Here is a 55,930-nt window from a genome sequence, read left to right as displayed (position 1 = left end):
AGGTTGAAGTAGGAACGCGCATCCGGCGGCCGGATGTCAGCCACCGCGTCGCTGAAGATCCGCATGGGATGCGGCGTGTAGGGGTGTTCGGCGATGGCATCGAAATTCAACTCGACGCCCAGGCCCACCCCGTCCGGCACCAGCACGTCGCCCTCCGCCGTCAGCTTTAGGCGCTCATCCGAGATCTCACTGCGCCAGGGCACGTCTGTTGCCATGATTTCGAGATACCGGAAGTTTGGCAGTGCAGCGGCCAGCTGCAGGGTTGCCGCGGTGCTGAGCGGTCCACTGGGGTTGTGCGGCGCGAACGGAACGTAATGGGCCGCGGCGAGTGTGGAAATGAACGACAACTCCAGTAGTCCGCCGGCATGGGTGACGTCAGGTTGGATGTAGTCCACCGCCTTGCGGGCCAGGGCCGGAATGAATGTGTTCCGTCCCATCCAGCGCTCTCCGGCGGCGACGGGCACCGGAGATTTGCTCCGCACCTCGATGAGCGCGTCGATGCTGTCCGGCGGGCATGGTTCCTCGAAAAACACAGGATTGAACGGCTCGAGCCCCCGGGCCACCTGGATGGCCGTGGGAACATCAAAGCGGCCGTGGCCTTCGATGAACAGCTCGACGTCGTCCCCCACGGCCTCGCGGACCGCGGCGACCGGCTCCAGCATCCGCCGCAGGTCCCCGGGTCCCAGCGAGAGGTCCGCGGCCTCGAACGGGTCCCATTTCAGGCCGCGGAAACCCTGGGCAACCGTGCGGACAGCAGCGGCCGCGAAGTCCTCGGGCGACCAGGCGCCGGAAAACCAGCCGTTGGCGTATGCCCGGACCCGGTCCCGGACCTGGCCGCCCAGCATCCGGTGCACCGGCACCCCCAAAGCGCGCGCGGAAACATCCCACATGGCCATCTCCAGGGCGCTGAGTGCGGTCAGCGACACCGGGCCGCCGCGCCAGTAGGCATCGCGGTTGAGTTCGTAGATGGTCCGGCTGATTCGGGTGGGGTCCTTGCCCAGCACAGCATCGGCAAGGACGGCCACGGCCCCCTGCACCGCCTGTTCCTGGCCCTCGAGGGTGGCCTCGGCGACGCCGGTAAGCCCTTCATCTGTACCCAACCGGATGAAGATCAGGTTGGTGCGGTAAAAGTCCACCACCACGGTGTCGAGGCTGGTGATTTTCATCCGTCAGGTTCCTTTTCGTCGCTGGTGCAGGAAGGTGCCGCCAGCGCGTTCAGGCGGCTGGCGGCGCGGTGGACTCCCGGACGATCAGCTGCGTTGCAAGCTCCACCCGGTGGGAATCCAAAACCTCACCGCGTACCTGGCGCAGGAGTGAGCGCAGGGCCGCACGGCCCATTTCCTCGAGCGGCTGCGCCACTGAGCTCAACGACGGAACCGACTGCTCACCCTGGTTGGTGCCGTCGAACCCGATGAGGCTGATGTCCTCCGGGATCCTGATCCCGTGGCGCCGCGCTTCGCTGAGCACGCCCAGGGCAATGGTGTCGCTCGCGGCAAAAATGGCTGTGGGCCGCGGGTCCAGCTCCAACACGGCCCGTAGCCCGGCCACCCCGCTCTCAGTCCGGAAACGGCCGCCGGTGACGATGTACTTCGGGTCCACCGGTACGCCGGCAGCCATCAGGGCGGCCATGTACCCGTGGAGCCGGGCCTGGTTGCATTCGGAGCCTTCGATGCCGCCGATGTAGGCGATCCGGCGGTGGCCCAGCCCCAGGAGGTGCTCCGTGGCCGCCTTGCCGCCCGCCCAGTTGGTTGCCCCGACGCTGACAACGTCAGCCGACGGCGGGTTGAGGGGGTCAATGACGACGACGGGGATCTGGCGGCGGCGGAAGGCGTGCAGCTGATCCTCGCTGAAGGCGGAGGTGACCACGATCATTCCCGCCCTGCCCTCTTCCAGCATTCGTTGGGCCCGGCGTTCAGGGGCATGCCGCCCCGGAGCTGCCTGCCCCGTCACGCTTACCAGGACTTCCACGTCGGCAGCGGCGGCAAACTGCAGGATGCCGTTCAGGACCTGGATGGTGTAGGCGGAGTCCAGCACATCGATGACGACTTCGATGACAGCCCCACTGTCCGCCGCCGCCCGGCGCTGCATGGGTGACTGGTACCCGGCCTGCTCCAGCGCGGCGAGGATCCTCGCCCTGGTTTCGGGAGCCACATCATCCCTGCCGTTCACCACCTTGGAAACGGTGGGCGCCGAGACCCCTGCCTGCCTGGCGATGGTGGCAAGCGTCGGTTTGGCGCGCTCCGGCGATTTGAGACTCATGGGTTCGCAATCTTTCGAAGATGATGACTGCCCTTATTGTGCCGATGCGGCATGCGTGGGGTCAAGGAAGCGGAAGAAAACGCAGTTTCGGCGGAAAAATTCCGCCCATCATCCCTTGACGGCGCGCATTTTTGCAGTTTTAGTTTAGACCGTGACTTAAATCACTTGCTCGAAATGTTTCGAACACATGGCGGCCCTACAGCCCGCACCTGACAGCAAATTTCACAATGGAGAAGCAATGAAGCAACCCCAGACCTCCCGCCGCTCTTTCCTCGCCCTCGCTGCCCTCACTCCCTTTGCCGTTGCCGCAACATCTGCGTGCGGAACGTCAGGTCCGGCCGCCTCCAGCGGCGGCGGGGGTGCCAGCATGTGGTACCTCTCCGGCGAACCGAACCAGACCACCATGCAGAAGGCGGTGGATGCCTTCAACTCGGCCAATTCCGCGGACAAGATCTCTGTCACCTATTTCCAGAACGACGCCTACAAGACCAAGATCAAGACCGCTATCGGCGCCAACCAGGCGCCCACCATCATCTATGGCTGGGGCGGCGGCGGGCTGAAGACCTACGCCGAGGCCAACCAGGTTGAGGACCTGACCGGCTGGTTCGAGCAGAACCCGGACCTGAAGAAGAAGTTCTTCCCGTCCGTCTTTGGCGCCGCCACTGTCAACGGCAAAATCTATGCCCTGCCCAACCAGTACGTGGCCCCGATCGTCCTGTTCTACAACAAGGAGCTTTTCCAGAAAGCCGGCGTCCAGCCGCCCAAGACCTGGGATGACATCATGTCGCTGGTCAAGACCTTCAATGACATGGGCGTGGCGCCCTTCTCCCTGGGCGGCCAGTCGCGCTGGACCTCGATGATGTGGCTCGAGTACCTGCTGGACCGGATCGGCGGCCCGGAGGTGTTCAAGGCAATCTTCGAAGGCAAGCCAAACGCGTGGATGGACCCGGCCGTGATCGAGACCGGAACCAAGATCCAGGAACTCGTCTCGGCCGAGGGGTTCATCAAGGGCTTCTCCTCCATCACCGCCGACTCACAGGCGGACCAGGCTCTGCTGTTCTCCGGCAAGGCAGCCATGATGCTGCACGGATCCTGGACCTACGGCGCCATGAAGAAGGCAGGCCAGAACTTCGTCCAGAGCGGCAAGCTGGGCTTCGTCCCGTTCCCCACCGTTGCCGGCGGGAAGGGCGATCCAAAGAACGGCGTGGGGAACCCGGCGGCCTACATGTCCATCTCCTCCAAGGCCAGCGACAAGGAAAAGGAATCCGCCAAGAAGTTCTTCAAGGACGGAATCCTGACGGACACGGTGATCGACGCCTACATCAATTCCGGCTCCGTGCCCATTGTCAACGGCATCGAGGACAAGCTGGACAAGTCCGAGGACAAGGAATTCCTGAACTTCGTCTACGGCATGGCCAAGAACGCGCCGAACTTCCAGCAGTCCTGGGACCAGGCGCTGAGCCCCACCGCGGCCGAGGCGCTGCTGAACAACATCGACCAGCTGTTCCTGAAGTCGATCACGCCGCAGCAGTTTGCCGAAAACATGAACGGCACCCTCGGGAAATGAGCAACGCCGTCTCCACTGCCCCGCGGGCAGCCGCCAGGGTGAACGATTCCAAGCAGACCGAACAGCGCAAGGCCGCCCTGGCCTGGCTGACCGTGCCCGCACTGTTCTTCTTCCTGGTGTTCGCGGTCATCCCGCTGGCCGGGGTGCTGATCCTCAGCTTCACCAGCTGGGATGGAATCGGTGCCATCGGGGCGGCGGGCCTGGACAACTGGTTCTCCGTGCTGGCCGACCCCGGGCTGTACAACGCCCTGGGGCTGACCTTCCTGATCATGATCGTCTCCTGGCTGGTCCAGACGCCCATCAGCCTGCTGCTGGGCGTCTTCACGGCCGGCAGCCAGCGCTACCGCGCGGCCCTGGCGGTGCTGTACTTCCTGCCGCTGCTGCTGTCATCGGCCGCGGTGGCCATCGCGTTCAAGGCGTTGCTGGACCCGAACTTCGGCCTGGCGACCGGCCTTGGGCTGCCGTTCCTGGCACAGGACTGGCTGGGCGTGCCGCAACTTGCCCTCGGCCTGGTCATCTTCGTCATCGCATGGCAGTTCGTGCCGTTCCACACGCTCATCTACCAGGGCGGCGTGCGGCAGATCCCGAAGTCCCTGTATGAGGCCGCCCAGATTGATGGCGCGGGAACGGTGAAGCAGTTCTTCCACATCACGCTCCCCCAGCTGAAATACACCATCATTACCTCGTCCACCCTGATGGTGGTGGGTTCACTCACCTATTTCGACCTCATCTTTGTCCTCACCGGCGGCGGCCCGGGCAACTCCACCCGGATCCTGGCCCTGGACATGTACCTGCGCGGCTTCCGGGCCAACCTCATGGGCCCGGCAAGCGTCATCGCCGTCATTCTCGTCATTATCGGCCTCGGCCTTGCCCTCTTCCTCCAGCGTCTGGGCGGCAAGGACAAGCAGGGCAGCCAATTGGAAGGTATGTAAGGTGAGCACCGTCCTGAAAAGCAATACCCAGCAGGCCAGGACCACGTCGTCCGACGGCGCTGCGCCCGCCACGCGCGGACTCGGCTCCCGGTTGAGGCGGCTCAACATTCCCGGCGGCCTGGGCGGCTGGATCTGGCTGACCATCATCATCCTGCCGGTCTACTACGTGGTGATCACCAGCTTGAAGACGCAGGCAGGGTACTTCGGCCAGAATCCGCTGGCCCTTCCCACCTCGCCCACGCTGGAGAACTACCAGATGGTGCTCGAGGCCGATTTCGCCACGTACTTCATGAACAGCGCCATCGTCACGCTCGGCTCCGTGGTGCCCACCGTGCTGATCTCGTTCATGGCCTCGTTCGCCATCGTCCGCGGCAGCGGCAGGTTCCTCAAACTGGTCAACGGAATGTTCCTGATGGGGCTGGCCATCCCGCTGCAGGCAACCATCATCCCCATCTACCTGATGATCATCCGGCTCAATCTGTACGACAGCCTGCTGGCACTGATGCTGCCCTCCATCGCCTTTGCCATCCCGCTGACCGTCCTGATCCTGTCCAACTTCATCCGGGACGTTCCGAACGAGTTGTTCGAGTCCATGCGGCTGGACGGCTGCAGCGAGTGGCAGACCATGTGGCGGCTGGCGCTGCCACTGACGCGCCCGGCCATCGTGACGGTGGCCATCTATAACGGCCTGCACGTCTGGAACGGGTTCCTGCTTCCGCTGGTTCTCACCCAGAGCCCCGGCCTGCGCGTCCTGCCCTTGGGCCTGTGGACCTTCCAGGGCGAGTTCAGCGTCAACATTCCCGCCGTCCTCGCCTCCGTGGTGCTCAGTACCCTGCCCATCCTGGTGCTCTACGTGGTCGGCCGCCGCCAACTGCTGGCGGGCCTGACCGCGGGCTTCAGCAAGTAGAAAGGACCCTCGCAATGACCACCGCACAACCCCTGCGGGTCGGCATGGTCGGTTACGCCTTCATGGGTGCGGCCCACTCCCACGCCTGGCGGACGGCACCGCGGTTTTTCGACCTTCCGCTGCAACCACGGCTCGCCGCCGTTGCCGGCAGGAATGCCGACGGCGTCCGGGCCGCAGCGGACAAGCTGGGCTGGGATTCCGTGGAGACGGACTGGCGCCGCCTGATTGAGCGCGACGACATCGACCTCATCGATATCTGCACGCCCGGCAACACGCACGCCGACATCGCCATCGCCGCCCTCGAAGCCGGCAAGCACGTGCTGTGCGAAAAACCGCTCGCCAATTCCGTCGAGGAAGCCGAGCGGATGACGCTGGCGGCCGAAACCGCAGCCAAGCACGGGGTCTTCTCCATGTGCGGCTTCAGCTACCGCCGGACCCCCGCCCTGGCACTGGCCAAGCGGTTCGTGGACCAGGGCAGGTTGGGAGAGATCCGGCATGTGCGGGCCCAGTACCTGCAGGACTGGCTCTCGGATGCCAACGCGCCCATGACCTGGCGGCTGGACAGGAGCAAGTCCGGCTCCGGCTCCCTGGGCGACATCGGCGCGCACAGCATCGATGCCGCCCAGTGGGTCACCGGCCACAACATCACCGGCGTGTCAGCGCTGCTGGAGACGTTCGTCCCCGAACGTCCGTTGGCGGGCGACCTGGTGGGGCTTGGCGGCCACGGCGACCTCAGCAGCGATGCCCCGCGCGGAAAAGTCACCGTCGATGACGCAGCCATTTTCAGCGCAAAGTTCGACGGCGGCGCTGCAGCAGGTGCCATCGGCGTCTTTGAGGCCACACGGTACGCGCTGGGCAGGAAGAACGCCATGCGCCTGGAAGTCAACGGCACCAAGGGCTCGCTCGCCTTCGACTTCGAGGACATGAACGTCCTGTCCTTTTATGACGCGGCGGAGTCCCCCGACGCCGGTTTCCGGCGCATCTTCGTCACCGAACCCGAACACCCCTACGTCGGGCACTGGTGGCCCACCGGCCACGGGCTGGGGTACGAACACGGCTTCACGCACCAGGTGGTGGACCTCGTCACTGCCATCGGTGAAGGCCGGCAGCCCGACCCCTCGTTCGCGGACGCCCTGCAGGTGCAGCGGGTCCTCGCCGCCGTCGAAGCCAGCGCCGCGAACTCCAGCCAGTGGCAAAAAGTCTGACCAGCCACACCCGAACAGTCAACGCAACCAAGGAAAGATACATGACACGACCAATCACGCTGTTCACCGGGCAGTGGGCCGACCTGCCTTTCGAGGAAGTGGCGCTTCTCGCGGGCGAGTGGGGCTTTGACGGGCTGGAAATCGCCTGCTGGGGCGACCACCTTGACCCCCGCCGGGCCGCGGAGGACGACAACTACCTCCAGGGGCGCCTGGACATCCTTGAGAAGAACAATCTCAAGGTCTTCGCCATCGCCAACCACCTGACCGGCCAGGCCGTCTGCGATGACCCCATCGACGAACGCCACCAGGGCATCCTGTCCCCGGAGGTCTGGGGCAACGGGGAGCCCGAAGGAGTACGCCGCCGGGCCGCCGAGACCATGAAGGACACAGCCCGTGCCGCCAGGCGGCTTGGCGTGAAGACCGTTACGGGATTCACCGGCTCATCCATTTGGAAAGCCGTGGCCATGTTCCCGCCTGCATCCCAGGCGATGATCGACGCCGGCTACCAGGACTTCGCGGACCGCTGGAACCCCATCCTGGACGTCTTCGACGAGGAGGAGGTCCGGTTCGCCCTGGAGGTCCATCCATCGGAGATCGCCTACGACTACTGGACCACCAAGCGCACGCTGGAAGCGATCGGGCACCGCAAAAACTTCGGCCTGAACTTCGACCCCTCCCACTTCATCTGGCAGGACCTGGATCCCGTCATGTTCCTGCAGGACTTCGCGGACAGGATCTTCCACGTCCATGTCAAGGAATCGGTCCGCCAACTGGATGGCCGCAACGGCCGGCTCGGCTCGCACCTGGCCTGGGCGGACCCCCGGCGCGGCTGGGACTTTGTCACGGCAGGGCACGGGGACGTGCAGTGGAACCGGATCTTCCGGACGTTGAACGCCATCGGCTACGACGGCCCCACCAGCATCGAATGGGAGGATGCCGGCATGGACCGCCTCATCGGCGCCCCGCAGGCACTGGCCATGGTGCAGGAACTCGCCCGGATCGCCCCTCCCGCGGCCGCCTTCGACGCCGCCTTCGCCAGCCGCTGAAGCAACCCAACGCAAGGAACAGACCCATGACAGAAAACAAGGCAGCCCTCGTCGTCCGCGGCGGCTGGGATGGACACCAGCCCTACGAGGCCACCGAGCTCTTCATCCCCTACTTGAAAGAGAATGGCTACGACGTCCGGGTGGAGGAATCCCCCAAGGTCTACGCCGATGCCGGCTACATGGCAGGGGTGGACCTCATCATGCAATGCATGACCATGTCCACCATCGAAAAGGACGAGTTCGCCGGACTGCGGGCAGCCGTGGAGAACGGCACCGGCCTGGCCGGCTGGCACGGCGGCATCGCCGACTCCTACCGCAACACCTCCGACTACCTGCACCTCATCGGGGGCCAGTTTGCCTGCCACCCCGGCAAGCACCCGGACGAGTGCATCGGCGAACAATCAGACAACTACGTGCCCTACACCGTCAACATGCTGCCCGCAGCCGCCGATCACCCCATCACCAAGGGCATCCAGGACTTCGACCTGGTCACGGAGCAGTACTGGGTCCTGTCCGACGACTACATCGACGTCCTGGCCACCACCACGCAGAAAGTCCGCGGGTGGGACCCCTGGCACCGGGAAGTCACCTCCCCCGCCATCTGGACCCGGCAATGGGGCAAGGGCCGCATTTTCGTGGCCACCCCGGGCCACCGGGTGGAAATCCTCCAGGACCGCAACGTACGCACCATCATCGAAAGGGGCCTGCTGTGGGCAAGCCGTTGAACGTAGGAATCATTGGCTGCGGAGCCATCATCACCCAGTACCTGGCCAGCTTCCGGCGCCTCGACCCCATCAGGCTGGTGGCCGTGGCGGACCTGGATCCGGCACGCGCCCAGGCAGTCGCGGATGATTACGACGGCGTCAGGGCCATTTCCGTGGAGGAACTGCTCGCCGCCGACGACGTGGACCTCGTCCTGAACCTGACCATCCCCGCAGCACACGCGGACGTGGCCCTGAAGGCGATCGCGGCAGGGAAGAGCGTCTACGGCGAAAAGCCGCTCGCTGCCACCACCGAAGAGGCCCGCCAGGTGCTGGACGCCGCCCGCCAGGCCGGCGTCACCGTCGGCTGCGCCCCTGACACCGTGCTGGGCACCGGAATCCAAACCGCCCGCAAAGCCATCGACGACGGCCTCATCGGCGCCCCCATCTCGGCCTCGGCCACCATGGTGACCCCGGGCCACGAACGCTGGCACCCCAACCCGGACTTCTACTACCAGCCCGGCGGCGGCCCCCTCCTGGACATGGGCCCCTACTACGTCACCGCCCTCGTGACGCTGCTCGGCCCGGTGGTGTCGGTGATCGGCGCCGCCAGCCACACCCGCAACGAACGGACCATCGGATCCGGGCCCCGGCAGGGCGAAAAGGTGCCCGTCAGCATCGACTCCCACGTCACGGGGATCCTGGTCCACGCCTCCGGTGCGCTCTCCACCCTGTTCATGAGCTTCGATGCCGTAAAGTCCAAGTCACCGAACATCGAAATCCACGGCGAGCAGGGATCCCTCGTGGTTCCGGACCCCAACCACTTCGACGGCGACGTGCAGCTGTTCTCACTCGGTGCCGAGGACTGGGAGACCCTTCCCGCCTCCGCGGGCTACGTCGATTCCGGGCGCGGATTCGGCATCGCAGACCTGGCATCCACCCCGCACGGCAAGGAACCGCGCGCCGGAGGAACCCTGGCCTACCACGTCCTGGAGGTCATGGAATCCGTCCTCAAGGCCGCCCACAGCGGCATGACCGTGGCCATCCAGAGCACCGTTGACCGGCCGGAAAGCGTGCCGCTGACCGCGCTGGCCGAACAGGCGGACGCCGTCCAATCCCGGTAGGCCGGAGGAACCGCGCCGCGCCGCTGGGCGCAGCAGGGCTACCGCAGCCCGTCGCTGCGGGCGGCGCGGTTCCGGCCCAGCGACTTTGCCCGGTACAACGCCTCATCCGCTGCCTCGATGAGCCCATCCACGGTGGAGGTCCCGCCGTCGTACGTTGAAATGCCGTAACTCGCCGTGGGCATTTCCATGCCGTTCCGCGTCTCTGCGCCGGCCAGGCGCCTGCTGATTTCCTGGGCGATCGCCTCGGCCCGTTCTGCGCTGGCCCCGGGAACCAGGATCACGAATTCTTCCCCGCCGTACCTCCCGGTCAGGTCGGTGGAACGCACGGTAGCCACGCAGGCGTCGGCGAAGGCCTGCAGCGCCATGTCACCGGCCGCATGGCCGTAGGTATCGTTAACGGCTTTGAAGTGGTCCAGGTCCGCCAGGATCAGCGCCCCGGAACCTCCGGTGATGGTCCGGTCGGCCAGCTGCTCGGCCGCAAGATCAAGAAAGGCCTTGCGGTTCAGCAGGCCGGTGAGGTCATCTCGGGTGGCCACCACGCGCAGGGCGCGGGTCTGCTGTTCGGTGCTCAAGGCCGCCATGCTGAAGGAAACCACCACCAGCAGCACCATGGTCACCATGGTGGTCACGGCCGATCCGAACACGGTAGTGAAGACCACCCCCTCCGGTCCCTCCACCAGGAACGCGAGCCAACGGAAAAAGTAAAAGACGGAAAGGCCGCCTGCAGCCACCGCCATGGGGAGCCGGACCCGCGAATAGCCCGGCTCAAGGCGCCAGAGCTCGCGCGAAGCCAGCCCGATGGTCAGGCTCATGGCGGCCAGGAACACCGGGCCGCCGGACCAGGTATTGGTGGCCGGATGGTCCAGCAGGGAAGCCACCAGGGTGACCAGGGGAATCCCGGTGAAGGCCCACCTTGGCGGCCGCACCGTCCGCAGCGAGCGCGCCCCGGCCCACACTGCCACACCGCCGTGGACCAGCAGTGTGTTGCCCACCGGATTGGCCCACACCTGGTGCGGGGTGCCGTCCAGCAGGAAGCAGCCGGATCCGGTCAGGAAGAAGAGGAGGGCACCGCACCACCACGCACTGTATGGCGAGCGCGTCAACCGGTACGCGGAAAAGTAGAAGAGGACCACCAGCACCAGGGCCATCAGGCCAAAAGCGATGCGCAGGGTTGCCGTGTCCAGAACCATGTGACCGCAGTGCCCCCAAAACCCAAATGCCCACGCCAGTATCGAATCGCAGCATACAGGCTGCTGGTGGTCCTTACCCCTGATCGGAATAACATAACGGGCCCGGGGGTGGGTTATCCGGCACCGAAACGCCCTGCCCTCTGGCGGAAGTGGCACCACCCCAGCTCTGGTCCCCGACGCCGGCGGCCACTAGAGTGGGATCCGGCCCCACCCTGCCGTCCCGGCAGGGCAACGGAACGCCGCACGAGGGAATGGAGGTGGTTCTGATGACTGCTGTCGCCGCGCGCCTTGAGCGCCCAGCATCCACACCATCAACCATCCTTCCCCGCTGCACCCGCCTCACCTGACGGCGCCTGTCCGGAACACCGCGGCTGCACGGGGGACTTTCCCAAGGAAACCACCGTACATCCTTCTTCAGGCAACGCCCTCAACAACACCTCGGGCATCAGCCCATCCCTTGCCGACGGTCCGGCCGCCTACGGCTACACGCCCGGCGTGGACCGCCACTTCAACCAGCACCCATGTCCCGGGGCCACCGGACGCGGGCGGGTGGTGCGCGTGGACCGCACCCTGCTGCTCGTCGCCGTTACCGATGGGCTGCTGCACCTGCCCTATCCGCTGTCCGGTGAACAGCCAGTCACCGGCGACTGGGTCTGGCTTGGACCCAACCGCGCGGGCCACCGGCAGATCCTTGCCGTCCTTCCCCGCCGTTCCGAACTCAGCCGCAAGCGCGCGTTCGAGGACTCCTCCGAAGAGCAGGTCCTGGCCGCGAACATGGACACCGTTGGAGTGGTGGTACCCGTGGACCGGCCGCTCACCCACAACCGGCTCGAGCGCACCTTGGTTGCCGCCTGGGACTCCGGCGCCACTCCGCTGGTGATCATCACCAAGGCTGACCTTGCCCAGGTGGCGGACGACGTCGTCGGCAAAGTCATCCTGCAGGCGGCGGGCGTGGAGGTGGTCACCACGTCCGCGGACAACGGCGACGGCATCGACGAGCTGCTGGCCCGCATTCCGGCCGGCGGCACCATCGTCTTCCTCGGCCCCTCGGGCGCCGGCAAGTCCACCCTTGTCAATGCGCTGGTGGGACGCGAAGTCCAGCAAACCGGGGCGGTCAGGTCCGGGGACTTCAAGGGCAGGCACACCACCACCGCCCGCGAGCTGGTGCCGCTGTCCAACGGCACGGTGCTGATGGACACCCCCGGCGTGCGCGGCTTCGGACTGTTCGACGCCGGGGAGGGCCTGGGCGGGATGTTCGGCGACGTGGAGGAACTGGCTGCCGGCTGCCGGTTTGCGGACTGCGGGCATGGAAACGAGCCCGGCTGCGCCGTCCGGGAGGCGATCGGGACAGGTGCCCTTACCCTGCGCCGCTGGAACTCCTACCAGAAGATGCAGCGGGAGCTGGCCGCGCTTGCACGGCGGTCCGACGTCGCCGCCCAGCGCGCGTACCACCGTGAGTGGCACCAGAAAGTGGTCTCCGGGGAAAAGTCGCAGCGCTGGGCTGAGCGCGAAGCCGCCGAGCGCGGCAACCGGACGGGAGGAAAGGACCGGAAGCGGAAGCGGTAGCACCCCTTGCTGCCGTGTCGGGGCCGGGGAGTAGGGTTCGGTCATGGACATCATCCTGGTTCCCGGTTTTTGGTTGGACGCCTCATCGTGGGACGCGGTGACGCCTGCATTGGACGCTGCAGGCCACCGCCCCCGGCCCCTCACGCTTCCCGGGAAAGAGTCGGCGGACGCCAACCGGGCGGGCATAACCCTGCAGGACCATATCGACGCCGTCGTGGAGGCCATCGACAATGCGCCCGGCAAGGTCGTCCTGGTGGGCCATTCGGGCGGCGGTGCCATCATTCACGGTGCCGTGGACGCGCGGCCAGGGAAGGTGGAGCGCGCCATCTACGTCGACAGCGGGCCGCTGGGTGAGGGTGGCGTCATCAATGACGAATTGCCGGCCGAAGGCGACGACGTGCCGCTGCCGCCGTGGGAGAGTTTCGACGACGCCGACCTGGTGGACCTGGACGATCAACTCCGCCAAGCCTTCCGCGCCCGCGCAGTCCCCGAGCCCCGCGGTGTGGCGTACGGACGGCAGCACCTGCATGACGAACGCCGGTATGGGGTACCCGCCACGGTGATCGCATGCGAATTCCCCTCGGCGATGCTGCGTGAATGGATGGCGGCCGGGAACCCCTTCGTGGCGGAACTGGCAAGGGTTGGCGACGTCGAATTCGTCGACCTGCCCACGGGGCACTGGCCTCAGTTCACCAAGCCGGCGGAACTGGGGCGCGCCATCGTGGCGGCCGTGGACCGGGGACGCCGGAACTGATGCGACACACTCTTGCGCACCGCCTGCGGTGTCCCCATAATAAATGAATGGCATTCATTTATTCGACCGAAGCCCGGGGCAACGCCGCCGCTGGGCACTCCTCCCCCGACTCCCAGCTCCGCATGCCTGCAGAGTGGGACAGGCACCAGCGCACCTGGATGGGATTCCCGCCGCCGAACGACACCTTTGGTCAGGTGGGAAGCCCAACCCTGGACCGGGCCCGCGCAGCCTGGACGCGGGTTGCCCAAACCATCGCCCGGTACGAGCCGGTCACCGTGCTGGCAGACCCCCGCGATGCCACGGCCGCAAGGGAATGGCTGGGTGAGGGTATCGACGTCGTGGAGGTTCCACTTGACGATGCCTGGCTGCGGGACAGCGGCCCCACCTTCGCGCACGGCCAGGATGGATCACTGGTGGCCGTTGACTGGATCTTTAACGGCTGGGGCGCCCAGGAGTGGGCGGCCTGGGACAAGGACCAGCACGTGGCCCGGAGCGTGGCCGCCGGTATCGATGCGCCGGTAAGGCCCAGCCCGCTGGTGAACGAAGGCGGCGGGTTCCACGTGGACGGCCAGGGAACGGTGCTGTTGACCGAGACGGTCCAGCTCGATCCGGGCCGCAACCCCGGTGCCACCAAGGCATCGGTCGAGGCGGAGTTCCACGCTGCACTCGGCACCACCAAGGCCATTTGGCTTCCGCGCGGCCTGACCCGCGACTACGACGAATTCGGAACCCGCGGCCATGTGGACATCGTGGCGGCCTTCGCCGGGGCAGGTACCATCCTGCTGCACCGCCAGGATGATGCCGCGCACCCCGATCATGCCGTCTACCTGCAGCTGAAGGCAGTCCTTGCCGGCCAACTGGACGCCCAGGGCAGGCCTTTGCGCATCATCGACGTTCCCGCGCCCACAACGCTCAAGGACGATGAGGGCTGGGTGGACTGGTCCTACATCAACCATTACGTCGCCAACAACGTGGTGGTGCTCTGCAGCTTCGACGATCCCAACGACGCCATCGCGGCCGGCATCCTGGAGCGGGCCTATCCAGGACGGACGGTGGAACTGGTGGACGCCCGTGACATCTTCGCCTTCGGCGGGGGCATCCACTGCATCACGCAGCAGCAGCCTGCGGCCAAGGACGGAGGGTCATGGTGAAGACCGCCCCCACGCAAACGCTTCCGAGTTCCCAGCGGCAGTTCGATGTGGTGGAGGCCGGCATCAGCCGGCTCCGCGCCGCCCTGGACTCCGGCGAGGTGACCAGCGAGGAACTGGTCCGCCTGTACCTGGACCGCATCGAGAAGTATGACTCTACCGGCATACACCTGAACGCCCTCGTCGTCCTGAACCCGGAAGCCATTGCGGAGGCCCAGGCGTCGGACCGGCGCCGGGCGGCCGGCTTCACTCTTGGCCCCCTCGACGGCATCCCCTATACGGCGAAGGACAGCTATCAGGTGGAAGGGCTCACCGTGGCAGCCGGCTCGCCGGCATTCAAGGATCTGGTGGCCCAACAGGACGCCTTCACCATCGAACGGCTGCGAGCCGGTGGAGCAGTGCTGATTGGCCTGACCAACATGCCACCCATGGCCAATGGAGGTATGCAGCGCGGGGTATATGGGCGGGCGGAGAGCCCCTACAACGCCAACTACCTCACCGCGGCCTTCGCATCCGGTTCGTCCAACGGTTCAGGAACCGCCACCGCGGCCAGCTTCGCAGCCTTCGGCCTGGCCGAGGAGACCTGGTCCTCGGGGCGGGCACCGGCGTCAAACAATGCGCTCTGCGCCTACACGCCCTCGCGCGGAGTCATCTCCGTGCGCGGCAACTGGCCCCTGGTGCCCACCATGGACGTGGTGGTGCCCCATACCCGCACGATGGCCGACCTGCTTGAAGTCCTGGACGTGGTGGTCGCTGACGACACCGAGACCCGGGGGGACTTCTGGCGGGTCCAGCCCTGGATTCCGGTGCCCAAGGCATCCGCCGTCCGCCCGCCGTCGTACCTTGACCTGGCCGTACCGGACGCTGACGCGGCCGCTGGCGTGCTCGCGGGCAAGCGGTTCGGCATTCCCCGGATGTACATCAACGCCGATCCCGAAGCCGGAACGGCTGCGGCACCGGGCATCGGCGGACCCACCGGGCAGAGGATCGAGACCCGCGCCTCGATCCTGAAGCTGTGGAATGCCGCGCGGCGCGATCTTGAAGCCGCAGGCGCCGAGGTGGTGGAGGTGGACTTCCCCGTAGTGTCCAACTACGAGGGCGACCGTCCCGGCGCACCCACCATCGCCACCCGCGGCCTGGTGCCCCCGGAATACCTCCGGCGGGAAATCGTGGACTTGTCCGCCTGGGCGTGGAACGACTTCCTTGAAGCCAACGGTGACCCGCGGCTCAGCCGCTTGGCCGACGTGGACGGTTCCGCCATTTTCCCTGCCCCGGCCGGTGCCCTGCCCGACCGCTACGACGGCTTCGATGACGACATCAGCGACTACCCCGCCTGGATCCGCGAACACGGCGTTCCGGATCTTGACCGCATTCCGCACCTGGCCGACGGCCTGGCCGGACTGGAGGAAACCCGCCGCGTGGACCTGGAGGACTGGATGGACCGGATGGGCCTGGACGCAGTGGTGTTCCCGGCGGCCTCGGACGTGGGACCGGCCGATGCCGACACCAACCCCGCCTCGGCGGACATGGCCTGGCGCAACGGGGTGTGGGTGGCCAACGGGAACCTGGTTCCACGGCACCTCGGCATACCCACCGTCACGGTTCCCATGGGGGTGGCGGAGGACATCGGGATGCCGGTGGGGTTGACCTTCGCCGGCAAGGCGTACTCCGACACAGACCTGCTCCGCCTTTCCGCCGCGTTCGAAGCCACCGGCCGCCGGCGCGTTCCGCCGCCCCGCACCACGCCTGCCGCTGGTCAGGAGATCCCTCGCTGAACCAGCCACAGGGGGATATTCTGGAGTCAGTGACTTCCCTTCCTTGCCGTTGACTTCCAGCCATCCGACGTTCCCGTCCTTCCATGCAGGAACGGTGATTCCGTGCGCCCGGGAGGGGGACCCAGCCCTGGGTTCCCCTCCCTTCCGCACCCTTATCGGAACCACCTTCGGGAGCCACCATGAAACCCACTGCACCCTCATCAACGGACAATTCCCCCGGCCGGGGCACCCTCCGGCCTGACTGCGCACACTGCTTCGCGCTGTGCTGCACCGCTTTCGGATTCGCGCGCTCGGCGGACTTCGCCATCGACAAGCCGCCTGCCACGCCGTGCGCCAACCTGGCTGCGGACTTCTCCTGCACCATCCATGACCGGCTCCGGCCCCGGGGCTTCACCGGCTGCACGGTCTTTGACTGCTTCGGCGCCGGACAGGCGGTCAGCCAGCGGCTGTTCCACGGCGTCAGCTGGCGCGACAACCCGGACTCCGCGGCCGGTATGTTCGCCGCCTTCAGGGTCCTGCGCCAACTGCACGAGATGCTGTGGCTGCTGGGCCAGGCCGCGGTAAGGGCCTACGGCCCGGATACTGCCGGGGACGTGCGGCACCTGGCGGGCGCCGTCCGGAAGGTCGCGGACAGCGGGCTGGAAGACCTCCTGGCGGCCGACGTTGAGTCCCTCCACCGGCGGGTGGGCGAGACGCTGCGCGTGGTCAGCGAAGAGGCACGCGCCGGATACTTTGGCAAAGAATCCACCCACGGGGGTTACTCCACCCCGAGCCGGCGGGCGTCCCTGGAGGCCGGCGCTGACCTGGCGGGGGCCGACCTGCGGGGGATCCCGCTGTGCGGAGCCGATCTACGCGGCGCCTGCCTGATCGCAGCCGACCTGCGGGGCGCCGACCTGACGGCGACGGACCTCCTGGGGGCGGACCTGCGGGACGCGAGGCTCGACGGCGCCGACCTCGCCGGTGCGCTCTTCCTCACCCAGCCGCAGGTCAGCGCCGCCAGGGGCAGCGGATCGACCAGCCTCCCGGCCGGCCTGGAGCAGCCGAGCCACTGGGTGGCGTCCCCGCCTGCACAAGCTCCGACCGCACGGCGGAAGCGCCTTGACAGGCGGGATTGTTAGCGCTGACAGTGGAGGAAACCGACCCCAAGTGAAAGCCACCCGATGAAGAACTGGGCAGGAAACCTCGAATACTCCTCCGCGGACGTCGTCCGGCCGGAATCCGTCGCTGAGCTGGCTGAAGCAGTGGCCGCGGCACCGCGGGTGAAGGCGCTCGGCTCCCGGCATTCGTTCAACCGGGTGGGCGATACCGACGGCGTGCACGTGCTTCTCGACGCCCTGCCGCAGCAGGTGGAGCTGGACACCGCCCGGGGGACCGTACGGGTCAGCGGCGGAGTCAGCTACGGCGCGCTGTGCCGCACCCTGGAAGAGTCCGGCATGGCAATCCACAACCTTGCCTCGCTGCCGCACATCTCGGTGGCGGGCGCGGTGCAGACCGGAACGCACGGCTCGGGGGTGAACAACCAGGCACTTGCGGGTGCCGTGGAATCCATCGAGCTGGTCAGGGCGTCCGGCGAGCACGCCACTCTCAGCCGCGCGGACGGGGACGAATTCCTGGCCAGCGTGGTGGGCATCGGCGCCCTGGGCATCGTCACCGGCCTGGAACTGTCGGTGCGGCCAAGCTTCACCATGCGCCAACGGGTCCTTGAGGACCTGCCCTGGGAGAACGCGCTGTCGGATTTCGGTGCCATCGTGTCCAGCGCGTACAGCGTCAGCCTGTTCACGGACTATGCCGGCGACAGGATCAACCAGGTCTGGCTCAAGGCCGTTGAGGGCGAGCCGCCGCTTCCCGGCTTGTTCGGTGCCAGGGCCGCCGTCAGCCCCCGGCACCCGCTCCCGGACATGTCCGCCGAAAACTGCACCGCGCAGCTGGACCAACCCGGACTGTGGCTGGACCGGCTGCCGCACTTCCGCCACGAGTTCACCCCAAGCAACGGGGACGAACTGCAGAGTGAGTTCATCCTTCCCCTTGAGCATGCCCCCGCGGCGCTCCAGGCCGTCCGTGGCCTGGCGGACCGGCTGGCGCCCCTGCTGTTCGTCTCGGAAATCCGGACCGGCGCGGCCGATGAGTTCTGGCTCAGCCCGTTCTACCGGCAACAAAGCGTGGCCCTGCACTTCACCTGGAAACCGCTGCAGGCCGCTGTGGAGGCCGTCCTCCCAGAACTCGAAGAGGCGCTTCGGCCGTTCGGCGCACGCCCGCACTGGGGCAAACTGTTCACCGCCGGCGGGCATGACTGGGCGCAGTTGTACCCCCGCTTCGACGACTTCCGTTCCCTCGCCGCACGGCATGACCCCGAGGGCAAATTCCGGAACGGACTGCTGGACAGCATCCTGGGCGTGCCGGCCCGCCATTAACCTGCCACCGGTACGCTGGGGGCATGAGCTTCCGCACCGCCGTCGCGCCCGCCACCGCACTGTGCACTGCCCTGCTGCTTACGGGCTGCGGCGCAGTGGGGGAAGCTGCCGGCAACGCCGCCAGCGATGCCGCCTCCAAAGCCGCCTCCGCCGCCGCCCAGGAACTGAACCGTCAGATCTGCGCAGTGGTCCAGGACGGCCTGGTCAGTGCCTCGGACAAGCAGGTGCTGGCCGGGCTGGTTTCGGCCGCCCGGACCGCCGGGGTGCCCACGGAAATTACGACGCCGCTGGGCCAGATTGCGGAGGCCGGGGACCAGGTGCCGGCCGGCTCCGTCCAGGCCCTGAGGGACGCCTGCCAGGCCTGACCGGCCCGGGGGCCGGAAGTCCCTTCAGCCTGCTCTTTCCCGCGGCTACCGTGGAGTGACAGCCCGTAAGCGTGTCATGCAGGACCACGTGCGAAGGAGACGGTCATGGCAGAGCGTGCCGACACCCAGCCCGGTGGCATCCTCAGTTCTGGCGTGGTTGTTCCCAGCCGCGCAGGCCTCCTGCCCGCCCGGGCGGGGGCCTGTGCACATGTCCTGCCCGGTGCTCGGGCGGCGCGAACGGCAGCACGCCCGTGTCCCGGCCAGGGGGAACGGCCTGCACGAACTTCGTCAGTTCCTCCCGCAGCGCCTTCCACGCTATGTCCGGATCGTCCGGATAGGCGTTGATTTCTGCCTGCCGGGCTGCGTCCACCGCCGCAAGGCCGGCGTCCGTCAGTTCCACTTTCAGCTGCCGGCGGTCCGACGCGTGGCGCGTGCGGGTGATGAGTCCGGCCGACTCGAGCCGGGCAAGCACCCGGCCGAGCGTCTGGCTTTGGACCCTAATGGCATCGGCAAGCTGCTCCTGGTTCAATGGGCCCCCCGTCAGGCCTTCCAAGGCAATGACAGCCGCCCGGGTGAGGCCAAGGGGGGCCAGTGCATCGTCCTGGCGCCGCTGGATCAGCCGCGCCGCCAGAGTGATGAGGCGGTAGCTGCTCCGGGCGTCCGGATCGAGATTGCTGGTCATCGGCCGTGGCCTTCCTGTAGGTGGCGAAGTGCTGGTCACCCTGCGTCGCTACACTCCTACAATAAGCATGCTTAGCAACCTATTCGCAAGTAGGCTTACTATCCCCGCGCCGCCCCCTGGGCGTTTCAGCGGCACCGAAACCCGCCGCCCGGCATTAACCCTTGCATTCGATTTGAAAAGTGTGCTTAGTATCTAATTAGTAACCTTGCTTACTAAGTTGCCAGCACTGCTGGTTCTTGATCGCCAGCTACCCCTTTCGGAAAGAGAGCGAAGATGACAGAGAACCAATGGCCCCAGACACCCCGCACCGCAACCGAGCCGGGAATCCCAGATCCCTACGGCACAACAGCTGCGGTTCCGGAGACCACGTACCCCGTGGGTACCGGTGACACCTCCAAGACCCAGGCGGCCAAGCAGGAGGCCTCCAACGTTGCCGGCGAGGCGTCATCCGCGGCGCAGAGTGTTGCGGAGACTGCCAAGAGCGAGGCCGCGAACGTGGCGCACGAGGCCAAGGCCAACGCGCAGGACCTGCTGCACCAGGCCAGGACCGGCCTGACCAGCCAGGCAGGCACCCAGCAGCAGAAAGCCGCCGAAGGCATCCGCAATATTTCCAGCCAGCTGCACAGCATGGCCAGCGCCCCGGACCAGCAGGGCATGGCCAGCGACCTGGTCCGCCAGGCAGCCGACCGCGCGTCCTCGGTGGCGTCCTGGCTGGAGAACCGGCAGCCCGGCGACCTCCTGACCGAAGTCCAGCGGTACGCCCGCAACAACCCCGGAACCTTCCTGCTCCTCGCGGCAGGCGCCGGCGTCCTGGCCGGACGCCTGACCCGCGGCCTCACCGCAGGCGCCCCGGAAACCCAGGGCCAGGTTTCGGCTTCCGGCCAGCACCGGGCCGTGCAGCCGCCAGCCGTGCAGTCGCCGCCTGTGGCTCCGCTGCACCAGGAGACCGTCTACGCAGCCGGAACAGATGACCTGTTCGCGCCGCCAACAGTAGGCGGCGGAGGCCCCGTGTCCACCAGCACCCTGCCCTCCGGCACCGCGGAGGAGTCGCCGCTTCGGTTCGACGACGATCCCTACCGGGCCGAAAACGGCGTCTACAACGATGACGAGTCGTTCGGCAACGAGGGAACCACCGGAACCGGCCGCCACGGAACGGGTGGTCTGTGATGAGCAGCCAGATTCCGGAGCCGCCGCCCAGCGCGGCGCACGTGAAAGCGGACAACGCGTCCCTGGGTGAACTGCTCGGGGACGTCACCCGGGACCTGTCCACCCTGATGCGCCAGGAAGTGGAACTGGCCAAAGCCGAAGCCAAGCAATCCGCCACCCGCGCCGGGAAAGGCGCCGGCATGCTCGCCGGCGCCGGCATCGGCGGACACTTCGTCCTGCTCTTCCTCTCCCTGGCCCTGATGTGGGCCCTGGGCGCCATCATGCCCCTGGGCTGGTCCGCCCTGATCGTCGCCGTTATCTGGGCCATCATCGCCGCGGTCCTGGCCTCGACCGGCCGCAAGGAACTCAAGCAGATCAAGGGCCTGCCCCAAACCGGCGAAACCCTCTCAGAAATACCCCCCACCCTCAAACCAGGCGAGGTAAACCGATGAGCGAAAACCCCGACGTCATCCGCGCAGACATAGAAGCCACCCGGGCACGCCTGGGCACCAACGTCGACGCCGTGGCCGACAAAGTCACCCCGTCCAACATCGTCCACCGCCAAACCGACAAGGTCCGGGACGCCGTGACCGGGGTCAAGGAGAAAATCATGGGAGCAGCAGACCACCCCGAAACCCGCACCCACAACACCACCTACACCGACACCACTTACACCGCAACCGGCACGGGAACGGGCACGCACTCCGCCGCCGACACCCTGCACGAGGCCAAAGACAACGTCGCCGCCAAACTCTCCGACGCCGGCACCGCCGTCTCCAACGCCCCGGACCAGGTCAAAGCCAAAACCGCCGGCAACCCCCTCGCCGCCGGACTCATCGCGTTCGGCGCCGGCATGCTGATCTCCTCCCTGATCCCGGCCAGCCAAAAAGAACGCGAAGCCGCGGACCAACTCAAAACCGCAGCCCAACCCCTGGCCACCCAGGTCACCGACGCCGCCAAAACCATGGCCCAGGACCTCAAGGAACCAGCCCAGGAAGCCATGGAAAACGTCAAGGCCACCGCCACCGACGCCGCCCAAAACGTCAAAACCGAAGGCCAATACGCAGCCAACGACGTCAAAGACCGCGCCACCGACGCCAAAGACACCATCCAAAACACCTAGACCCAACCCCCACGGCACCACAAGGCGATAACCCCAACCAGGCAGGCCGGCACCGCCACCCGCGGAGCCGGCCTGTTCTGCTGTCTTCTTAGCGCGTGTCTGCTGTTCCTAGCGCTTGCCCTTCTTCCGCGATCCCTTCCCCCGGCCCTTGTCAGGGTTCGGGGCGTAGCGCTGCGCCACCTTCGGTGCCTTTTTGGCACCGGTGCCGCGGCGGTCGGGCTTGGGTTCCTTCTTCACCTTGACGGGCTGGGCGGAAGGCTGGCGTGAGCTCTGGGCGGTGCGTCCGCGCACGATGCCGATGAACTCCTCCAGCACCTCATCCGTGGATTCGGTGGGCCAGGCCAAGGCGATTTCGGTTCCGTCGGCGCCGGTGAGCCTGCGCGCCACGGTGTCCTTGACGTTCAGGTGGCGTGCCACCGACATGGGGAGGATCACCAGGCCTGCCCCCGCCGCAACCACGTGGAGGGCAGCCTCCGGGCCACCAAGGGAAACTATGTCGAGGAACGATTCCTGCGCCAGGTCGGCCAGGGCCACTTCCTCAAACACCGAAATTTCATGGCCCTTTGGCGCCACCACCACCGGCTGTTCCTCGTACAGCGGTATGACGCTGAGCCCTTGGCGTTCAATCGGCAGGCGGACAAAGGCCATCGCCGCGGCACCGTCATGCAGGCTCTTAAGCTGCACGTCATCATCGACCATGAATGCCTCGAGGGGAATATTCGGCATCCGCTCTTCCCAGCGGCGGATCCATTTTCCGGGAGTGACGCCGGCGACGTAGGCGATGCGCAGTACCCGGGGTTCCGCTGCGTCGGCGGCGGACTGGGCCTGGGCGGTGGTTTGGCCTTCAGCGGGGGCCTGGGCATTGGGAGCAGGGGTATTGTCGGCGGGCACGTCTTCACAGTACCCGCCGCCCGGATACCCTTGAAGCATGACCTCTGCAAACTCCCAGTCCATGAAGCCGGCCACCGTTGCCAAGAAACTTGGCATCTATCTCCCGGCCACGCCGCAGGAGTTCCAGGATTCAACCATCTCCCGTGAGGAGTTCGCCGAACTCCAGGCCAACCCGCCGGAATGGCTGGCCGAGCTCCGCCGGAACGGCCCGCACCCCCGTCCCGTCGTGGCGCAGAAGCTGAACGTCTCCATCAGCGGCCTGGCCCGCGGCGGTGTAGAGGAAGCCCTCACGACGGCGGAGATCACGGCTCTGCTGCAGGCTCCGCCGCAGTGGCTGGTCACCGAGCGCGCTACGCACGCCGCCGTGCGCGCCGAAGCGCAGCGGGTCAAGGAAGAGGCCGCGAAGAAGCAGGCAAAGAAGGACCGCGCGCAGGCGAAGTAGCCCTCAGTCCTGGTGGATCTGGATGTAGTTGCCGCAGCCGTCGTCGAACACGGCGCTGGTCCCGAACGGATCCGTGGTGGGCGGAATCTTGAAGCTGACCCCGGCCGCCACCAGCCGGTCGTACTCGGCCTGCACGTCGGGAACCCCGAAAACGATCGCGGGAAGTCCGGCCTCACGCACCGCGTTCATGTAGCTGGCACCGATCGGGTTGTCGCTCGGCTCAAGGAGAAGGCCGACGGCACTGTCATCGGCACCGGGATCCTTGATGATGTAGAGGTTGTGCTCGGGCATGGCCATCAGCGTGTCAAAACCGAGCGTTCCGGTGTAAAAGGCGTGCGCCGCTGCGGGGTCCTGGACATGGATACTGCACATTTTCAGTCGCATGACCCCACGCTACTCACTTCCTGAGGGTTTGCAGCGCCGTTGACCAGGAAATGAGCTGTTCGAAGAGTGGCTGCAGTGCCTGCTCGGCGGCATCGGAGGGCGCGAAGGTGGTGTAGTCGCGGAAGTCAGAGGCGAACGGCAGGGCAACCTGGGCCCGCACGTCGGCCATTTGAAGCTCAGCGGCGATCAGCCGGAGGTTTTCCACGGCCCGGACACCGCCCGCGCTGCCGTAGCTGACGAAGGCCGCTGCCTTGTTGTTCCATTCCGCGTAGATGTAATCCAGCGCGTTCTTCAGGGCGCCGGGAACGGAGTGGTTGTATTCGGCGGTCACGAAGATGAACCCGTCAAAGCCCGCTACCGCCGCGGCCCACCTTTTCGTGTGGTCCCGCTGGTAGTTTCCCAGCGACGGGGGCAGCGGCTCATCGAGCAGCGGCAGATCAAAATCGGCCACGTCCAAAATCCCAAACTCCGCGCCGCCGTGCTCCCGGGCGCGTTTCAGGACCCATTCGGCAACCTGCATGCTGCGCCGTCCCGGCCGCGTGCTGCCCACCACCACTGCAATTCTGGTCATTGCCGTCCTCCTTGCCCCTGTGGAAAGGCCCCTCATGAGGGAAATGCAGGATTGGCCTCCTTTTATTCCAGTTGCCACGGCGGGTACGGGGCCGCCCACGGCATTGACGGCCCGGCATTGACGGTCCGGCGGGAAGGCGATGCAATGGAAGGACCAGTCCGGGTCTTCCGGCCGGGCTGCGGCCCTGGAGGTGTGCGATGGCAATGGCGGAGTCCCTGTTCCACGGCGCATGGGTGGTGCTGCTGTGCGGTCCGGTGCTGGTGGCCAGCGTGGCCGGCACGGTATTCCTCGTCCGACGCCGGGTTCTGGCCCCCAGGGCCGGCTCACCGGAGGCTCCGGACCAGGTGTTCTGGGACCTTTTCCTGGGGGCCTGCGTGGCCATCCCCGCCGTATTGATTCCTGCGCTGTTATCGCCGTGGGCCGGATTGATCCTGGCGGGGGCCGGGGCTGCTGCGGGGATTGCAGCCTACCGGGCAACTCCACGGTTCCTGGCCCGGCGTGCAGCACGGCGCGAAGAGCGGGAGCAGCACTTCGCCCACCAGGCAGCCCGCGCACAGCATGATGAACTCCTGCTCCGGTGGCGGCACTATGAGCTGGACCCGGCGTGCAGCATCGACTTCCCCGATCTGACCGACGTCCGGCGGCCGGAAACCTCGGCACTGATCAAAGCACTGCGGACCGCGGAACAGCAGCGGGAGGCGGCGCACCGGGGGTACCCGGACGCCGTCGGAAGCCTGGCCGCTTCCCTGGCGGCAGCCGAACGGGCGGCCGGGATCCCCTCGGCGCAGCCTTCGGAGCAGGGCGCCTGACATTAACTGCTGTGTCGGCGCGCTGGATCGGCCCTGCAGCCCGGCGGTAGCATCCCAGGATGAAGCCTGAGGAACTGCCCGTCCATGACCAGTACGGCCGCCTGCTGGAGGACCGCGGAGTCTGGCGGCAGGCCACGAGCCTGGAAGCTGCCGGAGAACTGACGGCCCGGTGGCTGGAGGGCGGCAGCTCGTACCAGCCGGGGCACTTTGCCGCGGACTACGATTCTGAAACCCGGCCCATTGCCAAGGCGCTTGCCGAGCTGAACCGGAACGGGCTTTTCACCAAGGAATCGCAGCCGGGGATCCTGGCCGAAGGTGCGGCCCAGCGGCAGTACGTCACCGGTTTTTGCGGCGCCGCCACCGCCCAGGCCCTGCTGGCGCTCTCCACCCGCACCGAACTGGTGGCCGTGGCCCACGCCCCGGGCGATTCCAGCAACGCCGCCATTCCAGTGACCCTGGCCGGGGAGGACATCACCACCGTGCTGGGTTCCAGCGAGAACCCGGTGGACGAGGAACAGATCCGTGACTGGGCCGAAGAGACCAATGACGCCCTGGCGCTCCTGCTCGCGGATTCCTGGTACATCGAAGTCCTCGATCCCGTGTGGGGGCGCAACGATGTCCTCCTGCCGGCGGTCCTGCAGGCACTGAAAAGGGCGGGACAGCCTTAGCCGTCCCGCCCCCTAAAGCCCGTGGACTACAGTTCCACGGTGCCGCTTTCGCCAACGCTCATCCGGCTGTTGGTGACCTTGGACTTCACCCACTGCAGCACGGTGGCTGCGGTGCCGCCGGGGCTGGTCCAGTACTCCGCCGAGTCCGAGTCGATGTGCAGCAGGCAAACCTCGGGGGTGTCCGGGCCGTCCGGGAACCATGCCTCCACGGCCTGGTTCCACAGCTCGTGGATCTTGGCCCGGTCGGTGACCACCTGGGCCGTTCCGGCAACGGAAACCCACTCGGTGTTCTTGCCAAAGGCGACGTTGACGCGCGGGTCGGCCCGGACGTGCGCTACCTGCGACGTGCCAAGCCCGGTGAAGAACCACATGTCGCCGTCGTCCTTGACCTCCTGGACGGCCAGCGGCCGGCTGACGAGGGCGCCTTCCTCATTGATGGTGGTGACCATTCCGATCCTGGAATCGTTGATGATCTCCGTAACCTTGCTGATGCTCTGCGCGTCAGTCATGCCTCACCTCGTTCGTCTGAAGTCGGGGACGCTCCCCGCCGCCAGCCTAATAGTAAGCATGCTTATTTACCAGCCGGCGGCCACCGGGACCTTCGCCACCTCGGCGATGCGCGCGGCGGTGATGCGTCCCATCCGGATAGCACCGTCCACGTGCTGGTAGCCCTCGGCCGCAAGGTCGGATGAGGACCAGTAAATCGGGCCCACCGGCGCGTGCTGGTCCTTGCCGTAGCGGTGAAGGCCACCCAGGTCGTAGCTGGCCGCGTAGGCACCGCGCGTCCACTCCTCCGAGCCCCAGTCGGATTCGTAATAGACCTCCGGCGCCAGCGCTTCCTCGCCCAGATACCCGGCGATGGATTCCAGGATCGCTTTCCGGCGGTCCTCCGCGTTCAGCTCGAAGACGGCATCGGCCTTTTCGTCGGATACGAAGCCCACCAGGGTGCCGCGGGCATCGCCGTGGTTGGTGTTGTCGTACACCTCCTGGACCAGGGCATCCGCGCCGAAGCCGGTCCCGGACAGCCCCTTGTCCCGCCAGAAAGGCGCCGCGTAGACGGCGTGGACCTTGATGACCAGCCCCAGCGATTGGTGCTGGTGCATCTGGTGCTGGCGGCGCGGCAGCGGCGGGTTGAACGAGACCCGGGAGTAGAGGTTGGGCGGCACGGCCATGATCACGAAGCGGGCGTTGACGGTGGCGCGGTCCGACTCGACGGTGACGCGGTGGCCGCCATCGGCGTCCGCCTCCCAGTTGATGGTGCGCACAGGGCTGTCGAGGACGACATCGTCGCCGAGCTCCTGTGCCTGCAGCAGCGAAACCTGCTGCATGCCGCCCACCACGCGGCGGTCCAGGATGAAGTCCTCGTCCGTCAGGTGGGTGAACGAGCCGGCGGACGCCGCCATCAGGACGGCCTGGAGGGCGGAGAAGGAGTGCGCGGGCTTGGTGAGCATGCCGCCGGCGATGAACAGGCCGATGTTCTTGCAGGCTTCCTCGTTGGCCGAGTTCTGCCGCAACCAGTGGTGGAAGGAGATGGTGTCCAGCTCGCGGGCCTTGGGATGCGCCCAGGGTTCGGTCGGGCCGATTTCAGCGGCGAGCCCGTCCAGCAGGGCCACAAGGCGGTCCATTTCGACGGCGGTGTCCGGGTCCACCGGGAAGGTGTCGCCCGTGTAGCGCACAGGTGTGCCGTCCGCGCCGATGTAGATGGACTCGCCATCACGGTAGCGGGGGTAGGTCTCCAGGTTCAGTTCCTCGAGCAGTTCAAGGAGGGCGGTCTGGTCCGGCGAGACCCACTGGCCGCCGATTTCAAGCATGGCGCCGTCCACGGTATCCGTCCAGGTGCGGCCGCCCACGCGGCCGCGGGCCTCGAGCACGGCAACGGTGAGGCCGGCCTTCTTCAGTTCACGGGCGGCGGTCAGGCCGGACGGGCCGGCTCCAACGACAACGACGTCGCGGTTCAGGTTCAGCATGATGTCCTCTCTGCGGCCCTTGGTGACGGGGACCACTAAATGAATGCCATTCATTTATTAGAACTATAGCTGCTGGCGTCGGGGAGCGGAAGTACTGGATGGAATAATGCTGGAGACCATCAACGAAAGGGCAGCAATGCCGGCAGTATCAGCCGCACAGGGACGCACCACCAGCAACGGTGGTGCACAGAGGAGGCGGGCCGGCCGGCCATCGGCGGCAGTACTGGACAAGTCCGGGATCACGGCAGCGGCGCTGGACCTGATCAACCGCAAGGGGTACGACGGACTCACCATGGCCGCCCTGGCCAAACTGCTCGAGGTGGCACCGTCCGCCCTCTACAACCATGTGGCCTCAAAGCAGGACGTGCTGCTGCTGGTGGAGGACCACCTGATGTCCCTGGTGGATGTCTCCGGATTCGCTTCCGGAACCTGGGAGGACGCCGTCCGCGGCTGGGCGTGGAGCTACCGGGACGTCTTTGCCGCCCATACCCCGCTGATCCCCGTGATCGCCGTCCTGCCGGTGACGGATGCGCCGCAGACCCTCGCCATGTACGAAACCGTCAGCAAGGGATTTGCCGACGCCGGCTTCCCCCAGGCGCGCATCGTTCCCGCCATCGTGGCGCTGGAGTCCTTTATCTTTGGCTCCGCGTACGATGTCACGGCGCCGGAAGACATCTTCGAGTCCGGATCGATGGCGGAGTCCACCCCTTATTTCACGGCTGCGGTGCGCAGTTCGTCAGCCGGACAAGGCGCGCCGGCCGGGCAGGAACGGGGCCGCCCGGCCGACACAGCCTTCCACCTTGGGCTCGAGGCCCTGATTGCAGGGCTTGGGGCCATCAGGACGTAGCCGCCGTCATGACCGCGCCCCCTGATCAGGCGGCCTGGTCCACTGCCACCACGATCTTGCCGCGGGTATGGCCTGCCATGTTGAGGCGGAACGCGTCCGCCGCCTGGGCCAGGGGAAACACCTCGGCCACCTCAACATGCAGCTTCCTGTCGTCCACCAGGTCGGCAAGCTCCTGCAGCTCGGCACCGACAGGGCTGACCCACATCCACGTGCCGCCGTGTTCCTCAACGTCGCTGTCGGCAATGGAGGCGTGCCGGCCGCCGTCGGCAAGTACCGCCAGGGTGGCCTCGAGGTTGCCGCCGACGAAATCGGCCACCACCTCCACCCCGTCTGGGCGGAGGGACCTGATCCGGCCGGCAAGGCCCTCACCGTACGCGACGGGATGCGCGCCCAGGGAGCGCAGGAAATCATGGTTCTTTTCCGATGCCGTCGCGATGACATCGGCACCCATGGCCACGGCGATCTGGATACCGAGGGATCCCACGCCGCCGGCACCGCCATGGATCAGCACGGTTTCACCGGACGCCAGGCCCAGCCGGTTCAGGACCTGGTAGGCGGTCAAACCCGCCAACGGCAGCCCGGCAGAGGCGTTCCAGTCAAGGGAGGCAGGCTTCCGGGCCAGGAGCCTTTCGGGGAGGGCAATATATTCGGCAAAGCTGCCGCCGTGGACGTAGTCCTTGCGTCCATAGGCGATCACTTCGTCTCCGGGCTTGAACTGGCGCGAATCGATACCCACGGATTCCACCACGCCCGCCACGTCCCAGCCCGGGACTGCGGGGAACTGCAGGTCCATGGCCGCGTCGAGGTAGCCGGCCATGATCTTCCAGTCGACGGGGTTGACTGCCGCTGCCTTCACTTTAACCAGGACCATGCCGGGCCCAACTTTCGGCACGGGCTGCTCGGTCAGCTCAAGGACGTCGGGACTGCCATATTCGCTGTACGTAATTGCCTTCATTCCTGCATCAACAGCGTTCAGGCCCGCCCCTATTCCGCCTGGGGCAGCAGGAGTGGTGGACCGCACGGATCAAGAGCTACTTGTAATACAAGTTGAAGACTTATAACCTAAGAGAGTGGGCGAAGGAGCCCCGGTCCCGCCCCTAGGAGAATCCATGAGTACCGTCGACCTCATCCGGCACGTCACGCTGTCCACCGCCCGCCTCCCCCTGGCAGTTCCCATCAGTGACGCCAAGGTCTTCACCGGCCGGCAAAAGGCCATGACGGAGGTGGTGTTCCTGTTCGCGGAAATCACCACCGAACTGGGCCACTCCGGGATCGGCTTCAGCTACTCCAAGCGCGCCGGCGGTCCCGCCCAGTACGCGCATGCCAAGGAGGTTGCTGAAGGCCTGATCGGCGAGGACCCGAACGACATCGCCAGGATCTACACCAAGCTCCTCTGGGCCGGCGCCTCCGTCGGCCGCTCGGGCGTCGCCACCCAGGCCCTCGCCGCCGTCGACATCGCGTTGTATGACCTCAAGGCCAAGCGTGCGGGGCTGCCGCTGGCCAAGTTCCTCGGCTCGTACCGTGACTCTGTGCGGACCTACAACACCTCCGGCGGCTTCCTGAACGCCACCCTGGACGAGGTCAAGGCACGCGCCACGCAGTCCATCGAGGAGGGCATCGGCGGCATCAAGATCAAAGTGGGCCTCCCCGACAGCAGGGAGGACCTGCGCCGGGTGGCCGGCATCCGGGAACACATCGGTCCTGACGTGCCCCTTATGGTCGACGCCAACCAGCAGTGGGACCGCGCCACCGCCCTGCGCATGGGCCGCCGGCTGGAGGATTTCGACCTCATCTGGATCGAAGAGCCCCTCGACGCCTACGACTTCGAAGGCCATGCGCACCTCGCGCAGGTCCTGGACACGCCCATTGCCACCGGCGAGATGCTCGCGTCCGTGGCCGAGCACAAGGGCCTCATCGCGGCGAACGGCTGCGACATCATCCAGCCGGACGCCCCGCGCGTGGGCGGCATCACCCAGTTCCTGCGCCTCGCCGCACTGGCGGACGAGCGCGGACTGGGCCTGGCCCCGCACTTCGCCATGGAAATCCACCTGCACCTCGCGGCCGCCTACCCCCGCGAGCCCTGGGTGGAGCATTTCGACTGGCTGGACCCCCTGTTCAACGAACGCCTCGAAACCAAGGACGGCAGGATGATCGTCCCGGACCGTCCCGGCCTTGGTGTCACCCTCAGCGACCAGGCGCGCGCCTGGACCACCGAGAGCGTGGAGTTCGGCGCCCGATCCTGACGCCGTAACCTTGGAACCATGAGCCGGAACCTCACCGCGGACCTCGCCGCCGACCTTCGCACCCGCATTGTCGACGGCGTCATCCAGCCGGGCGAGAAGCTGCCCAGCGAGAATACGCTCATCAATGATTTCGGCGTCAGCAGGACTGTGGTCCGTGCCGCGCTCACCCGGCTGCAGGCCGAGGGGCTGGTGGAAACCGAACGCGGACGCGGCAGCTTCGCCCTCACTCCCCCTGCGGACGGTCCCCCGCCAGTGCCCGGAGGCCGCCCGGTGGCCACCACCGAGGACAGGCTGCACCTGCTGGCCTTCCGGATGGGAGTGGAGACGGAAGCCGCGGCACTGGCGGCGCGGAACCACACGGAGCGGCAGTTGCGTGCGGTAACGGCGGCGCTGGATGCCTTCAGTGAAAGCGCAGACCACCCCGCCCACGCCATGAAGTCGGACTTCGAGTTCCACCGGGCAGTGGCCGCCGCGTCAGGCAATCCCTTTTACTCCGACTGCCTGGCCTCACTGGGGCAGACCATGATTGCCATGCCCCGCACCCGCCTGATGACCGGCGTCGAACACTACGCCCGGGACCATTTCGATCAGGTGGTGCAGGAGCACCGGTCCATCCTGGACGCCATCGCCGACCGTGACGGGGCGGCGGCGGCCGCGGCCATGCGCACCCACCTGGCCAATTCCCGACGCCGGTTCAAGGCTTCGGCGCGCCCGTCCAGCCAGTAGGAGCCGCCTGCGCCGCCGCATTCATAAGCCTGTTCGCGTTTCCGGACCTTGCAGGCAGGGTTTTGCGGACAAGCTCCGGAATCACCGGAAGACACAAAAGAGCCCCGGTCCTAAGACCGGGGCTCTTTGTATTGCGTGCGCGAGGGGGGATTTGAACCCCCACGCCCTTTCGGACACTGGCACCTGAAGCCAGCGCGTCTGCCGTTCCGCCACTCGCGCGCAACTTCTTTCACTCGGCCAGTCCGGTTTCCCGTTCCGCGCCTCGTAAAAGCAGCGAGATCAAGCATAACGGACAGATGCCGCAAATTACCAATTGGCTGCCGGGCGGCCCGCCGCAACCCGTCCAATCGCTTTGTTGGCGGGGGTGAATCAAGGCCCGCGGGGCCTGCCGGGAGCCGCGGAAAACCGGCCCCGGGCGTGGCCCGGCGGCCTGCCCGGCCGAACTTTCGGCGCCGCCCGGCCGTTGTGGATTAAGGTCATTGGCAGGGGTGGCAAGTAGTATCGGATGTAGGAGTGGCCGCTGCCAGCTGTCAGGCCGCGCGGCGGTGAACTGTCCTGCAGGTGCTGGTCAGCAACAACTACTGCCCCGGAACCGGGGGGAAAGGAGAAGAACCATGGGTCTGCTTGACAAGGTTGAACGTGGCATTGAAAAGGCCGTCCGCGGTGTCTTCTCCACCGGTTCCAAGGCGCAGGTCGAACCGGTGGAAATCGCCAGCCGGCTCCGCCGCGAAGTGGACCATAAGGCCCTTACCGTGGCAGCCGGCCGCACGCTGGTCCCCAACGTCTTCGACGTCCAGCTCAGCGACGGCGACTTCGCCCGGGCCCAGGAATGGGGCACCCCGCTGGCGGAGGAACTCTGCGATGTGGTCATCAACCATGTCCGCAGCCAGGGTTACACCCTCCAGGGCCCCGTCCGGATTTCGTTCCGCCGCGATTCCGCGCTGCGCGCCGGCGACTTCGAGATTGCCTCGTCAACCGAAAAGTCCCAGGGTGGAGCTCCCCAGCCCAGGCCCAACGTCCCGGCGGCCCCCAGCCGGCAGCCGGTCAGGCTTCAGCCGGTGCTGGACATCGACGGGCAGCGCTACTCCCTGAACGCCCCCTCCATCGTCCTGGGCCGGTCATCGGAAGCGGACATCCACATCGATGACACCGGCGTATCCCGGCGGCACCTGGAGATCAGGACGGCCAACGGGGTCACCAGCGCAGTGGATTTGGGTTCCACCAACGGCAGCTACGTCAACGGCCAGAAGGTTTCCGGAAGCACCGAACTTACCGACGGCTCCACCATCACGATGGGACGGACAAAGATCATTTTCCGCCTGCTTCCTGCCACCCCGGGTGGCCACGCATGAGCGACCTCACCATCACCGCACTGCGGTTTGGCTTCCTGCTGCTCCTTTGGGTCCTCATCTTCAGCATTGTCTCCGCCATGCGCCGGGACCTCATGGTGGGCCGCAAGGCAGCTGCCGGCGCCCCCACGGCCCGCCAGGTGCGGCGGAATCCCGAGCTCGCCGAGGCGCCGCCACAACCCGTGAAGCAGCAGGCCCGGCAACTGGTGGTGGTCGAAGGACCGCTCAAGGGCAGGACCCTGCCGCTGGCCGCCAGCCCCATCCTGCTGGGCCGTGCCCAGGAAGCCACGCTGGTACTGGAGGACGATTACGCCTCCGGCCGCCACGCCAGGCTCTTCCCGCAGGGCAGCCGCTGGTTCATCGAGGACCTGGGCTCCACCAACGGCACCTACCTGGGCGACCAGCAACTTACCCGTGCCCTGCCCGTCGAGCCAGGGGTACCTGTAAGAATCGGCAAGACGGTCATTGAATTGAGGCCGTAACCGTGGCCGAGGCTGAAACCCCCGCAACCGGCTCCAGTCCGGCGCAGCGGCCCCTCATCATGCGCTTCGCCGCCCGGTCCGACGTCGGCCGGATCCGGTCCAAGAACGATGACTCCGCCTACGCCGGACGGCACCTTGCCGTCGTCGCCGACGGCATGGGCGGCCATGCCGGCGGTGACGTAGCCTCGGCCGCGACCGTCCTGGACATGATCCACCTGGACAGCCCCGAGCATGGCGACGACGCCGGGACCATCCTGGCCGACGAGATCCAGACCGCCAACTCCCTGCTGTCGGAACTGGTGCACATCAACCCGAAACTGGCAGGCATGGGCACCACCGTCACCGCCCTCCTGCTGGCTGACGGCAAGCTGCATTTCGCGCACATCGGCGACTCACGCGCGTACCGGCTGCGCGACGGGGAATTCAAGCAGGTCAGCGTTGACCACACCTTCGTCCAGCGGCTCATCGATGAAGGCCGGCTCCGGCCCGAAGAAGCGGAAACGCACCCGCACAAGAACGTCCTCATGCGTGTCCTCGGCGATGTCGACGCCAGCCCGGAGCTTGACCTGGACACCCTCGACGCCCGGCCGGGTGACCGCTGGCTGCTGTGCTCCGACGGCCTGAACTACGTCGCCGCGCACGCCGTGGAGCGGACCGTCCGCGAAACGCACAACCTGCATGAATGCGCTGACACCCTGGTCGAACTGACCCTTGAGGCCGGTTCCCCGGACAACGTCACCGTGGTCATGGTGGACATCGTGGAGGAAACGCCCGACGACGTCAGCACGGCTGCCGTCGAAATCGTTCCTCCTGTGACGGGCACCAAGCCCGCTGCCGCGGCTGACGCCACGCCCGCCACCACCGCCTCCCCCACCGTTTCCCGGGACGCCACGACATCCGGGGACGGCACCCCAACCGGCCCTGCACCGGGTGAAGAAGGCAAGGATCCGGGCAAGGACGCGCAGAAACCCGCCGACAGCGAAACCGGGAGCGCAGATCCCGCCAAGGACGCAGGCGCCGCGGAGAGCGGCAGCACTGACCCGCATCTGGGGGAACACCTCTCCGCTGAGGTACTGCGCGAAGAGCTGGCTTCCCGCCCGCACGAACTGGTGGGCGCCGCGGCCGCAGCCGCGGAATCGGGCTCCATCCCCACGGTGGCCGGACGCACCGTGGCACGGCGCGCTGCGACGCTCCTGACGCACAAGGCAGAACCAGCCGGCGACGCCGATGATGCCCTGCCGCCACTGCGCCCGCGCCGCTGGCTGGCCTGGTCGGTTGCGGCCGCCGCGCTGGTAGTGGTGGCTGTTGGCCTGTGGCTCGGCTACGCCTGGACCCAGACCCGCTACTACGTGGGGGAATTCGATTCCCGCGTGGCTATTTACAACGGCGTCTCCCAGCGGCTGGGGCCCATCCAGCTGTCCTCCCTTGAAGCGGTCACGGATATCCGGATGGACTCGCTGCCGCCGTTCTCGCAGCAGCGCGTGCGCCAGACGGTGCCTGCCAACGACCTTTACGATGCCCAGCGGATCGTCAAGAACCTGGAGCTCACGGGAACCACCTCGCCGGAAGAGGAGTGCCCCAAGCCTTCGGCCTCCGCCGCCGCCCCGGCCCCTTCACCCAGCCAGCCGCCCGCCAGCGCGGCTGCACCGCCGCCTGCCCCGGACACTGCTGCCCCTTCGCCCCAGCCCTCGGCGGCTTCCCCCACGCCCACCCCCACCATCACCTGCGAGGCGGCCAAATGAGCCAGGTAAGCAACATGCCCAAGCCCCGCCGCAACGTCGAACTGGTGTTGCTGGTACTGGCCCTGGCCGTGGGCATCGGGGCGAACATGCTGGTGGGTGTGGACCAGGAGAAGGCCTTCGACTCGGATTTCTGGTTCCAGTCCAGCCTCCTCGCGGTCGCCGCGCTGGTGTTCCACGGCGTCCTGCGTTTCCGGGCTAAATATGCAGATCCGGTAATACTTCCCATCGTGGTGGCCCTGAACGGTCTGGGCCTTGCCATGATCCACCGTCTCGACGCGCCCGGCGAGGACACCGGAAACAACCAGCTCCGCTGGACGCTGATCGCCATGGCGGTGGCCATGGCGGTGGTCTTCTTCCTGAAGGACCACCGCATCCTGCGCCGCTTCACCTTCATCTCGCTGGCGGCCAGTGCGCTGCTGCTGATCCTGCCGCTCGTTCCGGGTATCAGCGCCGGCGAGATCCTGGGTGCACGGGTGTGGATCCGGTTGGGCCCCATGACGTTCCAGCCAGGTGAAGTCGCCAAAATCACGCTGGCAATTTTCTTCGCCGGGTACCTTTCCTCCAACCGCGACCTCATCCTGCTTGCGGGGCGGAAGATCGGCCCGCTGCAGTTCCCGCGGTTCAAGGACATGGGCCCGATGATCACGGCGTGGCTGGTCAGCATCGGCGTGCTGATCTTCCAGCGGGACCTCGGGTCGTCCGTCCTGTTCTTTGGCCTGTTCATCGTCATGATCTACGTGGCCACCAGCCGGATCAGCTGGGTGGTGATCGGCCTGGCCCTGATCCTGGGCGGCGGGTTCGTGGCTGCCCAGGTGTTCTCCCACGTCCAGCAAAGGGTTTACGGCTGGCTCAATGCCTTCTCCCCGGACGTCTATGAGAACGGCAGCCGGCAGGTCATCGAAGGGCTGTTCGGCATGGCCAACGGCGGCCTCGTGGGTACCGGCCTCGGCCAGGGCCGCCCGGACCTCGTCCCCTTTGCCAACAGCGACATGATCATCGCCTCGCTGGGCGAGGAGCTGGGCCTGATCGGACTGTTCGCCGTCGTCCTGATGTACCTGTTGCTGTTCACCCGCGGGTTCCGGGCCGCCCTCGGCACCCGGGACGCCTTCGGAAAGCTGCTGGCCTGTGGTCTCTCCTTCGCCATCGCCCTGCAGTGCTTTGTGGTGATCGGCGGCGTCACCCGCCTCATCCCGCTGACCGGCCTCACCACTCCCTTCCTTGCCGCCGGCGGATCGTCGCTGCTGGCCAACTGGATCATCGTGGGCCTGCTCCTGCTGATCTCGCACGCGGCCCGCGGCCCGGTGGACACCACGCCGCTGCCACCGGCCGGGGCAGCAGCGGCAACCGGCATTGACACTCCGACCGAGGCGGTGAAGCAGGCATGAACCAGGCAATCCGACATTCATGGGTGGCCGCGGTGGCCATGTTCGCGCTGCTGTTCGGTGCCATCAGCTTTGTCCAGGTGGTGGGCGCGGATGACCTGAAGACCAACCCGCTCAACCAGCGCGCCATCCTGCAGAACTACTGCAACGACCGGGGGGCCATCATCGTCGGCGGGACCCCGGTGGCCGAATCCGCGGAAACAAGCTCGGAAACCTGCAAGTTCCAGCGCACCTACCCGCAGCCGGAGCTCTACGCCGGGATCACCGGGTACTTCTCCAAGAACTACGGCGCCACCGGCCTCGAACAGGCCATGGGCGCGGAACTGGCCGGAAACTCGGACCAGCTGTTCCTGGACCGGGTGGGCCAGCTCTTCCTGGGAAACCAGCCCAAGGGCGCTTCCGTGGAGCTGACCATCGACCCCCAGATCCAGCAGCTGGCATACAGCCTCATTCCGGACGGCCAGCGCGGTTCCATCGTGGTCACCAACCCCAAGACCGGCGCCATCCTGGCCATGGCGTCCAAACCGTCCTACAACCCCAACCTGGTGGCCACCCAGGACGCGGCGGCCGAAGGCGCCAACATGAACGAGCTGGTGAAGGTCCCTGGCATCAACCTGAACCAGAACGTCAGCGGTCCCACCGGCGAGCTCCTCGCGCCCGGATCGGTCTTCAAGCTGGTGGACACGGCCGCTGCCCTCGCTTCGGGTAAGTACAACAAGGACAGTGTCCTGCCCAACCCGGCGGAAATGCCGTTCGACGGCATCCAGTACAAGCTGCCCAACTACGCGGGCGGCAACTGCTACACGCGGGACACTGCCGGCTTCGCCTTTGCGCTGCAGCAGTCGTGCAACACCCCGTTCGCCAGCATCGCCCAGGACCTTGGCCGGGACGCCATCGCCGCCCAATACAAGAAGTTCGGGTTCGGCGAGGACGTCGGCGGCCTGCTGAAGCTCGGCCACGCCCAGGGCAACGGCTTCCCGGACAACCTGGACGCACCCGGGCTGGCCCAGTCCGCGATCGGCCAGAAGGACGTCCGCGTCACGCCGCTGCAGGTCAACATGATGACGAACGCCATCGCCAACGGCGGCGTCCAGATGGCGCCCAGCCTGGTCAAGACGCTCCGTTCGCCGGACCTGCGGGTCATTGATGAGCCGCAGCCGGCACAGCTGAGGACATCCACCACCCCGGAGATCGCCAAGCAGATCACCGAATGGATGACCAGCGTGGTCACTGACGGTATTGCCAAGGGCGCGTCGGTGCCCGGCGTGCAGGTCGCGGGCAAGACCGGCACCGCGGAACTCGGAAACGGGACCAACAACTCGTGGTTTACCGGGTTCGCACCCGCTGACAACCCCAAGGTCAGCGTCACGATCGTCATGGAAGGCGTAGACATCTACGCGGGAGCAAAGCTGACCAGTCCTAATGCGAAGAAGATTTTTGAGGCGGTGTTGAATAAGTGAGGCCTACAACGGGAATCACCCTCGGCGGCAGATTCCAGCTGACCACGCGGATCGCGATTGGCGGCATGGGGGAAGTCTGGAAGGCCAAAGACCTCGTCCTGGGCCGCATCGTCGCCATCAAGGTGCTGAAGGAGGAGTACACGGGGGATCCCGGGTTCCTCCAGCGCTTCCGTGCGGAGGCCCGCCACACCGCCCTCCTGAACCACGTGGGTATTGCCAACGTGTTCGACTACGGCGAAGAGGAAGGCTCCGCCTACCTGGTCATGGAACTGGTTCCGGGCCAGCCGCTGAGCAGCATCATCGAGCACGAACAGGTGCTGTCGCCGGACCGTACGCTCTCGATCATCGCGCAGACCGCCCGCGCGCTGGCCGTCGCGCACGCCCAGGGCCTGGTCCACCGGGACGTCAAGCCGGGGAACCTCCTGATCACTCCCGACGGCAGGGTCAAGGTGACCGACTTCGGCATCGCCCGCCTGGCCGACCAGGTACCGCTCACGCAGACCGGACAGGTCATGGGAACGGCCCAGTACCTTTCACCGGAACAGGCCACCGGGCAGACGGCCACGGGTTCGTCGGATATCTATTCGCTTGGCGTGATTGGGTACGAGTGCCTTACCGGCCACCGGCCCTTCTCCGGCGAGTCCCAGATCGCCATTGCCCTGGCACAGGTCAACGACGCCCCGCCGCCCCTTCCGGACACACTGCCCTCTCCGGTGCGGGCGCTCCTGATGTCCATGCTCGCCAAGGACCCCAAGGAGCGGCCCGCCAACGCCATTAAGCTGGCCGAGGCAGCGGAAGCCATCCGCAACGGCGATATCAGTGCCGCCCGTGCCGCCGTGCCCGGGATGCTCCTGTTCGACGCCGCCACGGGCCCCATCACCGCCCCCGTTGACACAGCCACCGCACCAACCGGTGTCATCGGCCCCCAGCATGATTCCGCCCCGACTGCGACGTCTGCCCTCCCGGTGCTCGGAGCGGGAGCTGTGGGCGCGGCGGCAGGCATGGCCGCCGGCGGCGCAGGCGCGGCTGACGCGAATGTCCCGCAGGGACCGCTTGCCCGCGCGAATGCCCTTGCCGCTGAGCGGAACTGGGACCAGCGGGAGGAGGAAACGTACGACGACGCCCCCTCCGACGAGCCCCGGCGCAAGGGCCGCAGCCCGTGGACGTGGCCCCTGGTGGCCCTGATCCTGTTGCTGTTGTTCGCGCTGGCAGGTTTCCTGCTGAACCAGATGGGTCTCTTCTCGCCGTCCGGCAATCCCACGTCCGGAAGCACCACGAGCAGCGCACCGCCGACGTCGGCGACCCCCACCCGCACCACGCCGTCCGCAACGCCGACGCAGACGCAGAACACGCCCACGCCGACGCCCACCCCCACGCCCACGCAGGAGACGGTCAACGTCATTCCGGCGGCCTACCTGGGCAAGGACTACCGGCAGGTCCAGGCTTCCCTTGCCGGACTGGGGCTTCAGGTGACGGTGTTGCCGCAGGAGAGTACTTCCGCGGCACCCGGAACGGTCCTGGAACTGAACCCGACCGGTACGGTGCCGCAGGGAACGCTCATTACCGTCATCTATGCCACGGCGCCGTCGCCGGCCCCCACCACGGCGGCTCCCAAGCCGACGCCCACCACGTCGTCACCCGTAGCGGGTCCGACGCCCATCTCACCCCTGCCCACCTGCGCGGCCGGCCAGACGGCCGGAACGCCCCCGACCTGCACCCCTTAACCGCCGGGACCGCCAGTGAATGAGTCACCACGCACACCGTTGCACCGGGAGGATAGCCTCCCGGTGGACAACCGGCGCGTCCTGAGCGGCCGGTACGAGCTGGGCAGCCTCATCGGACGTGGCGGCATGGCGGATGTCTACCAGGGGACGGATACCCGCCTGGGCAGGACGGTCGCCATCAAGCTGCTCCGGCCGGACATGGCCAGGGACCCGCAGTTCCAGGCCCGGTTCAAGCGTGAAGCGCAGGCGGTGGCGGCCCTTAACCACCCCTCCATTGTGGCCATCTTCGATACCGGAGAACACCTGGTCCATGACGGCTCCGCCGAGGATGTGCGGGTGCCCTACATTGTGATGGAGTATGTCGAGGGCAAGACCCTGCGCGAACTCATCCGTGCCAAGGACATCACCATCGACCAGGCCATCGACTATTGCCTGGGCGTCCTGGGGGCCCTTGAATACAGCCACAAGGCCGGGATCGTCCACCGGGACATCAAGCCCGCCAACGTCATGTACTGCCAGGGCACCAACAGCGTCAAGGTGATGGACTTCGGAATTGCACGCGCAATTGCCGATTCCTCTGCCACGATGACGCAGACCCAGGCCGTGGTGGGAACAGCCCAGTACCTGTCTCCGGAACAGGCACGCGGGGAAACCGTCGATGCCCGCAGCGACCTCTACTCCGCTGCCTGCCTGCTCTACGAAATGCTGACGGCGCGGCCGCCCTTCATCGGTGACAGCCCGGTGTCCGTGGCCTACCAGCACGTCAGGGAAATTCCGGAGCCGGCCAGCAGCCTCAACCCGCAGGTGTCGCCGGCGCTGGACAGCGTACTGGCCAAGGCCCTGCAAAAGAACCGGGATGACAGGTTCCAGGATGCAGCAGCGTTCCGGCGCGCCCTCAGGGCGGCCAAGGCCGGTGTGCCCGTGCCAGTGGTGGCGGCCTCGGAGGCGCCCACCGATCCGAACGACCACGTGCCCCCGGCATCACCGGCAACCGAGGCGTTCGCCGCAACCGGCGCGGGCTTCCTGGATGACGCCCCCACCGGGCGCCTCGCATCCACCAGCCTCTTCCACGACGGCGGTACGGGCGTTGCGCTGGAACCTGCGGATGAACATGGGAAAGGTGGGTACGGGGCGGACAGCTACGGGACCGGCCCGCTCCCGCTCGGCCTCCCTCCGGAACGGGAGCGGACAAACGGCCAGAAGTCCCGCCGTCGTGCCTGGATTGCCACCCTGGTGATCTTCACCCTGCTGGTCCTGGCGGGCGGCGGCCTGTGGCTGTACCAGACCGTGAACCGCCCCGCGCCGGCCCCGCCCAAAGTGCAGATCCCGGCGGTGGCCTCGATGACGGAGACGGCAGCGCTGCAGGAACTGTACAACGCCGGGCTCCGGCCCAGGATCGCCCGTGCGGCGAATGACACGGTGCCCAAGGGAACGGCCATTGGAACCGATCCGGCCGCGGGCGGTTCATTGGACCCCGGTGCCGAGGTGATCCTCAACGTTTCCGACGGCCCCAGTTCCGTGAAGATCCCGGACAGCCTGCCCGGCAAGACGGAGGCCGCGGCCAGGGACATCCTTCGCCAGGCCGGTCTGGTCGGCGCGCCCTCCACCACCACCGCCAACAGCGCCACGGTACCGGCGGGGATCGTCATCACCTCCACTCCGGCGCCGGGCCAAAGCGTGGCCGTTGGCACCAGCGTGGAGCTGATCGTTTCCACCGGCAAAGTGGCTGTCCCTGAGCTGCGCGGACTCACGCGGGAGGAGGCCGAAGCAGCACTGAAGGAGCTCAGCCTGGTCCCGGCGGTGACGGAAGTGGAGAACTCGCAGGTGGAACCCGGCAGGGTCACGGATCAGGGCGACCCGGTCAACGCCGCGGTGGAGCAGGGCAAGACGGTGGCCATCGTTGTGGCCAAGGCTCCGCCGCCCCCACCGTCCCCTACCGCAACGCCGACGCCGACTGCAACTCCGACGCCGAAGCCCACCAGGAAAGACTGACGGGGCTGGGCCGCCGGGCCACCGGCAACCTCAGGCCCTAGTGCTGGATCAGGGGGCTCAGCTTCGCCGCTTTTGCTGCGGCGCCCTTCATGCCCAACGACTCGAGCCAGTTGCCCAGCATCTGGTAGCCGCCCTCGGTGAGGACCGATTCGGGGTGGAACTGTACGCCGCAGAGCGGGGCAGTGCGGTGCTGCAGGCCCATGATCACGCCGGACGCGGTCTGCGCCGTGACCTCAAGTTCCTCGGGAATCGACTCCCGGACCGCCGCCAGCGAGTGGTACCGGGTGGCCGTGATGGGGGAGGGGAGGCCGGCGAAGACGCTGGTGCCGATGTGCTCCACCTGGGAGGTCTTCCCGTGCATCAGCTCGGGGGCGTGGGTGACCTTGCCGCCGAAGGCCTCCGCCAGCGCCTGGTGCCCCAGGCACACCCCGAACATGGGGACGCTGTTTTCACCGCACCACTTGATCAGTTCGATGCAGACGCCAGCCTCAGCAGGGTTTCCTGGGCCCGGGGAAATCAGGACACCGTCGCGGGTGCCGGCAAGTTCGATCGCCTCGGCCAGGGTGACGTCGTCATTGCGGACAACGGTGGTTTCGGCACCGAGTTCCTGGAGGTAGCCCACCAGGGTGTAGACGAAGCTGTCGTAGTTATCCACTACGAGGATCTTGGTTGTGGTCATGGCTGGTCTGTGGAACCAATCGTCGAGTCGGTGAATTGGGTGAAGTGGGACATCCAGGGGAACAGGAACTGGACCATCAATACCAGGGCAATGAAGATCAATGCCAACGAGATGACGATCCTGAGCCAGAGGGGTCCGGGAAGGTGGCGGAAGATCCAGGCGTACACGGTCAGCTCCTTCCGGTGGCTGCCGCAACCTGCGCCGCGATCTCGGCCGGCGGCCCGGCCGAGGCAGGGCGCCAACTGTCCAGCAGGGCGTAGGCGATGATGCGTTCTTCCGCCCCGAAGCGCGGGTTGCAACTGGTCATGGTCAGGTAGCTCTCGGTGGGCGTGGCGCCGGGCTGTGTGGGGACCGGTTCCAGGACATCGGTGCGGGACGGCATCACGATCTGGTTGTTCCGGAACACGTAGACATAGAAGCCGTCCTTGGTCTGGACGTAGATCTTGTCGCCCGGCACCAGCGTGTGGATGTTGTCCAGGACGGCGCCGTGCGTCTGGCGGTGGCCCGCGACAGCGAAGTTCCCCACTGCCCCCGGCATCGCCGTGTTGGTGTAGTGCCCCAGGCCCAGGGTGTCCAGGACGTCCTGGCTGGTGCCCTGGACGATCGGCCGGGTGTAGGTGGGCCCGAACCGGGGAATGTACATGATGCCGATCGTGCCGGCGTGGCCAGGTGCGGTCCCGACGACGGGCTTGCCGAAATCTTCGCCCGCGGTCGGGGGCGCGGAGGGAACCGTCGCAGCCGGGGCAGGAGCCGCTTTGCCGAGGTCCTGGGCGAACTCCTTGATGACCTGGCTCTGCTTGGCGTCGGACTCGACGTTGGTCCACCAGAGTTGCCAGGCGACAAACAGCAGGAGAATCACGCCGGCGGTAATGAGGAGCTCGCCCAGTACCTGGATGGTGCCGCGCAGCAGGGCACGACGGGGGGCAGGCGCAGTGGCGGGCCCCGCCTTCTCCTGCAATACCACGCGTTCCCCTCCGGGCGTTCGCCCTGGGCACCGGGTGCCCATCAACTGCGGCTAGAATTGGCTGCTAGTAAGAATCCAGATTTGACCAAGATCGCGCAGACCGCTGGAAATTTCCTTCTTGCAGGATACCAAGCCCGGGACGCCGAGCTTGCCCAGTCCGCCAAGGAGAGCCAGTGCCCGAGTCAAAGCCTCGCAAGAAGACTGCCAGCACCGACAAGCCGGCTGCGGCGCAGGCCTACAAGCCCAATCCCGTCTGGTTCAAGCCGGTCATGTTTGGCCTCATGATTATTGGGCTCCTCTGGATCATCACTTTCTACATCAGTGAAGGACGGTTCCCGGTCCAGGCCTGGCAGTCCTGGAACATCGTGGCCGGCTTCGGCATCGCCATCATCGGGTTCCTGATGACCACACGCTGGCGCTCCTAGCGCCCACGGAAACGCTGTTCCAAGGAGAAGCCACTGACTCCCGAGACCGCCGGAGTGATCATCGGCAAGGACGGCCTGGCCAGGCCCGCCTGGGCTGCCACGGATCCGCTCATGCGGAACTATTACGACCACGAATGGGGCCTGCCTGTTACTGACGAGCAGGGACTGTACGAGCGGATCTGCCTGGAAGGTTTCCAGGCCGGTCTTTCCTGGGCCACCATCCTGCGCAAGCGGCCTGCCTTCCGGGATGCCTTCGCCGGTTTCGATCCCGATTCCGTGGCGCTGTTCACGGATGATGACGTCGAACGCCTGATGCTGGATCCCGGAATCGTGCGCAACCGTCTGAAAATAGTTGCCACCATACGGAACGCCAGGGCCACGCTGGAACTGCGGAACGACGGCGGACTGGTGGACTTTGTCTGGGGCTTCCGACCGGCAAGTACCCCGCGGCCCCGGCTGGTCACGGAAATCCCGACACAGTCGGCGGAGTCCATTGCATTGTCCAAGGCGCTGCGCAAACGAGGGTTCTCCTTCGTGGGTCCCACCACCATGTTCGCCCTGATGGAAGCAGTGGGCATTGTGGACACCCACCTGGTGGGAAGCCACCGCCGCGGATCCTCGGGGATCTGGCGGGACTAAGCCCAGCCCGGCAAGTTATCCCCAACTGTTGGCAAGGTTATCCACAGTGTGGAAAATCCTCCCCGGGGGAACGGCCGCACCCCGCCTGCCCTGCCGGGTCACGGCCAGTCAGCTAAACCTGCGGTGCAAATGCCGGTTATTAACAGTGTGGAATACCTGTGGATAACGGGCTCCCGGACGTGGACTGACAGCAGTCGCCGTGGAGGAGGACCTAGGCGCGGTCCCGCCTGACCGGATGGTGGCTGGTGATCGATACCCTGTTGAAGGCGTTCATGGTCACCGCAAGCCAGCTGACGGCCGAAAACTCTTCCGCCGTCAGGCACTCCCGCGCCAGCCCTTCCGCATGGTCCCGGGCCTGCTGCGCCGGAAGTTCGGTGATGCTCTCAGCCAGCGCCAGGGCGGCCCTCTCCTTCTCGGTGAAAAGGGCAGTTTCCCTCCATGCGGGGAGTACCGCCAGCCGCTGGGGGCTTTCCCCCGCCTCGCCGGCACGGCGTACATGGAGGTCCAGGCAGTAGGCACAACCGTTGATTTGGGAGATGCGGACGTTCAGCAGTTCCAGCAGGTTGCGCCCAATGCCGGCCGTTTCCGCAGCTTCCTGCACTTTCAGGCCCAGGCTGCTGATGGCCTTCCACAGGTCCGGGTGCTGTTTGTCCAGGTAAAGGTGCTCGGTGACGCTCACGGGTGTCCCTGTCGGTAGGAGGTTCGGCGGAAAACCATCATAGGCAGGACGAAGCCGGGGCACGGGCTGTTATCCACTTACCAACATCGGAATACCCACAAGTTATCCACAGCTGTGGGTAACCTCGTGGAAATCCGAGGCCACGTGGGGCCTTGGGCCTACTCCCGCGGCGATTTCGGGCGGCCGAACTACAGGTTTGTCACTTATTAACAGTGTTTATAAGCCTGTCGATAACCGGGCAGGCACCTGGGTCAGCGGGGCCGTGGAGCGGTTTTTCGATGCACTTGTCCACAATGTGCGCTGGACCGCGGTGCTTATCCACTTACGCACAGCAATATCCCCACAGGTTATCCACAGCTGTGGAGAAACCGGGCCACCGGTCAAAGCATTGCTGTTCAGGGGGCGGAACGGCGGGCGCTAAGCGATGAACTACAGCTGTGTAAGTTACGCACAGTGTGGATAACACCTGTGGAAAACAAAGCTGCCCCCGGCACCAAGGGTGCCGGGGGCAGCATCAGGGCTGGGAACCAGCGGCTAAAGGGTTACCCTCAGCCAGGTCAGGGCGACCAGCAGCACCACCACGCCGGCCAGGCCCAGGCCCTGGAGAAGGCTTCGGCGGCGGCCGCGCGGCGCATAAGCCAGGACGGCGGCGCAGAGACCGCCGGTGATGAGCCCGCCCAGGTGGGCCTGCCAGGCGATGTGGGGGATCAGGAAGCCGATGACGCCGTTGATGGCGATCAGGATCCACAGTTGGCGGGTATCTCCGCCGCGCTGCCGTTGGACCAGCAGCATGGCACCGAACAGGCCAAAGATTGCCCCCGACGCTCCCACCAGGCCCACGAGGCCCTGTCCGGGCACCAGCAGCGGGTTCAGCAACAGATAGCCCACGGACCCGCCGACAGCGGAGATCAGGTACAGGGCGAGGAACCGGGCGCGGCCCAGCACAGGCTCAAGGGCCTGCCCGAAAATCCACAGCGTGTACATGTTGAGCAGGATGTGCAGCAGCGAGTCCGGGGAATGCAGGAAGGCGGAGGTGAGCATCCGCCACGGCTCAAAGGCACCGTACTGGGGGGCGGCAAAGACGTTGTTATAGGCGAACTGCTTGTAAACCCATTGATCGGGAATCAGCATCTGCAGCGCGTAGACAACCACGCAGGCCGCGATGATCCCGTACGTCACCACAGGTTTGCCGGTGGCAACGGCGCCGCCATAGACGGTCCGTACCTCCGGCGTCGTCCGTTGTACTTCGTTGACGCAGTCAACGCATTGGAATCCGACGGCGGCCGCCCGCTGGCAGTCCGGGCATGCCGGGCGCCCGCAGCGCTGGCAGCGGACGTAGGACGGCCGGTCCGGATGCCGGGGGCAGACCGGGACCTGGGCGGACGGCTCGGCCGACGGAATTCCGTAGCTCATGCTGGAGCGTTACAGCTGTTCGATGTCGATGCTGTTGATGGTGACGTCCTCGACCGGGCGGTCGCCCATGCCGGTGCGGACACCCTCGATCGCGTCAACGACCTTCTTGGATTCCTCGTCAGCCACTTCACCGAAGATGGTGTGCTTGCCCTGGAGCCAGTCCGTGGGAATGGTGGTGATGAAGAACTGTGAACCGTTGGTGCCCTTGCCCATCTGGATGCCGGCGTTGGCCATGGCCAGCTTGTAGGGCTGGTTGAAGTTCAGTTCGGGGTGGATCTCATCGTCGAAGCGGTAGCCGGGGCCACCGGTTCCGCGGCCCAGCGGGTCGCCCGCCTGGATCATGAAGTCCTTGATGATGCGGTGGAAGATGGTTCCGTTGTAGAGCGGCGTGCCGGTCTTCTCCTCGCCGGTCTCCGGGTGCGTCCACGCCTGCTCGCCGGTGGCAAGGCCCGTGAAGTTCTTGACCGTCTTGGGCGCGTGGTTGCCGAAGAGGTTAACCACGATGTCGCCGAGGCTCGTGTGGATGGTTGCTTTTGCAGTTGCGATGGCAGTCATAGGCCCCATTCTCCCATGCCTGCTATGGCCGGCATTGGCTGCGGGCGCAGTTCCGCGCTGGGTGAAATCCCCCTAAAATCCGCAGAGTGAATAGCCCGTGATCATCTGGGCACGTAGGCTAGCGACAGAACCGTCACATTAATCGGGAGGTAGTTGTGAAGAAATCGGATCGTATTGCCCGTGACCTTGAGCAGTCGGTCACCAGTGCGGTGGAAAACGCCAAGGATTGGGCGGCCCCCCGGGTGGAAGCTGCCGTGGACTGGGCGGTTCCCCGCCTCCAGCACAGCCTGGACACCGCATCTCCGAAGATCCAGGAGGGTCTGAAGACCGCGGCCCACAGCCTCGCGGACGGTGTTGCCACGGTCACCCCCCGGATCCAGGACGGCCTGGCCCAGCTGGCCCCCAGGATCAACGACGTCGTGGACAACGCCTCCCCGAAGCTGCACGAAGCCCTGGACAAGGCCACGCCCGTTGTCCTGAACGCCCGTGACCGCGTTGTCGTGGAGTACCTGCCCAAGTTGTCGGACCAGATCGGCGTGGCCTCCGGTGCCGTGCACCGCACGCTGGAAAACACCCCGGCACGGGTGGATGCCGTCGCGCAGAAGCTGGGCGACGTTGGACTCATCCACGCCATCCAGGAACAGGCACAGGCAACCGGCACGCAGTTGAAGGCAGCCGCGGCGGGAGCAAGCCGGGCCGTGGATGCGCAGCTGGCACAGCCGGAGAAGCCGAAGAAGCGTGGCTGGCTGGTCTTCGGTGTGATTGCCGCCGCGGTGGCCGCCGGCGTTGCCGCCTGGAAAGCCTCCAAGCCGGTCGAGGACCCCTGGAAGACCCCCTCACCGGTCACCCCGACTCCTGCCCCCGTTCCGGCAACCACCGTCAGCGACGTCAAGGACAGCACCGCCGACGCCGCCGATAAGGGTGCAGCCGCTGCCGGATCCGCCGCAAGTGCAGCCGCCTCGACGGCCGCGGATGCAGCGGAAGCCGTGAAGGAGACGTCCGCGGACGCCGCTGAGAAGGCAAAGCACGTGGCGGAGGACTCCGCGGAAGGTGCGGACACCGCCAAGGATGAGAAGGGCACCAGCCAGGCCTAGGATTCCACCAGCACAGGGAGGGCCCCGCGGTAGGCGGGGCCCTTTTTTGTGCGCCGTGTTTTGTCCCTGGTACTGCCCGCGGCAGGACAAGGCCCTGATGCTAGATTTGAAGTGATGCCAGCCAACCAATCCTCTGGGGATACTGTGAATGACGCCGCCGCCGTAGAGCTCCGCGTGTCCATCGTGATCCCTGCGTACAACGAGGAGAGCGTCATCCGGCAGTGCCTGATAGCTGCCATCTACCAGTCCGTTCCGGCCCACGAAATCATCGTGGTGGACAACCTCTCCAAAGACCGGACCGCTGACATCGTCCGCCAGATGCAGCTGGAGTATCCGGAGAGCCCCATCATCCTCCTGAGCCAGGACCGGGAGCAGGGATTGATCCCCACCCGCAACTTCGGGCTCAACAGCGCCACCGGGGACATCCTGGGCCGCATCGACGCGGACTCCATCGTGGAACCGGACTGGGTGGAACAGGTGCAAAAGGCCTTTGCGGATCCGGCCGTCCAGGCTGCCACCGGTCCCGTGGTCTACTACGACATGCCGATGCGCCGTTTTGGCCTCAAGGCGGACGACAAGATGCGCCAGCTCATGCTGAAGCTTGCCAAGCACCAGTACCATTTCCTGTTCGGTTCCAACATGGCCCTGCGCGCCTCCGCCTGGGAAACCATCCGCTCAGAGACCTGCCGGGACGAAAAGGACGAGATGCACGAGGACATCGACCTGTCCCTGCACCTGGCCGACCACGAACTTCCCGTGCGCTACTGGCCGCAGATGGTGTCCGGCATGTCGGCACGGCGGCTGGAAGATTCGCCCCGCGACTACCGCTACTACGTGACCCGTTTCGACCGGACCTACAAGGCCCACAACGTACGGAAGATGGCGCTGAAGGCGCCCATGGTGGTTTTCTTCTCGGTGTATTTCCCAGCCAAGCTCCTTCGGGCTATCCATACCGTCAACACGGCACAGCCCGTGCGGCGGGGTGGCCAGTAGGCCAGTCCGTCCCAGGGAGTCCTTCCGGGCTAGTCCGTCCCCAGCTCCGCGAGCCGTTCCGACGGCGGCTCCTCCCCGGGCGGAAGCGTCCGGCTTCCCGTCAGCCTGCGCCCGTTTCTCTGGCCCAGGACCACCACGGCGAGCCCAGCCAGGATGAGGCCGAGTCCCGCGTAGGTTCCGGCCGGCAGGGTCTCGTGCAGGAAGACGGCGGCCAGCAGCGCTGCGCCGGGGATTTCCAGCAGGATGATCATGGACACGATCAGCGGGCTCATGGTGGCCAACAGGTGGTTGAACGCGGTGTGTCCCACGAGTTGGGCGCACACGGTGATCGCAGCGATCCCCAGCCACCCGGCGGGCTCGAACCCGGCCAGCGGCTGGCCGGCAGCTAGGGCCAGCACCGCCACCAGGGCCGCGCACATCCCGTAGCACAGGGTGGTGTAGGTCCCCGTGGTCATGCTTTGCCGCGCCTTCCCACCAGCAAGTGTGTACAACCCCGCCAGTGCGCCGCCGGCCACGGCCAGCAGGTCCCCCGTAAGGGCCCGCGGCGAGGTTCCCATGTCGAATCCGGTGATCGCCACTACGCCGCCGAAGGCGATCCCCAGGCCGGCCAGGACCTGCCAGCGGTGGCGGGTGCCGCGGATGAGCTGGAAAACAGCAATCCAGGCCGACTGCAGGCAAACAAGCGCTGTGGCTGCTGCCACGGAGGTGAGTTGGAGGGAAGTGATAAAGCAGGCGAAGTGCAGGGCAAGCGCGACGGCGGCCAGCAGCGACCAGCGGAATTCCCGACGGGTGATCCTGCGGAATTGGGCCGGGTCCCGGACCAGGGTGGGAGAGGCCATGACCGCGGCGCCGATGGCGTTGCGCCAGAAAGCGATGGCCAGGGCACTGACACTGGTGGCCCCAAGCGTGGCCGCGATCAGCGGCCCGGAAGATGCGACGCCCAGGACCCCCAGGGCCGCGAAGAAGAAGTTCAATCCACACCCCTGATACGGGCCCCCGGCGGAAGAGGCAAACGAAAAGTCCCGGCCAGCACACGTGCTGACCGGGACTCTCTCATGGTGGAGGCACGGGGACTCGAACCCCGAACCCCCTGCTTGCAAAGCAGGTGCGCTACCAATTGCGCCATGCCCCCATAAGAAGCAACCCGTCCATCATACCCTAGAACCAGGGAGCCTTTGACCGGCTCCCGGCGCGGGCCCCGGGCTAGTCCACCTTGTCGGTTGACTTGCTCCAGACTGTCTTCCGGGCTTCGGATTCCTGTGCTTTGCGGTAGACCAGGACGCTTGCGATTGCCGCTGCCAATACAAGCAACTTCTTCACATGCTCCCCGTTCCGATCCGGCGGCGGGTGAAACCGTACCGAACCTCCGTTTGAAACCTGCACAGGTTCCGTGGGCGTACCAGGACTTGAACCTGGGACCTCTTCGTTATCAGCGAAGCGCTCTAACCGCCTGAGCTATACGCCCCGATCCCTCATCGGGCCGAGACATGACTTTACAGCACACCCCGGCCCGATCTCAAATCGGGCGTTTCCGCCGGCCCGGGGCCGGCGGAAACGGCCTCCTAATCGTCGGTGAGGGTAACGCCAATGCCGCCCACGAGGGTGGCAGAGATGTTGTAGAGGACTGCCGAGAGCATGGAGAGGGCCGTCAGCAGGACCACGTTGACCACGGCGATGATGGTGGCGAAGGAGGCCACCTGTCCCAGCGACGCCACCTTCTTCAGTTCAAAGCCGCCGCTTTCAGAACCGGCCAGCGTTCCGAGCAGGCTGTCCACCTGGTCGAAGATGCCGGTCAGGTCGAGGACGGTCCACAGGACAATGGCCGCCACCACCGTGACGATGCCCAGCGCAACGGAGAGCAGGAATGCCATCTTCAGGACGGACCAGGGGTCCACCTTGCTGATCAGCAGCCGGGCACGCCGGACTTTGGCCTTGGGTGCGGGCTTCACCAGCCCGGGACCGCCCTGGCCGGGGCCCTGCGTCGGACGCTGGCCCGCCGGACCCGGGCGCTGCCCCGGCTGGCCGGGCTGGCCCTGGAGCGGCCGCTGGCCGGGCTGCGCCGGGCGGTCACCCTGCTGCGGACGCTGGCCGGGAACGGCAGGACGCTGTCCCGGCGCGCCGGGAGGAGCCGCCGGGCGCTGCTGCGGACGTACGGGGGCGTTCACGCGGGGTGCCGCTGAAGGCCGGTTCCCGTCGGGAACAGTACTGTTCGGCTTGGGAAATGAGTCGGAATTACTCACTCGTTACCTCCGTGTTGTCTTCGTTCGGCTCAGCGTCGCCCGAGGCGTCCTCTGACTCAACGGCCGGTGATTCTTCTGCCAATGCTGGCACGGCGGATTCCCCAGCGGTCCCGCCATCTCCAGCCAACGTTACGTCATCGCCGGCGGATTCCTCGTCCTCGAGACCGCGTTCGCTGTTGCGCGCCACCTCGATGATCCGGTCATTCTTGTCCGGCTTGGCGAAGATGACGCCCATGGTGTCACGGCCCTTCGCCGGCACCCCGGCAACGGAGGAGCGGACAACCTTGCCGCCCTCCATGACCACCAGGACTTCGTCCTCTTCCTGGACAATAAGGGCACCCACAAGGTGGCCGCGCTCCTCCTGGTACTTGCCCACCTTGATGCCAAGGCCGCCGCGGCCCTGCAGGCGGTACTCCTCCACCGCCGTGCGCTTGGCGTAGCCGCCCTCGGTCACGATGAACACGAACGAACCATCCGTGACCACGTCAGCGGCCAGCAGTTCGTCGTCTTCGCGGAACTTCATGCCGGTGACACCGGAGGTGGCCCGGCCCATGGGGCGCAGCGCGTCATCGGTGGCCGTGAAGCGGATCGACTGGCCCTTCCGGGATACCAGGAAGAGGTCGTCGGATTCCGAGACGAGCTGGGCGGAGACCAGTTCATCGCCGTCGCGCAGGTTGATGGCGATCACGCCGGCGGAGCGGTTGGTGTCGTAATCCTCCAGCCTGGTCTTCTTGACCAGTCCCCTCTTGGTGGCCAGCACCAGGTACGGGGCCTGCTGGTAGTCCCTCAGGTCCAGGACCTGGGCAATGTGTTCATCGGGCTGGAATGCCAGCAGGTTGGCGACGTGTTGTCCCTTGGCGTCGCGGCCTGCCTCCATCAGCTCGTAGGCCTTGGCCCGGTAGACGCGTCCCAGGTTGGTGAAGAACAACAGCCAGTGGTGCGTGGTGGTCACGAAGAAGTGCTCCACCACGTCGTCGCCGCGCAGCTGGGCACCCTTGATGCCCTTGCCGCCGCGCTGCTGTGACCGGTAGTTGTCGCTGCGGGTGCGCTTGACGTAGCCGCCGCGGGTGATGGTGACCACCATCTCCTCTTCGGGGATGAGGTCTTCCATGGACATGTCGCCGTCGTAGCCCATAAGGATGCGGGTGCGCCGGTCGTCGCCGTGCTTTTCCACGATCTCGCCCAGCTCGGAGCTGATGATTCCGCGCTGGCGCTCCTCGGAGCCGAGGATTTCCTTGTATTCGGTGATCAGGGCTTCGAGTTCTGCGTGCTTTTCCTGGATCCGCTGGCGTTCCAGCGCGGCCAGGCGGCGCAGCTGCATGTCGAGGATGGCCCGTGCCTGGATTTCATCGATATCCAGCAGTTCCATCAGCCCGTCGCGCGCGGCCTCGGTGGTGCTGGAGGCCCGGATGAGCGCGATGACCTCGTCCAGCATGTCCAGGGCCTTCAGGAGGGCCCGCAGGATGTGGGCTTCTTCCTCGGCCTTGCGCAGGCGGTACCGGGTGCGGCGGGCGATGACGTCCATCTGGTGCGTCACCCAGTGGCGGATAAAGGCGTCCAGGCTCAGCGTCCGGGGCACACCGTCCACGATGGCCAGCATGTTCGCCGAGAAGTTGCTCTGCAGTTCGGTGTGCTTGTAGAGGTTGTTGAGGACCACCTTCGGGACGGCATCGCGCTTGAGCACGATGACCAGTCGCTGGCCCGTGCGGCCTGAGGTCTCGTCGCGGAGATCGGCGATGCCCTGGATCTTGCCGTCCTTGACCAGTTCGGCGATCTTGATGGCCAGGTTGTCCGGGTTGGCCTGGTACGGAAGCTCCGTGACCACCAGGCAGGTGCGGCCCTGCAGCTCCTCCACGGCAACCACTGCGCGCATGGTGACGGACCCGCGGCCGGTCCGGTAGGCGTCCTCGATGCCCTTGTGGCCCAGGATGGTGGCACCGGTGGGGAAATCGGGTCCCTTGATCCGCACCAGCAGTTCCTCGAGCAGTTCCTCGCGGCTGGCGCCCGGGTTGGCCAGGTACCACTGGACGCCGTCGGCCACTTCCCGCAGGTTGTGCGGCGGGATGTTGGTGGCCATGCCCACGGCGATGCCGGAGGAGCCGTTGACCAGCAGGTTGGGGAACCGGGACGGCAGGATGGTGGGTTCCTGGTTCTTGCCGTCGTAGTTGTCCTGGAAATCGACTGTTTCCTCGTCGATGTCGCGGACCATTTCCATGGCCAGGGGGGCCATCTTGGTTTCGGTGTACCGGGGCGCAGCCGCGCCGTCGTTGCCCGGTGAACCGAAGTTGCCCTGGCCGAGCGCCAGGGGGTAGCGCATGGTCCAGTCCTGGATCAGGCGCACCAGGGCGTCGTAGATCGCGGTATCGCCGTGCGGATGGTACTGGCCCATGACCTCGCCCACCACGCGGGCACACTTGTTGAAGGAACGGTCGGGGCGGTAGCCGCCGTCGAACATCGCGTACAGCACCCGGCGGTGGACGGGCTTGAGGCCGTCCCGGACGTCGGGGAGGGCGCGGCCGACGATGACGGCCATGGCGTAGTCCAGGTAGGAGCGCTGCATTTCCGTTTGCAGGTCCACTTGTTCGACGCGGTCGATCAGCACATCGCCCTCAAGAACGATGTCCGGAGTTCCTTCCTCAGGAGCGGAATTCTCGGGTGTTTCGTCGCTCATTCTTTATTTTCCGTTTCAGGTATATGTCTGGTTCCGAATACTTTGGAGCGGGTCCTTAGATGTCCAGGAACCTGACGTCCTTGGCGTTCTGCTGGATGAAGTTGCGGCGTGACTCAACGTCCTCGCCCATCAGGACGGAGAAGATCTGATCGGCGGCCAGGGCATCGTCCATCGTGACCTGCAGCAGGGTGCGGCGGTCCGGATCCATGGTGGTGTCCCACAGTTCCGTGTAGTCCATTTCGCCCAGGCCCTTGTAGCGCTGGATGCCGTTGTCCTTCGGGATACGACGGCCGGCGGCCTGGCCTGCCACGAGCTTGGCATCGCGTTCGCGGTCGCTGTAGACGTAGTCGTGCGGAGCGTTCGACCATTTGATGCGGTACAGCGGCGGCTGTGCGAGGTAGACGTAGCCGTTCTCAATGAGCGGCCGCATGTAGCGGAACAGCAGGGTCATCAGCAGCGTGGTGATGTGCTGGCCGTCCACGTCGGCGTCTGCCATGAGGACAATCTTGTGGTAGCGCAGCTTGGCCAGGTCAAAATCTTCGCCGATGCCGGTTCCGAAGGCCGTGATCATGGACTGGACTTCCGCGTTCCCCAGGGCCTTGTCCAGGCGGGCGCGCTCCACGTTCAGGATTTTCCCGCGCAGGGGCAGGATGGCCTGCGTCTCCGGGTTGCGGCCGCGTTTGGCGGAACCACCGGCGGAGTCACCCTCCACGATGTAGACCTCGCACTTTTCCGGGTTCTTCGATGAGCAGTCGGAAAGCTTTCCGGGCATGCCGAAGGACTCCAGCGGGCTCTTGCGCCGGGCGTTGTCGCGGGCTTTGCGCGCAGCCATCCTGGCCTGCGCGGCCGAGATCGCCTTGCGGATCACGTCCCGGGCGGGCCCGGGGTTGCGCTCAAGCCAGTCACCCAGACCGTCCGTGACCACCCGCTGGACGAAGCCCTTCACCTCGGAGTTGCCGAGTTTGGTCTTGGTCTGGCCTTCGAACTGTGGCTCGGCGAGCTTGACGGAGATGACGGCCGTCAGGCCCTCGCGGATGTCGTCACCCGTGAGGTTGTCGTCCTTCTCCTTGATGATGCCTTTCTCCCGGGCGTACCGGTTGATAAGGGACGTCAGGGCAGCGCGGAAACCTTCTTCGTGGGTGCCGCCCTCGTGGGTGTTGATGGTGTTGGCGTAGGTGTGCACGCTCTCGGAGTAGGCGCTGGTCCACTGCATGGCCATTTCCAGCGCGATGCGCCGCTCCGTGTCCTCGGTTTCGAAGGCGATGACGTCCTCGTGGACCACCTCCACCTTCTTGCCCGAGTTCAGGTGCTTGACGTAGTCCAGCAGGCCTTCGTCGTACTGGTACACCACGGTGCGGTGTTCGGCGCTGACTTCGCCCTCGGTGCTGAGGTCGTCGAGGTCCAGGTCGCCGTCGTTGTTGTCAACAGCTGCCTCACGCTCGTCGGTCAGGGTGATGCGCAGGCCCTTGTTCAGGAACGCCATCTGCTGGAAGCGGGCACGCAGCGTTTCGAAGTCGAACTCGGTGGTTTCGAAGATCGCCGGATCCGGGTAGAAGGTCTGGCTGGTGCCGGTGGCATCCGTCTCCTCGCCCTTAACCAGGCTGCCCTGCGGCTTGCCGCCGTCGGCAAAGGACATCCGCCAGACATGGCCCTGCCGGCGCACTTCCGTGTCCACGCGGCTGGACAGGGCGTTGACCACTGAGATGCCCACACCGTGCAGGCCGCCGGACACGGCGTAACCGCCGCCGCCGAACTTGCCGCCGGCGTGCAGGATGGTCATGACTACTTCGACCGTGGGCTTGTGTTCGGTGGGGTGCATGTCCACCGGGATGCCGCGGCCGTCGTCCACCACTTTGACGCCGCCGTCGGCCTGCAGGACTACTTCGATGTGGCTGCAGTAGCCCGCCAGTGCCTCATCCACCGAGTTGTCCACCACTTCGTAGACCAGGTGGTGCAGACCGCGGGGGCCAGTGGAACCGATGTACATGCCGGGGCGCT

Annotated in this window: 55 protein-coding genes and 3 tRNA genes (2 of these 58 only partly in view); 34 read left to right on the top strand and 24 right to left on the bottom strand. The window is 66.4% G+C overall.

Annotation, left to right across the window (positions count from 1 at the left end):
- On the bottom strand, positions 1–1,166 hold the 5' portion of the coding sequence (locus PUN71_RS14670; RefSeq protein WP_277798990.1) for a mandelate racemase/muconate lactonizing enzyme family protein. Its footprint begins 22 nt before the window's first position; the window shows 1,166 of its 1,188 coding nt (coding positions 1–1,166); the start codon lies at positions 1,164–1,166; its stop codon lies off the left edge, out of view.
- Positions 1,167–1,215: 49 nt separating this feature from the next.
- Positions 1,216–2,259, bottom strand: coding sequence for a LacI family DNA-binding transcriptional regulator (locus PUN71_RS14665; RefSeq protein WP_043453960.1), 1,044 nt, complete (start codon positions 2,257–2,259; stop codon positions 1,216–1,218).
- Positions 2,260–2,497: 238 nt separating this feature from the next.
- Here PUN71_RS14665 and PUN71_RS14660 point away from each other — a divergent pair, with 238 nt between their 5' ends.
- The 7 genes from PUN71_RS14660 to PUN71_RS14630 are packed head-to-tail and all read left to right on the top strand — an operon-like array spanning position 2,498 to position 9,741.
- Positions 2,498–3,826, top strand: a complete 1,329-nt coding sequence (locus PUN71_RS14660) for an extracellular solute-binding protein (RefSeq protein ID WP_277798989.1) — start codon at positions 2,498–2,500, stop codon at positions 3,824–3,826.
- Entirely contained in the window at positions 3,823–4,758 is a 936-nt protein-coding gene (locus PUN71_RS14655) for a carbohydrate ABC transporter permease (RefSeq protein ID WP_043453965.1), read from the top strand. Before PUN71_RS14660 ends, PUN71_RS14655 begins: the two co-directional genes overlap by 4 nt.
- Position 4,759: 1 nt before the next feature.
- Positions 4,760–5,665, top strand: coding sequence for a carbohydrate ABC transporter permease (locus tag PUN71_RS14650; protein WP_277798988.1), 906 nt, complete (start codon positions 4,760–4,762; stop codon positions 5,663–5,665).
- A gap of 14 nt (positions 5,666–5,679) precedes the next feature.
- Positions 5,680–6,870: a Gfo/Idh/MocA family protein gene (locus PUN71_RS14645; RefSeq protein WP_277798987.1), complete on the top strand. Its 1,191-nt coding sequence runs from the start codon at positions 5,680–5,682 to the stop codon at positions 6,868–6,870.
- A gap of 41 nt (positions 6,871–6,911) precedes the next feature.
- Positions 6,912–7,916: a sugar phosphate isomerase/epimerase family protein gene (locus tag PUN71_RS14640; RefSeq protein ID WP_277798986.1), complete on the top strand. Its 1,005-nt coding sequence runs from the start codon at positions 6,912–6,914 to the stop codon at positions 7,914–7,916.
- Between the two features lie 26 nt (positions 7,917–7,942).
- Positions 7,943–8,641 carry a ThuA domain-containing protein gene (locus tag PUN71_RS14635; RefSeq protein WP_277798985.1) on the top strand — a complete coding sequence of 233 codons (699 nt, stop codon included), beginning with the start codon at positions 7,943–7,945 and terminating at the stop codon, positions 8,639–8,641.
- Positions 8,626–9,741, top strand: a complete 1,116-nt coding sequence (locus tag PUN71_RS14630; RefSeq protein WP_277798984.1) for a Gfo/Idh/MocA family protein — start codon at positions 8,626–8,628, stop codon at positions 9,739–9,741. The genes PUN71_RS14635 and PUN71_RS14630 overlap by 16 nt, the downstream gene beginning before the upstream one ends.
- Before the next feature lie 38 nt (positions 9,742–9,779).
- Here PUN71_RS14630 and PUN71_RS14625 read toward each other — a convergent pair whose 3' ends face one another.
- Positions 9,780–10,931, bottom strand: coding sequence for a GGDEF domain-containing protein (locus tag PUN71_RS14625; protein ID WP_043453983.1), 1,152 nt, complete (start codon positions 10,929–10,931; stop codon positions 9,780–9,782).
- 444 nt (positions 10,932–11,375) lie between these two features.
- Between PUN71_RS14625 and rsgA the strand changes: the two genes are divergently transcribed.
- The 7 genes from rsgA (at position 11,376) to PUN71_RS14590 (ending at position 18,950) form a co-directional block, all read left to right on the top strand.
- Complete coding sequence (rsgA, locus tag PUN71_RS14620; RefSeq protein WP_277799003.1) at positions 11,376–12,497, top strand: ribosome small subunit-dependent GTPase A; 1,122 nt, start codon at positions 11,376–11,378, stop codon at positions 12,495–12,497.
- A gap of 43 nt (positions 12,498–12,540) precedes the next feature.
- Positions 12,541–13,251, top strand: coding sequence for an alpha/beta fold hydrolase (locus tag PUN71_RS14615; protein ID WP_277798983.1), 711 nt, complete (start codon positions 12,541–12,543; stop codon positions 13,249–13,251).
- Positions 13,252–13,298: 47 nt separating this feature from the next.
- Entirely contained in the window at positions 13,299–14,402 is a 1,104-nt protein-coding gene (locus tag PUN71_RS14610; RefSeq protein WP_277798982.1) for an agmatine deiminase family protein, read from the top strand.
- Entirely contained in the window at positions 14,396–16,174 is a 1,779-nt protein-coding gene (locus PUN71_RS14605; protein WP_277798981.1) for an amidase, read from the top strand. Before PUN71_RS14610 ends, PUN71_RS14605 begins: the two co-directional genes overlap by 7 nt.
- A 179-nt stretch (positions 16,175–16,353) precedes the next feature.
- Positions 16,354–17,292 (top strand): pentapeptide repeat-containing protein, encoded by a 939-nt coding sequence (locus PUN71_RS14600; RefSeq protein ID WP_277798980.1) that lies wholly within the window; start codon positions 16,354–16,356, stop codon positions 17,290–17,292.
- A gap of 42 nt (positions 17,293–17,334) precedes the next feature.
- Entirely contained in the window at positions 17,335–18,585 is a 1,251-nt protein-coding gene (locus PUN71_RS14595; protein ID WP_277798979.1) for a D-arabinono-1,4-lactone oxidase, read from the top strand.
- Between the two features lie 23 nt (positions 18,586–18,608).
- Positions 18,609–18,950, top strand: coding sequence for a hypothetical protein (locus PUN71_RS14590; protein ID WP_277798978.1), 342 nt, complete (start codon positions 18,609–18,611; stop codon positions 18,948–18,950).
- Between the two features lie 142 nt (positions 18,951–19,092).
- Here PUN71_RS14590 and PUN71_RS14585 read toward each other — a convergent pair whose 3' ends face one another.
- Positions 19,093–19,632, bottom strand: coding sequence for a MarR family winged helix-turn-helix transcriptional regulator (locus PUN71_RS14585; protein WP_277798977.1), 540 nt, complete (start codon positions 19,630–19,632; stop codon positions 19,093–19,095).
- 273 nt (positions 19,633–19,905) lie between these two features.
- On the opposite strand from PUN71_RS14585, the gene PUN71_RS14580 reads away from it, so the two are divergent.
- From PUN71_RS14580 to PUN71_RS14570, 3 genes are read left to right on the top strand one after another with little or no spacing between them, the layout of a single operon-like run.
- The gene (locus tag PUN71_RS14580; RefSeq protein ID WP_277798976.1) at positions 19,906–20,799 is read left to right on the top strand and encodes a hypothetical protein; all 894 of its coding nucleotides are present in this window, start codon (positions 19,906–19,908) and stop codon (positions 20,797–20,799) included.
- The gene (locus PUN71_RS14575) at positions 20,799–21,230 is read left to right on the top strand and encodes a phage holin family protein (protein ID WP_277798975.1); all 432 of its coding nucleotides are present in this window, start codon (positions 20,799–20,801) and stop codon (positions 21,228–21,230) included. Before PUN71_RS14580 ends, PUN71_RS14575 begins: the two co-directional genes overlap by 1 nt.
- A complete protein-coding gene (locus PUN71_RS14570) occupies positions 21,227–21,901 on the top strand; it encodes a DUF3618 domain-containing protein (protein WP_277798974.1) in 675 nt (224 codons plus the stop codon). Before PUN71_RS14575 ends, PUN71_RS14570 begins: the two co-directional genes overlap by 4 nt.
- A gap of 108 nt (positions 21,902–22,009) precedes the next feature.
- Here the strand turns inward: PUN71_RS14570 and PUN71_RS14565 are convergent, their stop codons facing one another.
- The gene (locus tag PUN71_RS14565; RefSeq protein WP_277798973.1) at positions 22,010–22,867 is read right to left on the bottom strand and encodes a LysR family substrate-binding domain-containing protein; all 858 of its coding nucleotides are present in this window, start codon (positions 22,865–22,867) and stop codon (positions 22,010–22,012) included.
- Between PUN71_RS14565 and PUN71_RS14560 the strand changes: the two genes are divergently transcribed.
- A complete protein-coding gene (locus PUN71_RS14560; RefSeq protein WP_043448684.1) occupies positions 22,830–23,234 on the top strand; it encodes a DUF5997 family protein in 405 nt (134 codons plus the stop codon). The genes PUN71_RS14565 and PUN71_RS14560 overlap by 38 nt on opposite strands.
- A gap of 3 nt (positions 23,235–23,237) precedes the next feature.
- Here the strand turns inward: PUN71_RS14560 and PUN71_RS14555 are convergent, their stop codons facing one another.
- A complete protein-coding gene (locus tag PUN71_RS14555) occupies positions 23,238–23,618 on the bottom strand; it encodes a VOC family protein (protein ID WP_043448682.1) in 381 nt (126 codons plus the stop codon).
- Between the two features lie 13 nt (positions 23,619–23,631).
- A complete protein-coding gene (locus PUN71_RS14550; RefSeq protein WP_277798972.1) occupies positions 23,632–24,189 on the bottom strand; it encodes an NADPH-dependent FMN reductase in 558 nt (185 codons plus the stop codon).
- 197 nt (positions 24,190–24,386) lie between these two features.
- Between PUN71_RS14550 and PUN71_RS14545 the strand changes: the two genes are divergently transcribed.
- Positions 24,387–24,998 (top strand): hypothetical protein, encoded by a 612-nt coding sequence (locus PUN71_RS14545; RefSeq protein ID WP_277798971.1) that lies wholly within the window; start codon positions 24,387–24,389, stop codon positions 24,996–24,998.
- Positions 24,999–25,057: 59 nt separating this feature from the next.
- On the top strand, positions 25,058–25,666 hold the full coding sequence (locus PUN71_RS14540) for a DUF6919 domain-containing protein (protein ID WP_277798970.1): 609 nt from the start codon (positions 25,058–25,060) through the stop codon (positions 25,664–25,666).
- A gap of 26 nt (positions 25,667–25,692) precedes the next feature.
- Here the strand turns inward: PUN71_RS14540 and PUN71_RS14535 are convergent, their stop codons facing one another.
- Positions 25,693–26,175, bottom strand: a complete 483-nt coding sequence (locus tag PUN71_RS14535; RefSeq protein ID WP_277798969.1) for a pyridoxamine 5'-phosphate oxidase family protein — start codon at positions 26,173–26,175, stop codon at positions 25,693–25,695.
- Positions 26,176–26,241: 66 nt separating this feature from the next.
- Positions 26,242–27,687 carry a flavin monoamine oxidase family protein gene (locus PUN71_RS14530; protein ID WP_277798968.1) on the bottom strand — a complete coding sequence of 482 codons (1,446 nt, stop codon included), beginning with the start codon at positions 27,685–27,687 and terminating at the stop codon, positions 26,242–26,244.
- 52 nt (positions 27,688–27,739) lie between these two features.
- On the opposite strand from PUN71_RS14530, the gene PUN71_RS14525 reads away from it, so the two are divergent.
- A complete protein-coding gene (locus PUN71_RS14525) occupies positions 27,740–28,480 on the top strand; it encodes a TetR/AcrR family transcriptional regulator (RefSeq protein WP_277798967.1) in 741 nt (246 codons plus the stop codon).
- 25 nt (positions 28,481–28,505) lie between these two features.
- Here PUN71_RS14525 and PUN71_RS14520 read toward each other — a convergent pair whose 3' ends face one another.
- Positions 28,506–29,435, bottom strand: coding sequence for an NADP-dependent oxidoreductase (locus tag PUN71_RS14520; RefSeq protein WP_277798966.1), 930 nt, complete (start codon positions 29,433–29,435; stop codon positions 28,506–28,508).
- A gap of 154 nt (positions 29,436–29,589) precedes the next feature.
- Here PUN71_RS14520 and PUN71_RS14515 point away from each other — a divergent pair, with 154 nt between their 5' ends.
- Together PUN71_RS14515 and PUN71_RS14510 are read left to right on the top strand one after the other, a co-directional pair.
- Entirely contained in the window at positions 29,590–30,723 is a 1,134-nt protein-coding gene (locus tag PUN71_RS14515; protein ID WP_277798965.1) for an L-talarate/galactarate dehydratase, read from the top strand.
- An 18-nt stretch (positions 30,724–30,741) separates the two neighbouring features.
- Positions 30,742–31,449 carry a FadR/GntR family transcriptional regulator gene (locus PUN71_RS14510; protein WP_277798964.1) on the top strand — a complete coding sequence of 236 codons (708 nt, stop codon included), beginning with the start codon at positions 30,742–30,744 and terminating at the stop codon, positions 31,447–31,449.
- Positions 31,450–31,585: 136 nt separating this feature from the next.
- On the opposite strand, the gene PUN71_RS14505 is transcribed toward PUN71_RS14510, so the two are convergent.
- Positions 31,586–31,668 (bottom strand) — tRNA-Leu (locus tag PUN71_RS14505).
- A 395-nt stretch (positions 31,669–32,063) separates the two neighbouring features.
- Here PUN71_RS14505 and PUN71_RS14500 point away from each other — a divergent pair.
- From PUN71_RS14500 to pknB, 7 genes are all read left to right on the top strand, one after another.
- On the top strand, positions 32,064–32,801 hold the full coding sequence (locus tag PUN71_RS14500) for an FHA domain-containing protein (protein WP_277798963.1): 738 nt from the start codon (positions 32,064–32,066) through the stop codon (positions 32,799–32,801).
- Positions 32,798–33,280, top strand: a complete 483-nt coding sequence (locus PUN71_RS14495) for an FHA domain-containing protein FhaB/FipA (protein ID WP_043448659.1) — start codon at positions 32,798–32,800, stop codon at positions 33,278–33,280. The genes PUN71_RS14500 and PUN71_RS14495 overlap by 4 nt, the downstream gene beginning before the upstream one ends.
- A 2-nt stretch (positions 33,281–33,282) precedes the next feature.
- Positions 33,283–35,022, top strand: coding sequence for a PP2C family protein-serine/threonine phosphatase (locus PUN71_RS14490; RefSeq protein WP_502860750.1), 1,740 nt, complete (start codon positions 33,283–33,285; stop codon positions 35,020–35,022).
- Complete coding sequence (locus PUN71_RS14485; RefSeq protein WP_043448655.1) at positions 35,019–36,407, top strand: FtsW/RodA/SpoVE family cell cycle protein; 1,389 nt, start codon at positions 35,019–35,021, stop codon at positions 36,405–36,407. The genes PUN71_RS14490 and PUN71_RS14485 overlap by 4 nt, the downstream gene beginning before the upstream one ends.
- Entirely contained in the window at positions 36,404–37,864 is a 1,461-nt protein-coding gene (locus PUN71_RS14480) for a peptidoglycan D,D-transpeptidase FtsI family protein (protein ID WP_277798962.1), read from the top strand. Before PUN71_RS14485 ends, PUN71_RS14480 begins: the two co-directional genes overlap by 4 nt.
- On the top strand, positions 37,861–39,588 hold the full coding sequence (locus PUN71_RS14475; RefSeq protein WP_277798961.1) for a serine/threonine-protein kinase: 1,728 nt from the start codon (positions 37,861–37,863) through the stop codon (positions 39,586–39,588). Before PUN71_RS14480 ends, PUN71_RS14475 begins: the two co-directional genes overlap by 4 nt.
- A gap of 63 nt (positions 39,589–39,651) precedes the next feature.
- Positions 39,652–41,580 carry a Stk1 family PASTA domain-containing Ser/Thr kinase gene (gene pknB / locus PUN71_RS14470; protein ID WP_277798960.1) on the top strand — a complete coding sequence of 643 codons (1,929 nt, stop codon included), beginning with the start codon at positions 39,652–39,654 and terminating at the stop codon, positions 41,578–41,580.
- A gap of 37 nt (positions 41,581–41,617) precedes the next feature.
- Here the strand turns inward: pknB and PUN71_RS14465 are convergent, their stop codons facing one another.
- Genes PUN71_RS14465 through PUN71_RS14455 form a run of 3 tightly spaced genes read right to left on the bottom strand, consistent with a single transcriptional unit; the run spans position 41,618 to position 43,223 of the window.
- Complete coding sequence (locus PUN71_RS14465) at positions 41,618–42,259, bottom strand: aminodeoxychorismate/anthranilate synthase component II (protein WP_277798959.1); 642 nt, start codon at positions 42,257–42,259, stop codon at positions 41,618–41,620.
- Positions 42,256–42,426 carry a hypothetical protein gene (locus PUN71_RS14460; RefSeq protein WP_277798958.1) on the bottom strand — a complete coding sequence of 57 codons (171 nt, stop codon included), beginning with the start codon at positions 42,424–42,426 and terminating at the stop codon, positions 42,256–42,258. Before PUN71_RS14460 ends, PUN71_RS14465 begins: the two co-directional genes overlap by 4 nt.
- 2 nt (positions 42,427–42,428) lie before the next feature.
- A complete protein-coding gene (locus PUN71_RS14455) occupies positions 42,429–43,223 on the bottom strand; it encodes a class E sortase (protein ID WP_277798957.1) in 795 nt (264 codons plus the stop codon).
- 173 nt (positions 43,224–43,396) lie between these two features.
- Here PUN71_RS14455 and PUN71_RS14450 point away from each other — a divergent pair, with 173 nt between their 5' ends.
- Positions 43,397–43,648, top strand: a complete 252-nt coding sequence (locus PUN71_RS14450; RefSeq protein WP_043448636.1) for a cell division protein CrgA — start codon at positions 43,397–43,399, stop codon at positions 43,646–43,648.
- A 33-nt stretch (positions 43,649–43,681) separates the two neighbouring features.
- Positions 43,682–44,287 (top strand): DNA-3-methyladenine glycosylase I, encoded by a 606-nt coding sequence (locus PUN71_RS14445; protein ID WP_277799001.1) that lies wholly within the window; start codon positions 43,682–43,684, stop codon positions 44,285–44,287.
- A 211-nt stretch (positions 44,288–44,498) separates the two neighbouring features.
- Here PUN71_RS14445 and PUN71_RS14440 read toward each other — a convergent pair whose 3' ends face one another.
- From PUN71_RS14440 to PUN71_RS14430, 3 genes are all read right to left on the bottom strand, one after another.
- Complete coding sequence (locus tag PUN71_RS14440; RefSeq protein WP_277798956.1) at positions 44,499–44,966, bottom strand: carboxymuconolactone decarboxylase family protein; 468 nt, start codon at positions 44,964–44,966, stop codon at positions 44,499–44,501.
- A gap of 534 nt (positions 44,967–45,500) precedes the next feature.
- Positions 45,501–46,379, bottom strand: a complete 879-nt coding sequence (locus tag PUN71_RS14435) for a rhomboid family intramembrane serine protease (protein WP_043448629.1) — start codon at positions 46,377–46,379, stop codon at positions 45,501–45,503.
- A 9-nt stretch (positions 46,380–46,388) separates the two neighbouring features.
- Positions 46,389–46,934, bottom strand: coding sequence for a peptidylprolyl isomerase (locus PUN71_RS14430; protein WP_277798955.1), 546 nt, complete (start codon positions 46,932–46,934; stop codon positions 46,389–46,391).
- A 155-nt stretch (positions 46,935–47,089) separates the two neighbouring features.
- Between PUN71_RS14430 and PUN71_RS14425 the strand changes: the two genes are divergently transcribed.
- Positions 47,090–48,028, top strand: coding sequence for a hypothetical protein (locus tag PUN71_RS14425; protein WP_277798954.1), 939 nt, complete (start codon positions 47,090–47,092; stop codon positions 48,026–48,028).
- Positions 48,029–48,142: 114 nt separating this feature from the next.
- Positions 48,143–49,021, top strand: coding sequence for a glycosyltransferase family 2 protein (locus PUN71_RS14420; RefSeq protein ID WP_043448620.1), 879 nt, complete (start codon positions 48,143–48,145; stop codon positions 49,019–49,021).
- A 29-nt stretch (positions 49,022–49,050) separates the two neighbouring features.
- On the opposite strand, the gene PUN71_RS14415 is transcribed toward PUN71_RS14420, so the two are convergent.
- From PUN71_RS14415 to gyrB, 7 genes are all read right to left on the bottom strand, one after another.
- Positions 49,051–49,995, bottom strand: a complete 945-nt coding sequence (locus PUN71_RS14415; protein WP_277798953.1) for a DMT family transporter — start codon at positions 49,993–49,995, stop codon at positions 49,051–49,053.
- A gap of 82 nt (positions 49,996–50,077) precedes the next feature.
- Positions 50,078–50,153: transfer RNA gene (locus PUN71_RS14410), tRNA-Ala, on the bottom strand.
- A gap of 71 nt (positions 50,154–50,224) precedes the next feature.
- Positions 50,225–50,341 (bottom strand): DLW-39 family protein, encoded by a 117-nt coding sequence (locus PUN71_RS14405; protein ID WP_220034418.1) that lies wholly within the window; start codon positions 50,339–50,341, stop codon positions 50,225–50,227.
- A gap of 71 nt (positions 50,342–50,412) precedes the next feature.
- Positions 50,413–50,486: transfer RNA gene (locus PUN71_RS14400), tRNA-Ile, on the bottom strand.
- Between the two features lie 97 nt (positions 50,487–50,583).
- Positions 50,584–51,261, bottom strand: coding sequence for a DUF3566 domain-containing protein (locus PUN71_RS14395; RefSeq protein ID WP_277798952.1), 678 nt, complete (start codon positions 51,259–51,261; stop codon positions 50,584–50,586).
- Entirely contained in the window at positions 51,254–53,932 is a 2,679-nt protein-coding gene (gene gyrA, locus PUN71_RS14390) for a DNA gyrase subunit A (RefSeq protein ID WP_043448615.1), read from the bottom strand. The genes PUN71_RS14395 and gyrA overlap by 8 nt, the downstream gene beginning before the upstream one ends.
- Before the next feature lie 55 nt (positions 53,933–53,987).
- On the bottom strand, positions 53,988–55,930 hold the 3' portion of the coding sequence (gene gyrB, locus PUN71_RS14385) for a DNA topoisomerase (ATP-hydrolyzing) subunit B (RefSeq protein ID WP_043448613.1). Its footprint extends 145 nt past the window's final position; 1,943 of the gene's 2,088 nt are visible here — the last part of the coding sequence; its start codon lies off the right edge, out of view; it ends in the stop codon at positions 53,988–53,990.

It is taken from the genome of Arthrobacter sp. NQ7 (genome assembly GCF_029581595.2).
GTDB classification, from domain to species: domain Bacteria; phylum Actinomycetota; class Actinomycetes; order Actinomycetales; family Micrococcaceae; genus Arthrobacter; species Arthrobacter phenanthrenivorans_B.
This window is presented reverse-complemented; position numbering and strand designations above follow the sequence as displayed.

Bases quoted from the DNA above. Each gene is read 5' to 3' on its own strand.
- PUN71_RS14600 (WP_277798980.1), top strand. From the start codon at position 16,354: ATGAAACCCACTGCACCCTCATCAACGGACAATTCCCCCGGCCGGGGC.
- PUN71_RS14550 (WP_277798972.1), bottom strand. From the start codon at position 24,189: ATGACCAGAATTGCAGTGGTGGTGGGCAGCACGCGGCCGGGACGGCGC.
- PUN71_RS14635 (WP_277798985.1), top strand. From the start codon at position 7,943: ATGACAGAAAACAAGGCAGCCCTCGTCGTCCGCGGCGGCTGGGATGGA.
- PUN71_RS14595 (WP_277798979.1), top strand. From the start codon at position 17,335: ATGAAGAACTGGGCAGGAAACCTCGAATACTCCTCCGCGGACGTCGTC.
- PUN71_RS14580 (WP_277798976.1), top strand. From the start codon at position 19,906: ATGACAGAGAACCAATGGCCCCAGACACCCCGCACCGCAACCGAGCCG.
- PUN71_RS14625 (WP_043453983.1), bottom strand. From the start codon at position 10,931: ATGGTTCTGGACACGGCAACCCTGCGCATCGCTTTTGGCCTGATGGCC.
- PUN71_RS14535 (WP_277798969.1), bottom strand. From the start codon at position 26,175: ATGACTGACGCGCAGAGCATCAGCAAGGTTACGGAGATCATCAACGAT.
- PUN71_RS14560 (WP_043448684.1), top strand. From the start codon at position 22,830: ATGACCTCTGCAAACTCCCAGTCCATGAAGCCGGCCACCGTTGCCAAG.
- PUN71_RS14515 (WP_277798965.1), top strand. From the start codon at position 29,590: ATGAGTACCGTCGACCTCATCCGGCACGTCACGCTGTCCACCGCCCGC.
- PUN71_RS14525 (WP_277798967.1), top strand. From the start codon at position 27,740: ATGCTGGAGACCATCAACGAAAGGGCAGCAATGCCGGCAGTATCAGCC.
- PUN71_RS14555 (WP_043448682.1), bottom strand. From the start codon at position 23,618: ATGCGACTGAAAATGTGCAGTATCCATGTCCAGGACCCCGCAGCGGCG.
- PUN71_RS14480 (WP_277798962.1), top strand. From the start codon at position 36,404: ATGAACCAGGCAATCCGACATTCATGGGTGGCCGCGGTGGCCATGTTC.
- PUN71_RS14530 (WP_277798968.1), bottom strand. From the start codon at position 27,687: ATGAATGGCATTCATTTAGTGGTCCCCGTCACCAAGGGCCGCAGAGAG.
- PUN71_RS14520 (WP_277798966.1), bottom strand. From the start codon at position 29,435: ATGAAGGCAATTACGTACAGCGAATATGGCAGTCCCGACGTCCTTGAG.
- PUN71_RS14540 (WP_277798970.1), top strand. From the start codon at position 25,058: ATGAAGCCTGAGGAACTGCCCGTCCATGACCAGTACGGCCGCCTGCTG.
- PUN71_RS14465 (WP_277798959.1), bottom strand. From the start codon at position 42,259: ATGACCACAACCAAGATCCTCGTAGTGGATAACTACGACAGCTTCGTC.
- PUN71_RS14500 (WP_277798963.1), top strand. From the start codon at position 32,064: ATGGGTCTGCTTGACAAGGTTGAACGTGGCATTGAAAAGGCCGTCCGC.
- gyrA (WP_043448615.1), bottom strand. From the start codon at position 53,932: ATGAGCGACGAAACACCCGAGAATTCCGCTCCTGAGGAAGGAACTCCG.
- PUN71_RS14485 (WP_043448655.1), top strand. From the start codon at position 35,019: ATGAGCCAGGTAAGCAACATGCCCAAGCCCCGCCGCAACGTCGAACTG.
- PUN71_RS14570 (WP_277798974.1), top strand. From the start codon at position 21,227: ATGAGCGAAAACCCCGACGTCATCCGCGCAGACATAGAAGCCACCCGG.
- PUN71_RS14605 (WP_277798981.1), top strand. From the start codon at position 14,396: ATGGTGAAGACCGCCCCCACGCAAACGCTTCCGAGTTCCCAGCGGCAG.
- PUN71_RS14545 (WP_277798971.1), top strand. From the start codon at position 24,387: ATGGCAATGGCGGAGTCCCTGTTCCACGGCGCATGGGTGGTGCTGCTG.
- PUN71_RS14590 (WP_277798978.1), top strand. From the start codon at position 18,609: ATGAGCTTCCGCACCGCCGTCGCGCCCGCCACCGCACTGTGCACTGCC.
- PUN71_RS14510 (WP_277798964.1), top strand. From the start codon at position 30,742: ATGAGCCGGAACCTCACCGCGGACCTCGCCGCCGACCTTCGCACCCGC.
- PUN71_RS14665 (WP_043453960.1), bottom strand. From the start codon at position 2,259: ATGAGTCTCAAATCGCCGGAGCGCGCCAAACCGACGCTTGCCACCATC.
- PUN71_RS14610 (WP_277798982.1), top strand. From the start codon at position 13,299: ATGGCATTCATTTATTCGACCGAAGCCCGGGGCAACGCCGCCGCTGGG.
- PUN71_RS14640 (WP_277798986.1), top strand. From the start codon at position 6,912: ATGACACGACCAATCACGCTGTTCACCGGGCAGTGGGCCGACCTGCCT.
- PUN71_RS14615 (WP_277798983.1), top strand. From the start codon at position 12,541: ATGGACATCATCCTGGTTCCCGGTTTTTGGTTGGACGCCTCATCGTGG.
- PUN71_RS14495 (WP_043448659.1), top strand. From the start codon at position 32,798: ATGAGCGACCTCACCATCACCGCACTGCGGTTTGGCTTCCTGCTGCTC.
- PUN71_RS14585 (WP_277798977.1), bottom strand. From the start codon at position 19,632: ATGACCAGCAATCTCGATCCGGACGCCCGGAGCAGCTACCGCCTCATC.
- PUN71_RS14645 (WP_277798987.1), top strand. From the start codon at position 5,680: ATGACCACCGCACAACCCCTGCGGGTCGGCATGGTCGGTTACGCCTTC.
- PUN71_RS14435 (WP_043448629.1), bottom strand. From the start codon at position 46,379: ATGAGCTACGGAATTCCGTCGGCCGAGCCGTCCGCCCAGGTCCCGGTC.
- PUN71_RS14430 (WP_277798955.1), bottom strand. From the start codon at position 46,934: ATGACTGCCATCGCAACTGCAAAAGCAACCATCCACACGAGCCTCGGC.
- PUN71_RS14575 (WP_277798975.1), top strand. From the start codon at position 20,799: ATGAGCAGCCAGATTCCGGAGCCGCCGCCCAGCGCGGCGCACGTGAAA.
- PUN71_RS14420 (WP_043448620.1), top strand. From the start codon at position 48,143: ATGCCAGCCAACCAATCCTCTGGGGATACTGTGAATGACGCCGCCGCC.
- PUN71_RS14655 (WP_043453965.1), top strand. From the start codon at position 3,823: ATGAGCAACGCCGTCTCCACTGCCCCGCGGGCAGCCGCCAGGGTGAAC.
- PUN71_RS14660 (WP_277798989.1), top strand. From the start codon at position 2,498: ATGAAGCAACCCCAGACCTCCCGCCGCTCTTTCCTCGCCCTCGCTGCC.